Here is a 57,671-nt window from a genome sequence, read left to right on the forward strand (position 1 = left end):
CGGCGACGGCCCTGCGCCCGGCCACCCGCTGCTTGACGAGGGCGACGGCCAGGACGAGCGCCGCGACGAGCAGCGACAGCAGCACGGTGGTGCGCCCGTTGTGCTCGGTGTCGGTCAGCATGTAGCCGAGCACGAAGACGATCACGGCGGCCGCGGCCCAGGTCAGGTACGGGAACAGCCACATCCGGACGACCAGCTTCTCCGGTGCCTCGGCCTGCACGATCCGCCGCATCCGCAGCTGCGAGAAGCAGATCACCAGCCACACGAAGAGGGCCACCGCGCCGGAGGAGTTCACCAGGAAGAGGAAGACGGAGTCCGGGAACTCGTAGTTGAAGAACACGGCGACGAAGCCGAACACCACGGACACCAGGATCGCGGTCCGCGGCACACCCCGCGAGGTCGTCCGGGCGAACGCCTTCGGCGCGTCACCGCGCTCACCGAGCGAGAAGGCCATGCGCGAGGCCGTGTACAGGCCGGAGTTCAGGCAGGACAGCACGGACGTCAGCACGATGAAGTTCATGATCTGCCCGGCGTTGGCGATCCCGAGCGAGTCCAGGGCGGCCACGTAGGAGCCCTTGTCGATGATCGACTGCGAGTCCCAGGGCAGCAGCGCGACCACGACGAAGATCGAACCGAGGTAGAAGACGGCGATACGCCAGATGATGCTGTTGGTCGCCTTGGTGACGGCCCGCTGCGGGTCCTCGGACTCGCCGGCGGCCAGGGTGGGGATCTCGCTGCCCATGAAGGAGAAGACGACGAGCAGCACACCGGTGAGGATGGCCCCCGCCCCGTTCGGCAGGAACCCGCCGTGCTCGGTCAGATTGGCCAGCCCCGCCTGCTCGCTGTCCACGCCGGGCAGCAGCCCGAAGACCGCCAGCCCGCCGACGACGATGAACGCGGCGATCGCGACGACCTTGATCCCGGCGAACCAGAACTCGAACTCGCCGTAGGAGCCGACCGAGACCAGGTTGGTGGCGGTCAGCACCACCATCACGATGAGCGCCCAGCCCCACTGGGGCACGGCCGGTATCCAGCCTTCGAGGATCTTGGCGCCGGCGGTCGCCTCCACGGCCAGCACGACGACCCAGAAGAACCAGTAGAGCCAGCCGATGGAGAACCCGGCCCAGGGCCCGAGCGCCCGGTCGGCGTGCGCGGAGAAGGAACCCGAGGTCGGGTTGGCGGCGGACATCTCACCGAGCATCCGCATCACCAGCACCACGAGGGTGCCGACGAGGGCGTAGGACAACAGGATGCCGGGGCCCGCCGTGGCGATACCGGTACTGGATCCCACGAACAGCCCGGCACCGATGACGCCGCCGATGGCGATCATCGAGAGGTGGCGGTTCTTGAGCCCTGCCTGGAGCCCGGTCCCGGGATCGCCGGGGCTTTCGGGCCCGTCGCCGGGCTTGGTCAGGGTCGGCTGCGAGGTCATGGGGTGGTTTTCCTTTGCGCCGTCGAGCAGTTTCGTACGAGCGGTGTACGAGCCGGACCAGTGAAACGGAGGTGAACGAATTCGGGAACCTTTGATTCCGGATCGTTACTTGAGCTTTCCCTGAGCTTCCATTGCTTCACTCGCCCTTTTCACACCCGACACCCGACGCTGCTGCCCCGTCGGCCGCGTGTCACACTCGGTCCATGCGCGTGTATCTCGGCTCCGACCATGCGGGCTACGAACTCAAGAACCACCTCGTCGAGTGGCTCAAGGCGGCGGGGCACGAGCCCGTCGACTGCGGCCCGCACCTCTACGACGCCCAGGACGACTACCCGCCCTTCTGCCTCCGTGCCGCCGAGCGGACGGCCGCGGACGAGGGCGCCCTCGGCATCGTGATCGGCGGCTCCGGCAACGGCGAGCAGATCGCGGCGAACAAGGTGAAGGGCGTGCGCGCGGCGCTGGCCTGGAGCGAGGAGACGGCTGCCCTGGGCCGCCAGCACAACGACGCCAACGTCGTGGCCGTCGGCGCCCGCATGCACTCGCGGGAGGAGGCGACGAAGTTCGTCGAGACCTTCCTCGCCACCCCGTTCTCCGGTGACGAGCGCCACATCCGCCGCATCGACATGCTCACGTCCTACGAGACGACCGGCGACCTGCCCCCCATCCCGCCGCACCACCCGCAGCAGTAGCCCGACGGCCGCGCGCCTCCCCCGGTGCGGGAACACCGGGGGAGGAGCCCGTTCCCCGGCCGGCCGATCCGACTGAGCCGGACGGGCGGACGGGCGTACGCGCGGGCGAGAACCACGAAAGGACCCTCCGTGCCAGAGGGGCACACGATCCACCGGCTGGCCCAGGACTACGCCGCCGCCTTCACCGGCACGGCGGTGCGCGTCACCAGCCCCCAGGGCAAGTTCTCCGACGCCGCCGCCCTCCTCACCGGCACGCCCCTCACCCGCACCGAGGCCCACGGCAAGCACCTCTTCCTCGGCTTCGGCGCGGCCGACCCCGCCGACTGGGTCCACATCCACCTCGGCCTCTTCGGCAAGGTCACCTTCGGTGCGGCCCCCGCGCCCCCGCCCACGGACACCGTCCGCCTCCGCGTCGACGACGAGACCGCCTACGTCGACCTCCGCGGTCCCACCACCTGCGCGCTGATCACCGACCCGGAGAAGCAGGCGATACACGACCGCCTCGGCCCCGACCCCCTGCGCCCGGACGCCGACCCGCAGGCCGCGTACCGCCGGATCTCCCGCAGCCGCACCACCATCGCCGCCCTGCTCATGGACCAGAAGGTCATCGCCGGCGTCGGCAACGTCTACCGCGCCGAGGTCCTCTTCCGCCACGGCATCGACCCGTACCGCCCCGGCCGGGACATCACCCCCGCCGAGTGGGACGCGCTCTGGGGCGACCTCGTCGGGCTGATGCGCGAGGGCGTCAGGAACAACCGCATCGACACCGTCCGCCCGCAGCACACGCCCGAGGCCATGGGCCGCCCGCCCCGCGTCGACGACCACGGCGGCGAGGTCTACGTCTACCGCCGGGCGAGCCTGCCCTGCCACCTGTGCGGCGACGCCGTCCGCACCGCGGACCTCGCCGCCCGCAACCTCTTCTGGTGCCCGACCTGCCAGCGGACCTGAAGCCTTCCCCTCAGAACCCGTGCGGCAGCCACGGCGCGACGTCCGACCCGAACGCCACCGACGCCTCCGCCAGCGCCCCCGGCCGCACTTGGCGCACCCGCCCGGCCGCACCCAGCGAGGACAGGCTCACGCCCCCGAGATAGGCCGCGCCCAACTCCCGTACGGACAGGGCGAGATCCGCCGCGTCGGACGTACGCTCGCAGGACGCCCCCTTCGCGTCGCCGCTCAGCCGCCAACGTCCCTCGTTCCAGGGGCAGAAGGCGTCCTCGACCTCGAACACCACGTCCACCGGCGCCTGGTAGGTCCGCGCGGCCAGCGCCGCCCCCACGTCCACCGGCCGCACGTACAACGCGTCCCGCAGCCCCGGCCGGCACCGCCTGATGTCCGACACCTGGTACTGCCACGCCTCGTCGACCGGCCGCCCGCGCGCCGTCAGCCTCGTCGTCAGGTCGATGTCGAACAGGAAGCGCCACAGCGCCGCCTCGGTCGCCGGGTCCAGTCCGGCCAGGTCGGCCAGGACCACCGTGCCGGACGGCCCCTCGTTCCCCCAGCCCGGCCGCACCCGGAACCGCGCGTACCCCGTGACCTCGCCGTCGCGCCGGGCGAGCACGCACTGCAAGGGGGACGCCCCCTCCCGCTTGCTCTCCGGGTCCAGCAGTCCCAGCCGCTCCCAGCCGGGCCGGCGGGCCAGCATCCCGGGCCGCCCCGGGACCAGCCGCGCGTACACCGCCTCGCACACGTCGAGCGCGTCCGCGGGCGCCGCGTACCGCAGCCGTACGTCTTCCGTGCCGTCCGGCACGGACAGCCGGACCCGGCTCGTGTCGATCTCCGCGTTGACCTGGAAGGTCGCGGCGCCGTACCCGAACCGGCCGTAGATCGCCGGTTCGGAGGCCGTCAGCAGGGCCAGCGGCTCGCCCCAGGACCGCACGTCGTCCAGCTGCCGCCGCATCATCGACGTCAGCACGCCCCGGCGCCGGTGCGTGGCGGCGACGCTCACCATCGTCACGCCCGCCGCGGGCACCTCGGCCCCGCCGGGCACGGTCACCCGGAAGCCGAACGCCCCGGCCGTCCCGACGCACTCGTCGCCGTCCCAGACGCCGATCGAGCGGTCGGCCTCGGTCAGGGCGCCGTACAGCTCCATCTCCTCGGGCGACTCGAGCACCCCGCCGAAGGCACGGATCAGCGTCCCGTACCACTGGTTCCACTCGTCCTGCCGCAGCACCCGCAGCTCGGTCATCAGATCGCCGCCGTCCTCGCCCACACCGACCGTTCCATGAACCATGCGTATCAGGGCGCTCCCACGGGGGCGAGGCAATTTCCGCCAGGTTGCGGCGCGACGGCCGTTCGTGAAGTTCACTGTGAAGTCAGGCCCCGGACGGGGGACAAGCAGGACCTCCCGTGCCAAGCGCCCGGTCCGATGGATAGGGTCCCGAACTAATGGCAGCAGGACGACAGCGGCGCGCGGAAGCCGAGACGTTCACGGCCCGGTGGAAGAAGCAGTGGCACCGGGCCCGCGTCGGCATGCGCAAGTCCGCCGTCGACTACTTCCGCGGCGACGGCTCCGACTGGATCGCCCTGGCCGGACTGCTGCTGATGATCCCCGTCATCGCGGTCACGACGATGGCGAACTCCGTGTGGTGCTCACCGGCCGCCCTGGTCCTGCCGATCGTCGCGGGCGGTCTGCTGCTGCGCCCGGCGAGCCTGCTCGGCCTGTACGCGGCGGCGGCCACGGCGCTGATCGTGGAGTCGGTGCAACTGGGCCCGTACACCGAGGGCCCCTCCCGGGTCACCCCCGGCGTGGTCCTGGTCGTCGCGGCCTGCGGCTTCTTCGGTCTGCTGGTCGCCCAGTTCCGCAGCCGGGTCGGCGTGCCCTGGCGGCGCGGCGGCACCATGCTCTTCGACCTGCGCGAACGCATCCGGGTGCAGAGCAAGCTGCCGGGGCTGCCGAAGGGCTGGCACCGGGAGATGGCGCTGCGCCCGGCCGGCGGCCAGTCCTTCTCGGGCGACTTCGTCGTCGCGGCCCGCACGAACGGCGGCCGGACCCTGGAGGCGGTCCTCACCGACGTCTCCGGCAAGGGCATGGACGCGGGCTCCCGCGCCCTGCTGCTGTCGGGCGCCTTCGGCGGACTGCTGGGCAGCCTGCCCCCGCACGCGTTCCTGCCGGCCGCCAACGGCTACCTGCTCCGCCAGGACTGGGACGAGGGCTTCGCCACCTCCATCCACCTCGTCCTGGACCTCGACTCCGGCGACTACGAGCTGTACTCCGCGGGACATCCGCCGGGCCTCCAGCTCAGCGCGGGCACCGGCCGCTGGGAGGAGAAGACGGCCGAGGGACCGCTGCTGGGTGTGTACGACGGGGCCCAGTTCGACCCGGTGAAGGGCTCGCTGCGGCCCGGAGACGTGTTGATGCTGTTCACGGACGGTCTGGTGGAGACCTCGGAACGCGACATCACCGAGGGCATCGACCGCCTCACCGGCGAGGCGGACCGGTACGTGGCGGGCGGCTTCCACGGCGCCGCCTGGCACCTGATCGAGGCGGTGGCCAAGGACGTCAACGACGACCGGGCGCTCCTGCTGATCTGCCGCGAGGGCCCGACCGCCCAGCCGACCGCGGCCCAGCCTTCCGCGGCCGAGTCCTCGACGGCCCGGACCCCGGAGGCCCGGACCCCGACGGACCGGACTCCGACGGTGGCGGACTGACACACTGAACCCCGTGTCCCTCACACCGCCACCCGGCCCCGAGCCCGCCCCCGCGCCCACTCCTCGGCCCGCCCCGCGGCTCTCGCTCGCCGAGGTGGAGGCAGTGGCCCGCGCCGCCCACGCCGGACAGACCGACAAGGCGGGACGGCCGTACGCCGAACACCTGCGGGCCGTTGCCGAGGGCGTACGGCGACGCGGCGGGGACGACGACCAGATCGCGGCGGCGTGGCTGCACGACGCCGTCGAGGACGACGCGCTGTCCGAGCGCCGGCTGCGGGAGGCCGCGCTGAGCCGCCGCACCAAGGACATCGTCCTGGCCCTCACCAAGCGGCCCGGGGAGCCGGCCGAGGCGTACGCCGCGCGCATCCTCGCCACCCCCGGCGCCCGGCTGGTCAAGGAGGCGGACCTGGCGCACAACGCCGACCCGGCGCGGCTCGCGGTCCTCGACGAGGCCACCCGCACACGACTGACCGAGAAGTACGCACGGATGCGCGCACTTCTCGGTCAGGCCGGTCCGGACGTCTAGACGGACACCTTCTCGCCCGCGCCGCTCGGCACACGCTCCTCACGCACCTCGCGGACTTCCGTCGTCTCCCGCTTCTCCGCCTTCTCCGCCCTATCGGCCCGCTCGCGACCCCGGGCGGCCTCACCCGGATCCCGTTTGAAGGCCCAGTCCATCTTCGGCTCCACCACGCACCGCAGGGCCCGCTGTACGGGCTTGGTGCACAGCAGGGTGATGACCGAGGCGCCGAGGACGGTGAGCCCGATCTCACCGAGCGGCCGGTCCAGCGCGGGGTGGGAGAACCACCCGGCGAAGGTCCCCTCCTTCACCAGGAACCCGTGCAGCAGGTAGCCGTAGATCGTGCCCGCGCCCAGGGCCGTGAACCACATGCGGCGGCCCGGCACCCAGGCGAAGAAGCACGCCGACAGCACCAGCGAGCAGCCGAAGAGCGCGAGCGTCAGGACGGGCCCGGTCCACCACGGGGCGCCGGTGTCCTGCACGGCGGCGTTGCGGTAGAACCAGCCGGTCTCCATGCGCGGCACCGACCACCAGGCGACGGCCACCGCCGCGGCGAGGACCGGCACGGACAGGATCCGGGCCGCGCGGCGCCGTACCAGCTGGAAGTGCTCGGGGCGCAGCACCAGACCCAGCACGAAGCACGGCAGGAACTGCAGCACCCGCTGCATGTTGAGGTCGTTGCCGATCGTGGGCGTCACGGAGGCCAGCGCGGCGATCGCCAGCGCGATCGGCAGCGGGTGGCGCACGGTCTGCCAGATCGGGGTGGTCAGCCGCCACACGAACAGCGCGCACAGGAACCACAGGAGGTAGGTGGGGTCCAGCAGGCTGATGTCGTTGCCCGGGTCCTCACTGACCCGGCGGTGCAGCGCGTAGGCGACCTCGAAGACGACGTAGGGGACCGCGACGCCGGTGATCAGGCGTTTGACGCGCTTGGGGCTCAGGTCGAAACTGCGCGAGAAGTAGCCGGAGACGATGATGAACGCCGGCATGTGGAACGTGTACAGGACCCGGTAGAGGGTCTCCACGGTCCGGTTCCCGTCCAGGATCTGACCCCAGGCGTGACCCACACCCACCAGCACGATCGCCAGGTACTTGGCGTTGTCGAAGAACGCGTCGCGCTGCCGGCTCGGCCGTGCCTGCCGGTCCGGTGGGGGCGGCGCCTTCCGGGCGCCGTGCGGTCGCAGCGGTCGCAGCGAGCTCGTCATGCAACCCCCCGCCGTGAAATCGGCGAGTCGTCACAGGACCTCGCTGCTCTGGTGGGGGACGAGGCAGCGTAGAACATCTGAGGCACCCTAGCGTTCACCGCGGGATTCCGTAAAACCTCCGACGTCATTCCTGTATTCGCCTCCCGAGCACCACGTGAATACCCCGTGTCTCCCGGTTACTCGGCCTCCACGGGTGCGTGACCGGTGCCACGGCGAACGGGGTCACCGGGTACCGAAGCGGCTTGCGGACCGCCCCACTTGTCACCCCGCATGTCCCGACTCATCATGACTAAACGGCGCATAAGACCGGCGGGCGACTCCACTGGAATGTCCGCTTCAATGGGCTTACGGGGTCCGTCGGCGACCCTGTGATCTCCCTGTGATGCGACTGTCGACGCCTCGCCGATGTGCCTTCCGTGACAATTCGAAATATCTGCGAACGCGTTGTGTGGGCATCGAAACGAAGCGGCCGGAATTCCACGCACGGGTGTCATATCGAATTCCTGTGCGGGGTGCGAACGCCGGGTACGTCCGCGTGTGCGGGGGAGTGTGCCGCCGCGGTGGCCGACCGGACGATGTGTCACCTGCCGCATGACGGGGCCCGGTTGGTGGCACGATGGTCCTGGCGGGGGTGTGCGCGGTCGCACCTCCGGGCCGGGAGAGCGGACGACCGAGGGTGTGATCAGTTGTGGCCATTTCACTGTCAGTGGTGCTGCTGTTGGCGATCATCCTGGTGGTGCTGCTGCGAGGAGGCTCCATCAAGGCGGGCCCGGCGATCGTCGCGGTCCTCTTCGGCTTCTTCCTTGCCTCGACGGGCATGGCCGACGACATCCAGCGGTTCCTGAACTCGATAGCGGACACGATCAACTCGATCCAGTTCTAGGACCGGGGCCCCCCCGGGGTCGCAGGCACACATCCGGGTCGCACAAAAGCCTCCGGCCCGGTCCCCTCGGGGGACCGGGCCGGAGGCCTCTCGGAGCGGGCGACGGGAATCGAACCCGCGTAGCTAGTTTGGAAGACTAGGGCTCTACCATTGAGCTACGCCCGCACAACGCGCACCGCGCGTCGGTGACCGCGGCACTGGAGGCATCGTAGCGGGTCGTCCGCCCTCACCGCACACCCCTTCCGGTCCGCGCCGGAGCTTCACCCGCGCTCGGGAAACTCGGCGGGCCCGGGCGCCCGGGGGCATGTACCCTACGTGTCGCACCAGACGGGGTGTGGCGCAGCTTGGTAGCGCGTCCGCTTTGGGAGCGGAAGGCCGTGGGTTCAAATCCCGCCACCCCGACCATCCGCCGGCCGTCGCCGGTCGCCGCCGACCCCTGCCGCACCGGCCACCTCGGGTGATCGTCCGTGAATCCCGTGATCGCCTTTTGGGCCGTGTAGTCGCTGCCGTTACTATGCAAGCTGCACGCCCGTGTGTCTCAGCGTCTGAAGTCTCCGGGCTGCGCAATGTGACGGATGCCGCTCTGGCTCCGGCAGAACCCAAGAAGTCAGCCACCAAGGAGACCGAACCGTGAAGAGCGCCGTGGAGACCCTGAACCCGACCCGGGTTCGGCTCACTGTCGAGGTGCCCTTCGAGGAGCTCAAGGACAGCCTCGACGCGGCGTACAAGAAGATCAACCAGCAGGTCACGGTGAAGGGCTTCCGCAAGGGCAAGATCCCGGCCCGGGTCATCGACCAGCGGTTCGGCCGCGGTGCGGTGCTGGAGGAGGCGGTCAACGACGCGCTTCCCAAGTTCTACACCGACGCGGTCAACGAGGCCGAGCTGAACCCGCTCGGCCAGCCCGACGTCGACATCACGGAGCTGAAGGACGGCGAGACGCTGAACTTCACCGCCGAGGTCGACGTCCGCCCGACCGTCGAGATCCCGGACTACTCCGGCATCGAGGTCGAGGTCGACGCGGTCGAGGTCACCGACGAGGACGTCGAGAAGTCGGTGGAGCAGCTGCGCGAGCGCTTCGCCTCCACCTCCCCGGTGGAGCGCGCCGCCCAGGACGGCGACGTGGTCACGCTCGACCTCCGGGCCAAGGTCGACGGAGAGGTCCTCGAGGACGGCGTCGCCGACGGCGTCTCCTACACCATCGGCTCCGGTGAACTGCTGGAAGGCATCGACGACGCCGTGAAGGGCCTGGAGGCCGGTGGCGAGACCACCTTCACCTCCGAGCTCAAGGGCGGCTCGGCGGCCGGCAAGGAGGCCGAGGTCACCGTCAAGGTCACCCAGGTCGCCGCGCGCGAGCTGCCCGAGCTGGACGACGACTTCGCGCAGCTCGCGTCGGAGTTCGACACGCTGGAGGAGCTGCGCGCCGACAGCCGCAAGCGCCTCGCCAACATGAAGCAGTACGACCAGGCCACGCAGGCCCAGGAGCGCGTCCTGGACAAGCTGCTCGAGCTGGTCGAGGTCCCGGTCCCCGAGAAGCTCCTCGAGGACGAGATCAACACCCGTAAGCACAACCTCGAGCACCACCAGCTCGGCCAGATGGGCCTGGACCTCGAGAAGTACCTCGAGATCCAGGGCAAGACCGCCGAGGAGTTCGACACCGAGACCCGCGAGGCCGCGGTCAAGGGCATCAAGACCCAGTTCGTCCTCGACGAGCTGGTCAAGCGGGAGGAGCTCAACGTCAGCCAGGAGGAGCTCACCGAGCACCTCATGCGCCGCGCGGCCTCCTCCGGCATGTCCCCCGACCAGTTCGCCCAGGCCGTCGTCGAGCAGGGCCAGGTCCCGCTCCTCGTCGGCGAGGTCGCCCGCGGCAAGGCCCTGGCCGTCGTGGTCGAGAAGGCCACGGTCAAGGACACCAACGGCGAGATCGTCGACCTGGACGACGAGGAGGAGGAGACGGAGGCCGCCGAGGCCGCCGCCGAGTCCACCGAGTCCGACGCCGGCAAGGCCGACGACAAGGCCGAGGAGAAGACCGAGGGCTGATCCCCTCGCGCCGTCCCCGACGGATGTGGAACGGGCCCCGGACGTCTGACGCCGGGGCCCGTTCGTCATACGGCCGACCCGCGCCCGGCGACGACCTCGGACCCCGGCAACGCGATCCCGCATGCGCACCCGCACCCCGCGCACCGCTACGCCCCCGGCGAACACCCGCGGAACCGGGATGGCACCGCAGGGTCACCGCGTTAGGGTCCATGAATACGAGGGCAGGGGAGTCCCCGAAAGCGGCTCCAGCCCCGCAGGGAAACGTGAGACGGCCCGGCGCCGTCGTAAGACGAGCAGGTGGATACGTGACGAATCTGATGCCCTCAGCCGCCGGCGAGCCCTCCATCGGTGGTGGCCTCGGCGACCAGGTCTACAACCGACTGCTCGGCGAGCGGATCATCTTCCTCGGCCAGCCGGTCGACGACGACATTGCCAACAAGATCACCGCTCAGCTGCTGCTCCTTGCCGCCGACCCGGACAAGGACATCTTCCTGTACATCAACAGCCCGGGCGGTTCGATCACGGCCGGCATGGCGATCTACGACACCATGCAGTTCATCAAGAACGACGTGGTGACGATCGCCATGGGCCTCGCGGCCTCGATGGGACAGTTCCTGCTCAGCGCGGGCACCCCGGGCAAGCGCTTCGCGCTCCCGAACGCCGAGATCCTGATCCACCAGCCCTCCGCCGGCCTGGCCGGCTCGGCCTCGGACATCAAGATCCACGCCGAGCGGCTGCTGCACACCAAGCGGCGCATGGCCGAGCTCACGGCCCAGCACACCGGCCAGACCATCGAGCAGATCACCCGCGACTCGGACCGCGACCGCTGGTTCGACGCGTTCGAGGCCAAGGAGTACGGCCTCATCGACGACGTGATCCCGACGGCCGCCGGCATGCCGGGCGGCGGCGGCACCGGGGCCTGAGCCCTCCGCGGGCCCCAGCGGGGGCCCAGAGCGCCCCAGCCAGCCCCCGGCCGACCGCCTCAGCCCCTTTCCAGGAGACACTGTGAACGACTTCCCCGGCAGCGGCCTGTACGACCGCGCCCGCGCCGAGTACACCGGACCCTCGGCCGAGTCCCGCTACGTGATCCCGCGCTTCGTCGAGCGCACCTCGCAGGGCGTGCGCGAGTACGACCCGTACGCGAAGCTCTTCGAGGAGCGCGTGATCTTCCTCGGCGTGCAGATCGACGACGCCTCCGCCAACGACGTCATGGCGCAGCTCCTGTGCCTGGAGTCGATGGACCCCGACCGCGACATCTCGGTCTACATCAACAGCCCCGGCGGCTCCTTCACGGCGCTCACGGCCATCTACGACACGATGCAGTACGTGAAGCCGGACATCCAGACGGTCTGCATGGGCCAGGCCGCCTCGGCCGCCGCCATCCTGCTGGCCGCCGGTACGCCGGGCAAGCGCATGGCGCTGCCGAACGCCCGCGTCCTGATCCACCAGCCGTACAGCGAGACCGGCCGCGGCCAGGTCTCCGACCTGGAGATCGCCGCCAACGAGATCCTGCGGATGCGCTCGCAGCTCGAGGACATGCTGGCCAAGCACTCCACCACGCCGGTCGAGAAGATCCGCGAGGACATCGAGCGCGACAAGATCCTCACGGCCGAGGACGCGCTGAGCTACGGCCTGATCGACCAGATCATCACCACCCGGAAGATGGACAACTCCTCTCTCCGCTAGGCGGGAGGCTGTATCGTCTGCCGCTCCTTGGCACGGTTTGACGCGATTCACGTCAAAGCGAACCGTGCCAAGGGGGGCCCGGACGGGGGGCCCGGCAAGGTACCGTCGGACATAAGGCAGCACCAGGAGTCCGCCGGCCGTCGACGTCACGTCGACGGTCAGGCATCTCCCAGGCGAAGGGGAAGCACACCGTGGCACGCATCGGTGACGGCGGCGATCTGCTCAAGTGCTCGTTCTGCGGAAAGAGCCAGAAGCAGGTCAAGAAGCTCATCGCAGGGCCCGGTGTGTACATCTGCGACGAGTGCATCGATCTCTGCAACGAGATCATCGAGGAAGAGCTCGCCGAGACCAGCGAGGTGCGCTGGGAGGAGCTCCCGAAGCCCCGCGAGATCTACGAGTTCCTCGAGGGCTACGTGGTCGGCCAGGAGGCGGCCAAGAAGGCCCTGTCCGTCGCGGTGTACAACCACTACAAGCGGGTCCAGGCCGGTGAGAACGGCGGCGCCCAAGGCCGCGACGACGCCATCGAGTTGGCGAAGTCCAACATCCTGCTGCTGGGCCCCACGGGCTCCGGCAAGACCCTCCTCGCGCAGACCCTGGCGCGCATGCTGAACGTTCCCTTCGCGATCGCCGACGCCACGGCGCTCACCGAGGCGGGGTACGTCGGCGAGGACGTCGAGAACATCCTGCTCAAGCTGATCCAGGCCGCCGACTACGACGTCAAGAAGGCCGAGACCGGGATCATCTACATCGACGAGATCGACAAGGTCGCGCGGAAGAGCGAGAACCCCTCCATCACCCGCGACGTGTCGGGCGAGGGCGTCCAGCAGGCCCTGCTGAAGATCCTGGAGGGCACCACGGCCTCCGTCCCGCCCCAGGGCGGCCGCAAGCACCCGCACCAGGAGTTCATCCAGATCGACACGACGAACGTCCTGTTCATCGTGGGCGGTGCCTTCGCGGGGCTGGAGAAGATCATCGAGGGCCGGGCCGGCGCCAAGGGCATCGGCTTCGGCGCGCAGATCCGCTCCAAGCGGGAGATCGAGTCCAAGGACCAGTTCGAGCAGGTCATGCCGGAGGACCTGGTCAAGTTCGGCATGATCCCCGAGTTCATCGGCCGCCTCCCGGTCATCACCTCGGTCCACAACCTCGACCGCGAGGCCCTGCTCCAGATCCTCGTCGAGCCGCGCAACGCCCTCGTCAAGCAGTACGAGCGCCTCTTCGAACTCGACGGCGTCGAGCTGGACTTCGAGCGCGAGGCCCTGGAGGCCATCGCCGACCAGGCCATCCTCCGCCAGACCGGCGCGCGCGGCCTGCGCGCCATCATGGAGGAGGTCCTCCAGGGCGTGATGTACGAGGTCCCGTCCCGCAAGGACGTCGCCCGCGTCGTCATCACGGCCGACGTGGTCCTCTCCAACGTCAACCCGACGCTCATCCCGCGTGATTCGCGGGGGCGGGGGCCGGGGGAGCAGAAGACGGCGTAGCAGCACCGTACGAACGCACGCGGAAGGGGCCCGGTCGACAACGACCGGGCCCCTTCCGCATGTGCCGTGCGCCGGCGTCAGACCTTGACGCGGATCTCCTTGCGGAGCTTGGCGGCGATCTCGGCCGCCTTCTCCGGGTCGCCGCTCTTGCCCGCCGCGATGTCGAGGTAGTCCATCGGCATGACCCAGGTGAGCGTGCTGTGGTCGCCCCAGATGCAGTACGTCATGCTCATCTTCTTCGGCTCGTTCTCGCCGCCGTCGGAGTTGTTGACCTGCGCCTGCTGGCACTTGATGATCGCGCCGTCCAGGGAGGCCGGCTCGTACTTCTTCGGGTCGCCCTGCAGCGTCACGTCCTCGTCGCTGCCGCCCTTCTCGCTCTCCTTCTTCATGTGGGCGAACATCGCGTCGACGGCCGCCTCAGGGTCGTCGATGGTGCCGTAGACACCGGCGAAGACCAGCTGCTTGCTCGCCAGAGGGTTGTCCTCGTTCTTGGCGACGTACGAGGCGCTGGCGTCCTTGGCGTCCTTCACGCCCCAGGACTCGGCGTCCTTGAGGTCGTCCGCGTCCATCGCGCCGCCCTCGCTGCCGTCCTTCTCGTACTCGCCGAGCACCTTGGCCGGAGTCGTCAGCTTGTGCGGGCCGTCGTCGGCGATGTCCGAGCCGCCGCCACCGCTGCCGCCGAAGACGAAGTACGCGCCCACGCCGATCGCCGCCACGACGGCGACCGCGCCGATGATCAGGCCCGTCTTCTTCTTGCCGCCGCCCGGCGCCGGCGGCTGGGGCATGCCGTACGGCTGCTGGCCGTAGGGCGGCTGCTGGCCGTACGGGGCCTGCTGGCCGTAGGGCGGGGTCTGCGGCGGGACGCCGCCCTGCTGGGGCTGCTGCGGGTAGCCGTAGCCCGGCTGGGCGGGCGGCGTCTGCTGGGGGTAGCCGTAGCCGGGCTGGGGGGCCTGCGGCTGCTGCTGGCCGTACGGTCCCGGCTGGCCGTACGGTCCGGGCTGCTGGGGCTGCCCGCCGTACGGGCCCGGCTGGTTGTGGCTCATTCTTGGGTTCCCCTCCAGATGTTTACGTGGTGCTGACATCCTGACGCAGGCATGGCGTGCGCAGGTCACCGGGGGCCACACCGTTACAGAGGAAACGCGTTTCGGGACAGTGCCGTGACGCCCGTAAACTGACCCCCGTGACCGAGAACTCTCAGCAGCCGCAGCCCGCACCCACCACCGAACTGCCGACCCAGTACGCGCCGGCCGAGGTAGAGGGGAAGCTGTACGAGCGCTGGGTGGAACGGGGTTACTTCGAGGCGGACGCGGACAGCGACAAGCCGCCGTACACCGTCGTCATCCCGCCGCCGAACGTCACGGGCAGCCTGCACCTCGGGCACGCCTTCGAGCACACGCTCATCGACGCCCTGACCCGCCGCAAGCGGATGCAGGGGTACGAGACGCTGTGGCAGCCCGGCATGGACCACGCCGGCATCGCCACGCAGAACGTCGTCGAGCGGGAGCTGGCCAAGGAGGGCAAGTCCCGGCACGACCTCGGCCGGGAGGCGTTCGTCGAGCGGGTCTGGCAGTGGAAGGCCGAGTCCGGCGGGCAGATCAGCGGGCAGATGCGCCGACTGGGAGACGGTGTCGCGTGGTCGCGTGAGCGGTTCACGATGGACGAGGGTCTGTCCCAGGCCGTCCAGACCATCTTCAAGCGGCTCTACGACGACGAGCTGATCTACCGCGCCGAGCGCATCATCAACTGGTGCCCCAGGTGTCTGACGGCCATCTCCGACATCGAGGTGGAGTACCAGGACGACGACGGCGAGCTGGTCTCCATGAAGTACGGGGACGGGGACGAGACCATCGTCGTCGCCACCACCCGTGCCGAGACGATGCTCGGTGACACCGCCGTCGCCGTCCACCCGGCGGACGAGCGGTACAAGCACCTGGTCGGCAAGCTCATCAAGCTGCCGCTGACCGACCGCTCCATCCCGGTCGTCGCCGACGAGCACGTCGACCCCGAGTTCGGCACCGGCGCCGTCAAGGTGACCCCGGCGCACGACCCGAACGACTTCGAGATCGGCCGGCGCCACGACCTGCCCGCCATCACGGTCATGGACGAGCACGCCGTCATCACCGCCCACGGCCCCTTCCAGGGCCTGGACCGGCTGGAGGCCCGCTCCGCCATCGTCGCCGCGCTGCGCGCCGAGGGCCGGATCGTCGCCGAGAAGCGGCCCTACGTCCACTCCGTCGGCCACTGCTCGCGCTGCAAGACCACCGTCGAGCCGCGCCTGTCCATGCAGTGGTGGGTCAAGGTCGGCCCGCTCGCGAAGGCGGCCGGTGACGCCGTCCGCGACGGCAAGGTCAAGATCCACCCGCAGGAGATGGAGAAGCGGTACTTCGACTGGGTCGACAACCTCCACGACTGGTGCATCTCGCGCCAGCTGTGGTGGGGCCACCGCATCCCGGTCTGGTACGGCCCCGAGGGCGAGGTCGTCTGCGTCGGCCCCGACGAGGAGCCGCCGAGCGGCGAGGGCTGGTACCAGGACTCCGACGTCCTCGACACCTGGTTCTCGTCCGGCCTGTGGCCCTTCTCCACGCTGGGCTGGCCCGAGCGGACCGACTCGCTCGCGAAGTTCTACCCGAACTCCGTCCTGGTCACCGGCTACGACATCCTCTTCTTCTGGGTCGCCCGGATGATGATGTTCGGCCTCTACGCGATGGACGGCACCCCGCCGTTCCACACCATCGCCCTGCACGGCATGGTCCGTGACCAGAACGGCAAGAAGATGTCCAAGTCCTTCGGGAACGTCGTGAACCCGCTGGACTGGATGGACAAGTACGGCTCGGACGCCCTGCGCTTCACCCTCGCGCGCGGCGCCAACCCGGGCGTCGACGTCCCGATCGGCGAGGACTGGGTCCAGGGCTCCCGCAACTTCGCCAACAAGATCTGGAACGCGACCCGCTTCGCGCTGATGAACGGCGCGACGGTCGACGGCCCGCTGCCGGACGCGTCGAGGATGTCCTCGACGGACCGCTGGATCCTGTCGCGGCTGAACTCGGTGGTCGCCGAGGTCGACGCGTACTACGAGGACTACCAGTTCGCGAAGCTCTCCGACGCCCTCTTCCACTTCGCCTGGGACGAGGTCTTCGACTGGTACGTCGAGCTGTCCAAGACCACCTTCCAGGCCGGCGGCGAGGCCGCCGAGGTGTCGAAGCGCGTCCTCGGCGAGGTCCTGGACGTCACGCTGCGGCTGCTGCACCCGGTCGTCCCGTTCGTCACCGAGACGCTGTGGACGACGCTCACGGGTGGCGAGTCGCTCGTCATCGCCGACTGGCCGGCCGACAGCGGCTTCCGGGACGCCGACGCCGAGCGGGAGATCGGGACCGTCCAGTCCGTCGTCACCGAGGTCCGCCGGTTCCGTGCCGACCAGGGGCTCCAGCCCGGCCAGCGGGTTCCGGCCCGGCTGACCCTGACCGGCAGCGCGCTCGCCGCGCACGAGGCGGCCGTCCGGCAGCTGCTGCGGCTCCAGCCCGAGGGTGACGCCTTCACGGCGACGGCGACGCTGCCGGTGGCGGGGGTCGAGGTCGCCCTCGACCTGTCCGGCGTCATCGACTTCGCCGCGGAGCGCAAGCGGCTCGCGAAGGACCTCGCCGCCGCGGAGAAGGAGAAGGCGCAGGCCACGGCCAAGCTGGGTAACGAGGCGTTCCTCGCCAAGGCGCCGGATCAGGTCGTGGACAAGATCCGGGGACGGCTGGCCAAGGCGGACGAGGACATCGCCCGCATCCAGGCGCAGCTGGAGAAGCTGCCGGAGGCGTAACCCGCCGATACGTGGTCGAAGGCTCCCGGTGCTCTGCGGGCACCGGGAGCCTTCACGTTCCTCAGGGGCGCGGGGCCGTATCGATGTGCGGCTCCGCCGCGTGGGCGGGACGCCCGGCGTCCCAGGCGGCACGACTGCTCGCGACTGAGGGGTACGTAGACTGGTCCCCGTGAGCGACATCCCCGGCGAGAACGACCAGCCCGACCCCTCCGACGACCTCGACTCCTTCGACGAGATCGTCGAGGCGGAGACCACCCGCGACCCCGACCTCGCCGTCATCGAGGCGGGCAGCCGCACCCTCCGCACCCAGGGCGGCCCCCCCGAGGCCGACGTGCCCGGGCGGCCCGAGGACCCCGAGGTGGACAAGGCACTGCGCGAGGTCGAGGCGGAGCTGGCGACCCGCTGGGGCGAGACCAAGCTGGAGCCGTCCGTCGCCCGCATCGCCGCGCTGATGGACGTACTGGGGGACCCGCAGCGGTCGTACCCCTCCATCCACATCACGGGGACGAACGGCAAGACCTCCACCGCCCGCATGATCGAGGCCCTGCTCGGCGCCTTCGACCTGCGCACCGGGCGCTACACCTCGCCGCACGTGCAGTCGATCACCGAGCGGATCAGCCTGGACGGCGCGGCGATCTCCGCCGAGCGGTTCATCGAGACGTACCAGGACATCAACCCGTACGTCGAGATGGTCGACTCCCAGCAGGAGTACCGGCTGTCCTTCTTCGAGGTGCTGACCGGCATGGCGTACGCCGCCTTCGCCGACGCGCCCGTGGACGTGGCCGTCGTCGAGGTCGGGATGGGCGGCTCCTGGGACGCCACCAACGTCATCGACGGGGACGTCGCCGTGGTCACCCCCATCGACCTCGACCACACCGACCGGCTCGGTGAGACGCCCGGCGCGATCGCGACCGAGAAGGCCGGCATCGTCAAGCAGGACGCCACCGTGATCCTGGCCCAGCAGCCGGTGGACGCGGCGCAGGTGCTGCTGAAGAAGGCCGTGGACGTCAACGCCACCGTCGCGCGCGAGGGGCTGGAGTTCGGGGTCGTCGCCCGGCAGGTCGCCGTCGGCGGCCAGCTCGTGACCCTGCGCGGGCTCGGCGGCGAGTACGACGAGGTGTACCTGCCGCTGCACGGCGCCCACCAGGCGCACAACGCGGCGGTCGCGCTGGCCGCCGTGGAGGCGTTCTTCGGCGTCGGCGCGCAGCGTCCCGAGCCGCTGGACATCGACACCGTGCGCAAGGCCTTCGCCGCCGTCGCCTCGCCGGGGCGGATGGAGGTCGTCCGGCGTTCGCCGACCGTGGTGCTGGACGCCGCGCACAACCCGGCCGGCGCCCGGGTCACCGCGGCGGCGGTGGGGGAGGCGTTCCAGTTCAGCCGCCTCATCGGGGTGGTCGGCGCGAGCGGCGACAAGAACGTGCGGGGGCTGCTGGAGGCCTTCGAGCCGGTCTTCGCCGAGGTCGTCGTCACCCAGAACTCCAGCCACCGCGCGATGGACGCCGACGAGCTGGCCGGGATCGCCGTGGAGGTGTTCGGCGAGGACCGCGTCCAGGTCGAGCCGCGGCTGCCGGACGCCCTGGAGGCCGCGATCACGCTGGCCGAGGAGGAGGGCGAGTTCGCGGGCGGCGGTGTGCTCGTCACCGGTTCCGTCATCACCGTCGGCGAGGCCCGACTGCTCCTTGGGAAGGGCTGAGTATTTCCGTGCGTACGCTCTGTGCTTCGACTCTGATCGGCGAGTTCTTCCTGATCGGCTTCGCCGGCCTGGTCGCCATGAAGGACCCCGACCTGTCCACGGCGACGGTGTGGACGGTCAGCGGCATCGCGATGTTCCTGTGCGTGGTGCTGTGCGGCGCGGTGACCCGGCCCGGTGGCATCGCCTTCGGCTGGGCCCTGCAGATCGCGCTGGTCGCCGCCGGGTTCGCCGTGCCGACGATGTTCTTCCTCGGCGCGGTATTCGCCGCCCTGTGGTGGGCCTCCGTGCACTACGGGCGGAAGATCGACGAGGCGAAGGCGAGGTTCGCGGCGCAGGCCGAGGCCGGTGCGCCTGACGCTGCGTGACGGGTGCCGCGACACGCCCGGTAACCTCAGTCATCACCCGCACAACCGCACACCTCCAAGGGAGCCCGTCGTGACCCAGCGCAGCCTCGTCCTCCTCAAGCCCGACGCCGTCCGTCGTGGCCTGACCGGCGAGATCATCAGCCGCATCGAGCGCAAGGCCGGCTGGCAGATCACCGCGCTGGAACTGCGCACCCTGGACGCCGAGACGCTGGAGCAGCACTACGGCGAGCACAAGGGCAAGCCCTTCTACGAGCCGCTGGTCGAGTTCATGGCGTCCGGTCCGGTCGTCGCCATGGTCGTCGAGGGCGAGCGGGTCATCGAGGGCGTGCGCGCGCTGGCCGGTCCGACCGACCCGATCGCCGCCGCCCCCGGCTCCATCCGCGGGGACTTCGGTGTGATCGTCCGGGAGAACCTGATCCACGCCTCCGACTCCGAGGAGTCCGCCGAGCGCGAGCTGAAGATCTTCTTCCCGGGGCGGGTCTGAGTCCCCTTCCGGACACGCCGGAGTATCTTTTTTCTGACACAACGTCAGCCGAATGGCCCGCACCGGACCAGGGCGGTCGCGTAAAAGCGACCGCCCTGTGGCATATGCGCGCCTGATCGGGGGAACGGATGCCACCGTTGGCCCGTCTCCACAAGCGAGGCGGTGCGCCATCTGCTGACAATGGCGAAGACCCTCGCGCAGTGTTCGCGAAAGCGCGTCTACGATGGAAGCCTCCACGCGTCACTGCACCCACCTCGCCTACCTGAAAAGCCCTCAAAAGCTCCTGGGAAGGCCAGTCGAATCCTGATGGGGAACTCAATGTCGTTCATCGGCCGTGACATGGCTGTCGACCTCGGGACCGCCAACACGCTGGTGTACGTCAGGGGTCGCGGGATCGTACTCAACGAGCCGTCCGTCGTCGCGATCAACACCAACACCGGTGGCATCCTCGCGGTCGGCGCCGAAGCGAAGAAGATGATCGGGCGCACCCCGGGCAACATCGTGGCCGTGCGCCCGCTGAAGGACGGCGTCATCGCCGACTTCGAGATCACCGAGCGGATGCTCCGCTACTTCATCCTGAAGATCCACAAGCGGCGGTATCTGGCTCGTCCGCGGGTCGTCGTCTGTGTGCCCTCGGGCATCACCGGCGTCGAGCGTCGCGCCGTCATCGAGGCGTCGTCCCAGGCCGGCGCCCGCCAGGTGCACATCATCGAGGAGCCCATGGCCGCGGCCATCGGTTCCGGCCTGCCGGTCCACGAGGCCACGGGCAACATGGTGGTGGACATCGGCGGCGGCACCACGGAGGTCGCGGTCATCTCGCTCGGCGGCATCGTCACCGCCCAGTCCATCCGCGTCGCGGGTGACGAACTGGACAACGCGATCATCCAGCACGTCAAGAAGGAGTACAGCCTTCTGCTGGGCGAGCGCACGGCCGAACAGATCAAGATCACGATCGGTTCGGCGTACGACCTCGACTCCGACGAGCACACCGAAATCCGTGGCCGGGACCTCGTCTCCGGGCTGCCCAAGACCGTCGTCATCTCCGCCGCCGAAGTGCGCAAGGCGATCGAGGAGCCGGTCAACGCGATCGTCGACGCCGTCAAGACGACCCTCGACAAGTGTCCGCCGGAGCTGTCCGGCGACATCATGGACCGGGGCATCGTCCTGACCGGCGGCGGCGCGCTGCTGCGCGGGCTCGACGAGCGGCTGCGCCGGGAGACCGGCATGCCGATCCACATCGCCGAGGACCCGCTGGACAGCGTGGCGCTCGGCTCCGGCAAGTGCGTCGAGGAGTTCGAGGCGCTCCAGCAGGTGCTGGACGCCCAGCCCCGCAGATGACGTAACGCTTCGGTTCCGCCGTACGAGACGATCTCCTCTCGTGCGGCGGATCGTTGATATAGAGGCTTCAGTACCGTGAGGGCCGCAAGTACCACGCTCGTCACCTCACGTACCGAATCTCCTGAATTCCTGAACACCGCCACGTAATTCCCGAATTCGACGAGGAAGGCACGGCCGCCGCACGTGAGGGACACGAAAGAGAGCCGGCTGCTCCTGGTGCTGCTGATCGCCATCGCGTTCGCACTGATCACGGTGGACATCCGCGGTGGGGAGGACTCACCGGTCGACGGTGCCCGGCAGGCCGCGGCGGGTGTCTTCGGTCCGATCGAGAACGGGGTGTCCTCCGCGGTCGACCCGATCGGCAACGCGGTCTCCGCCGTCCGGGACTCCGGCGACCGGCACGACCGGCTCGCCGAGCTGGAGACGCAGAACGCGGCCCTCAAGGCGAAGCTCGGCAGCGACGAGCGCGGCCGCAGCCGTCTGAAGCAGTTCGACAAGATGCTCGGGCTGGCCGGCGCCGGCCAGTACGGCATCAAGGGCGCCCAGGTCATCGCCATAGGAGCCGCACAGGGCTTCTCCTGGACCATCACCATCGACGCCGGCGCGAACGACGGCATCAAGCGCGACATGACCGTCCTCAACGGCGACGGCCTCGTCGGCCGCGTGACCACCGTCGGCCCGAACACCGCCACCGTGCTGCTCGCCAACGACCCCGACTTCACCGTCGGCACCCGGATGGAGTCCGGCGACGAACTCGGCTTCGCCTCCGGCCAGGGCGGCCGCCCCCTGCGCGTGGAACTCCTCAACGGCAAGGCCGAGGTCGACAAGGGCGACCGCCTGGTCACCTTCGGCTCGCAGGCCGACAAGCCGTTCGTGCCCGGCGTGCCCGTCGGCGTCGTCTCCCGCGTCGACCCCTCCGGCGGCGACCTGACCCGCACCCTCGACGTCACCCCGTTCGTCAGCTTCACCAAGCTCGACATCGTCGGCGTCGTCGTCCAGGGCCCGCAGAAGGACCCGCGCGACGCGGTGCTCCCGGACAAGCCGAAGCCGAAGCCCGCGCCGACCGTCACGGTGACCGTGACCCCGTCCGCCGGAGCCCCCGTCGACGGACAGGCGCAGGACGGGCAGACCGGCCAGGACGGGCAGACCGGCCAGAACGAGCAGACCGAGCAGACCGAGCAAGACCAGCAGCCCGAGCAGTAGGAGCTTTCACCCCATGCGCGTCAACCGGATCCTGCTGTCCACCGCCCTGGTCGTCGTCGCCCTGGTCATCCAGGTGAGCGTCCTCGCCCGTCTCCACCTGCCCGGCGCCGTCCCCGACCTGCTGCTCCTCACCGTCCTCGGCCTCGCCCTGGTGTACGGCCACGTCGGCGGCGCCCTCGTCGGCTTCGGCGCCGGCCTGCTCGCCGACCTCGCCCCACCCGCCGACCACGCCGCCGGCCGCTACGCCCTGGTGCTCTGCGTCATCGGCTACCTGGCCGGCCTCGCCAAGCCGGAGAACGGCCGGCTCAGGTCGGCCACCGGCCCCATGGTCGTCGTGGTCGTCGCCGCCCTCGGCACCACCCTGCTCTACGCCGGCGTCGGCGCCCTCGTCGGCGACACCGCCGCCCGCCATGTCGGCCTGCCCGGACTGCTGTTCACGGCCGCCCTGTACGACCTGCTGCTCGCGCCCTTCGTCGTCCCCGGCATCATGGCCCTGGCCAGACGCGCCGAGAACGACCCGCTGGCCGACACCACCTCCGCCAGCCAGAAGCCCGACATCTCCTCCGGCTGGCTCTCCGGCGGCACCGGCCTGCGCATCGGCGGCCAGCGCAACGGACTGCGGGTGAAGGCGGCCCGGTCCCGCGTGGCCCGGGCCGGACGCATCAAGGGGGTCAAGCGGCTGTGACGACGCGGCAGCACGACACCGAGCGCCAGTACGCCACGACGCGGCACCACACCAGGACCACGCACTTCACCAGGGGGAGGCAGTCGCGGTGACCAACATCCCCGAGACCGGCCGCAGCACACGCGTCCAGACCCGGCTCGTCGTCATCCAGATCCTCGTCCTCTCCCTCCTCGCCACCCTCGGCGGCCGGCTCTGGTACCTCCAGATCCGCCAGGGCGACGAGTACGCCGCCGAGGCGTCCGGCAACCACGTCCAGCAGGTCGTCCAGCCCGCGCCCCGCGGCTCGATCCTCGACGCCCGCGGCGTGGCGCTCGCCGACAACGAGACCCGCCTCGTCGTCTCCGCCTCCCGCACCGACCTGCTCAAGATGAAGGACGACGGCGAGGCCGTCCTCACCAAGCTCGCCGGCGTCCTCGGCATGAAGCCCAAGGACGTCATGGACAAGGTCCGGCTGTGCGACGCCGAGACCCCCCAGCCCTGCTGGAACGGCTCGCCCTACCAGCCGATTCCTGTCACCGACGAGGCCACCCCCAAGCAGGCCCTCCAGATCCGCGAGCGCGCCGAGGACTTCCCCGGCATCACCGCCGAGCCCCAGGCCATGCGCCGCTACGCCGCCCCCGGCCAGTCCAACACCGCGCAGGTCCTCGGGTACCTCTCCCCGGTCACCGACGAGGAGATCCAGAAGGCCCAGGACACCGACTCGCCCTTCCTGCGCTCGGACCAGGTCGGCCGCTCCGGCCTGGAACGCCAGTACGACAAGGCGCTGCGCGGCAAGGCCGGCGTCACCCGCTACGAGGTCGACAACCTCGGCCGCGTCATCGGCGAGGCCGAGTCCGACCCCGGCGTGCCCGGCTCCAACCTCGTCACCAGCATCGACGCCCGCGTCCAGCGGGTCGCCGAGTACGAGCTGAACGAGGCGATGAAGGCCGCCCGCAAGGAGATGGACCGCAACACCAACCGGCTCTACGAGGCCGACGCCGGCGCCGTCGTGGTGATGGAGGCCAAGACCGGCCGCGTCGTCGCCATGGCCTCCAACCCGTCGTACGACCCGAACGCCTGGGTCGGCGGCATCTCCGCGGCCGACTACAAGAGGCTCACCGGCAAGGACTCCAACTACCCGCTCCTCAACCGGGCCACCCAGGGCCAGGCGGCCCCCGGATCGATCTTCAAGGTCGTCTCCACGTCCGCCGCGGTCGAGGCGGGCTACGACTTCGACGGCGGCTACGACTGCTCCAGCTCCTACTCCGTCGGCGGCCAGGTCTTCAAGAACTTCGAGTCCGCCAGCTACGGCTCGATCGACCTCGGCCGCGCCCTGGAACTCTCCTGCGACACCGTCTACTACCGCCTCGCGCACGAGGAGTGGAAGAAGGACGGCGGCACGAACCCGAAGAACCCCAACGACTACTTCTACAAGGCCGCCCACGAGTTCGGCCTCGGCAAGGAGACCGGCATCGACCTCCCCAACGAGGTCGCCGGCCGCGTCCCCGACCGCCAGTGGAAGCAGGACTACTGGGAGGCCAACAAGGACGCCTGGTGCAAGACGGGCAAGAAGGACGGCTCCTACGTCGAGAAGCTCGCGTACGAGGGCTGCCTCGAGGGCAACAAGATGCGCGCCGGTGACTCCATCAACTACTCCATCGGCCAGGGCGACACCCTCGTCACCCCCATCCAGATGGCCACCATCTACGCGGCCATCGCCAACGGCGGCACCCTGTACGACCCCACCATCGGCAAGGCGGTCATCAGCCCCGACGGCAAGGAGGTCGACGCGATCGCGCCCACCTCGCACGGCAAGCTGCCGATAAGCAGGACCACGCTGGCCCAGATGGACGACGCCCTCGAAGGCGTCGCCACCCGAGGCACCGCCGCCTGGCGGTTCGAGGGCTGGCCGCAGGACGAGATCCCGATGCACGCCAAGACCGGCACGGCCGAGGTCCACGGCAAGCAGACCACCTCGTGGTTCGCCACGTACACCGACGAGTACTCGATCGTCATGACGATCTCCCAGGGCGGCACCGGCTCCGGCGCCTCCGGCCCCGCCGTCCGCAACATCTACGACGCCCTGTACGGCGTCTCGGACGACGGGAAGATCGACCAGAAGAAGGCGCTGCTGCCCAAGCCGCAGGCCAAGCTGCCGACGATCAAGGCGGACGGGACCATCCCCGCGCCGAAGATCGCCAAGGACGCCGTCAAGGACCTGCTGCCCGACGAGAAGGTCTCTCCGGAGGAGGAGTACGCCCCCGTCGACGAACAGCAGCAAGGGGCGACGACACCCACGCAGAACAGCGACAACCGCAACACGCGCCGCCACCGGCGACGCGGCGGAAACCGGAGGGCACGCGCATGACCGGGGCCAACAGCTTCCAGGTCTCCGGGTACGGGCCCGAGAAGGCCGGATGGACCCGGCTGTTCGCCCGGGACTCGATGGCGCGGCGACTGGACTGGCCGATACTGCTGGCCGCCGTCGCGCTCTCCCTGATGGGCTCCCTGCTCGTCTACTCCGCGACCCGCAACCGCACCGAACTCAACCAGGGCGACCCGTACTACTTCCTCACCCGGCACCTGCTGAACACCGGCATCGGGCTCGCCCTGATGGTCGGCGTCGTCTGGCTCGGCCACCGCGCCCTGCGCACCGCCGTACCGGTCCTGTACGGCCTGTCCCTGCTCCTGATCCTGCTGGTGCTCACCCCGCTCGGCTCGACCATCAACGGCGCGCACTCCTGGATCAAGCTCCCCGGCGGCTTCTCCCTCCAGCCCTCCGAGTTCGTCAAGATCACGATCATCCTCGGCATGGCGATGCTGCTCGCCGCCCGCGTCGACGCGGGGGACCGGCCCCACCCGGACCACCGGACCGTGCTCCAGGCCCTGGGCCTGGCCACCGTCCCGATGCTGATCGTGATGCTCATGCCCGACCTCGGGTCGGTCATGGTCATGGTCATCATCGTGCTGGGCATCCTGCTCGCCTCCGGCTCCTCCAACCGCTGGGTCTTCGGCCTGCTCGGCGCGGGCACGGCCGGCGCGCTCGCGGTATGGCAGCTGGGCATCCTGGACGACTACCAGATCGCCCGTTTCGCCGCCTTCGCCAACCCGGCCCTCGACCCCGCGGGCGTCGGCTACAACACCAACCAGGCACGCATCGCGATCGGCTCCGGCGGCCTCACCGGCTCCGGCCTCTTCGAGGGCTCCCAGACCACCGGCCGGTTCGTACCGGAGCAGCAGACCGACTTCGTCTTCACCGTCGCCGGCGAGGAACTGGGCTTCCTCGGCGCCGGCCTCATCATCGCCCTGCTCGGCGTGGTGCTCTGGCGCGCCTGCCGGATCGCCCGCGAGACCACCGACCTGTACGGCACGATCGTCGCCGCCGGCATCGTGGCGTGGTTCGCCTTCCAGACCTTCGAGAACATCGGCATGACGCTCGGCATCATGCCGGTCACCGGCCTGCCGCTGCCCTTCGTGTCGTACGGCGGCTCGTCGATGTTCGCCGTGTGGATAGCGGTCGGGCTGCTCCAGTCGATCACCGTGCAGCGACCGATGTCGGCGTAGCCGCGGGGGTCCGCGGGACGAGCGGTAAGGGGGACCGTCCAGGCCGGGTTAGGCTGGATGGTCCCCCTTGTCAGCACACGAAGGTTCCGTGAGATGCCTGCCGAAGCCGCCGAGTCTGTGTCTTCAGTGTTTCCGCAGCTCGAAGCTCTGCTCCCGCATGTGCAGAAGCCGATCCAGTACGTCGGCGGAGAGCTCAACTCCACGGTCAAGGACTGGGAATCCTGCGACGTCCGCTGGGCCCTGATGTACCCCGACGCCTACGAGGTCGGTCTGCCCAACCAGGGCGTCATGATCCTCTACGAGGTGCTCAACGAGCAGGAGGGCGTCCTCGCCGAGCGCACGTACAGCGTGTGGCCGGACCTCGAGGAGCTGATGCGCGAGCACTCGGTCCCCCAGTTCACCGTGGACAGCCACCGCCCGGTGGGCGCCTTCGACGTGTTCGGCCTCTCCTTCTCCACGGAGCTGGGCTACACGAACATGCTGACCGCCCTCGACCTGGCCGGTATTCCGCTCCAGGCCAAGGACCGCGGCATCGACGACCCGGTCGTCCTGGCCGGCGGACACGCCGCCTTCAACCCCGAGCCGATCGCCGACTTCATCGACTGCGCGGTCATCGGCGACGGCGAGCAGGCCGTCCTGGAGATCACCGCGATCATCCGCGCCTGGAAGGCCGAGGGCCGTCCCGGCGGCCGCGAGGAGCTGCTGCTCCGCCTGGCGAGGACCGGCGGGGTGTACGTCCCCGGTTACTACGACGTCGAGTACCTCCCCGACGGCCGTATCGCCCGCGTCGTACCCAACCGCTCGGGCGTCCCGTGGCGCGTCTCCAAGCACACCGTCATGGACCTCGACGAGTGGCCCTACCCCAAGCAGCCCCTGGTCCCGCTCGCCGAGACGGTCCACGAGCGCATGTCCGTGGAGATCTTCCGCGGCTGCACCCGCGGCTGCCGCTTCTGCCAGGCCGGCATGATCACCCGCCCGGTGCGCGAGCGCTCCATCACCGGCATCGGGGACATGGTCGAGAAGGGCCTGAAGGCGACCGGCTTCGAAGAGGTCGGCCTGCTCTCCCTCTCCTCCGCGGACCACTCCGAGATCGCCGACGTCGCCAAGGGCCTCGCGGACCGGTACGAGGAGGACAAGATCGGCCTGTCCCTCCCCTCCACCCGCGTCGACGCCTTCAACATCGACCTGGCCAACGAGCTGACCCGCAACGGCCGCCGCTCCGGCCTCACCTTCGCCCCCGAGGGCGGCTCCGAGCGCATCCGCAAGGTCATCAACAAGATGGTCTCGGAGGACGACCTGATCCGCACCGTCGCCACCGCGTACGGCAACGGCTGGCGCCAGGTGAAGCTGTACTTCATGTGCGGCCTGCCGACCGAGACGGACGACGACGTCCTCCAGATCGCCGACATGGCCACCCGCGTGATCGCCAAGGGCCGCGAGGTCTCCGGCTCGGGCGACATCCGCTGCACGGTGTCGATCGGCGGCTTCGTCCCCAAGCCCCACACCCCCTTCCAGTGGGCGCCGCAGCTGTCCGCCGACGAGACCGACGCCCGGCTCCAGAAGCTGCGCGACAAGATCCGCGGCGACAAGAAGTACGGCCGCTCCATCGGCTTCCGCTACCACGACGGCAGGCCCGGCATCGTCGAGGGCCTTCTCTCCCGCGGCGACCGCCGCCTCGGCGCCGTCATCCGCGCCGTCTACGAGGACGGCGGCCGCTTCGACGGCTGGCGCGAGCACTTCTCGTACGACCGCTGGATGGCCTGCGCCGACAAGGCCCTGGAGCCGTTCGGCGTGGACGTCGACTGGTACACCACCCGCGAGCGCGGCTACGAGGAGGTCCTGCCCTGGGACCACCTCGACTCCGGCCTCGACAAGGAGTGGCTCTGGGAGGACTGGCAGGACGCCCTCGACGAGACCGAGGTCGACGACTGCCGCTGGACGCCGTGCTTCGACTGCGGGGTGTGCCCCGCGATGGACACGGAGATCCAGATCGGCCCGACCGGCAAGAAGCTGCTGCCGCTGTCCGTGGTGAAGTAGCGGTCCGCTTCGTGCGGCAGGACGCCGCGGGGATCCGAACAGGGCCCCGCGGCGTCCTTATGGGCATGGTGGATCTGGAGAAGACGGCTGCCGCGGCCCCGGCGCCCCCTGGCGGGGGACCGGGGGAGCAGCCGGTGCGGCGGGGGTCGGACGCCGAGGGGTGTCTGGCCGTGGCGGTCCGGCTCCCGGTGCGGATCGTCGTCCTGGTGCTGGTCGTGCCGGTGCGGCTGGTGTGGGACGCGCTGGTCGTCGCCGGGCGGTTCCTGCGGGACACGGTGCTGCGTCCGGTGGGGCGCGCGCTGGGGTGGCTCGGGCGGGCCGTGTTCGTGTGGCCGGTGGTGGGGCTGTGGCGGTACGTGGTCGTGCCGCTCGCCCGGGGCGTGGGCTGGCTCGGGAACGTGCTGCTCGTCGTGCCCGCGGTGTGGGTGTACCGGTGGGTGCTGACGCCGGTCGGGCGCGGGCTGGCCGGGTTCCTCAAGGGCGTGGGCGCGGTGCTCGCCGCCGTCGGGCGCGCGCTGTACGCCGCTGTAGCCCTGCTCGGGCGGTACCTCGTCCTCGTACCCGCCGCGTGGCTGTACGCCTGGATCCTCACCCCCGTCGGCCATGCGCTCGCCTGGTGCGGGCGCGGGCTGCTGTGGTGCCTCCAGGGGCTGGCGCGGGGTCTGGGGCTGGTCGTCACCGGTGTCGGCGCGGTCCTGTACTGGACCGCCCGGGTGCTGCTGGTGCTGCCCGCCCTCGCCGTGTGGCGGTGGGTGCTCGCGCCGGTGGGCCGGGCGCTCGCCGTCGTCGGCAGGGAGGTGGGGGACGCCCTCGGGCACGCCTGGCGGATCGCCGGGCACATCTCGCTCGTCGTCGGCCGGTTCCTCGCCGCGCTTGTGCGGTGGACGGTCGCCGAACCGGCCCGCTGGGTGTACCGGAGCGTGCTCACGCCGGTGGGACACGCGGTGCGGGACACCGTCCTGCGGCCCCTCGCCGACGCGGCGCGCGGCGCCGGCCGGGCCACCCGGCAGGCCCTCGCCTCGGCCCGGCTGTCCGTCCGGCAGGCCCGCGCCGACGTGCGGCGGATGCTGTTCGGGGAGCCCGGGCGGGCGCGACCGGTGGACCGGCGGGAACCTGTGGCCGCGCAAACGCGTACTCTAGAAAAGAGGACCGGGCGCGAGACCTCCCCGCCGGTGCGGGGATGATCCCGACTGGACGACGCCGGGAAGGCGTCAGCCGGAGTGCTCCCCGCCGGCGCGGGGATGCGTCACGGTCCCTGACCGCCGTACACAAGGAGAAGTCCCCTGGGCAAGCGACAGCCCGAAGGCCCGCCGCCCGTACCCGCGGTGCAGCGCATCCGACTGCGCTACACCAAGCGCGGCCGCCTCCGGTTCACCAGCCACCGTGACTTCCAGCGCGCCTTCGAGCGTGCGCTGCGCCGCGCCGAGGTGCCCATGGCGTACTCGGCGGGGTTCACACCGCATCCGAAGGTGTCGTACGCCAATGCCGCACCCACCGGCACGGGCAGTGAGGCGGAGTACCTGGAGATCGCGCTCACCGAGGCGCGTGACCCGGAGCGGCTCAGGCTGCTCCTCGACGAGTCGCTGCCCACCGGGCTGGACATCGTCGAGGCGGTCGAGGCCCGCACCTCCGGGCTCGCCGAGCGGCTGACGGCTTCCGTGTGGGAGCTGCGGCTGGCCGGCGTGGAGTCCGCGGACGCCGAACGCGCCGTCGCGGCCTTCAACGCGGCCGAGGCGGTCGAGGTGCAGCGCCGGACCAAGAACGGCGTCCGTACCTTCGACGCCCGCTCCGCCGTCGCGCACCTGGAAAGCGTCACCACGCAGGGTTCGCCGGCTGATAGGCCGACCGACCAGCCCTGTGCGATACTGCGGCTGGTTGTTCGGCACGTGACGCCTGCCGTACGACCCGACGACGTCCTGTCCGGTCTTCGCGCCGTGGCCGACCTGGCGCCGCCGGTCCCCGCAGCGGTGACCAGGCTGGCGCAGGGGCTGTTCGATGAAGAGACCGGTGCGGTGACCGACCCGCTCGCGCCCGACCGCGAGGCAGAAGCGCCCGAGCCGCAACCGGCCGCCGCTTCCGCCGCCGCGAAGGCGTCGGCGTAAGGAAGGTTCCGCGTAGGGACGGACGTCGTAGCGCCGCCCTCGAACTCGGGAGCCACCTGGGTCGGGCAGCGCACCGACCACAAGACTTTCGCCAGGCCGTGCACGACAAGGGGTACGGAACCGGCGAGACAAGACACGGAGAGCTTCCGAGCGGCGCCCGCGCCCCGGACGGCGGCGACCGCGCATCGCGCGAGCCGCGGACGTCACCGGCGATCGACACGGTCGATGCCGGGCCAGGCGCGGCGCCCGGGAGCCTGACGGGAGAAACCCCCGCATGCTCGAACCGACCGAACCCACAGAGTCCTCGACCAGCTCGACGGACTCCGGAGCGAACACCCCCAGCGACACCCTGCCGCCGCGCCGTCGGCGCAGGGCCGCTTCCCGCCCGGCGGGTCCGCCGTCCGGCGCCGTCGAGACGCAGGCGGAGACCGTCGCCCCGGCCGAGGTGACCGCCGCGACCGACGAGGCGGAAGAGGCCGTCGAGGAGACGGCCGTCGAGACGCCCGAGGCGGCTCCCGAGCCGGTGGCCGCGGGCCGTCCCCGGCGTCGTGCGGTGCGCCGTGCCTCCGCGCCCGCCGGGGCCCCCGCGTCGGCGGAGGCGGCCGAGACCGTCGTCCCGGCGTCCCCCGCCGCCGAGCCCGCCGCCGCTGCGGAGCCGGTCGCCGAGGCCGTCGAGGAGGCCGCGCCGCGTCGTTCCCGGCGCCGGGCCACCCGTAGCGTGACCACGCCCGTCGAGCCGTCCGCCGAGGCCGCCGCGTCTCCCGCGTCGGCCGCTCAGGTGGAGGACGCCGAGCCCGCCGCCGCTGCGGAGCCGGTCGCCGAGGCTGTCGAGGAGGCCGCGCCGCGTCGTTCCCGGCGCCGGGCCACCCGTACGGTCACCTCGCCCGTCGAGCCGGCCGCCGAGCCGGCTGCCGAGCCTGCCGCTGAGTCCGCCGCGCCGGCCGAGCCCGCCGAGGCCGTCGAGGAGGCCGCGCCCAAGGGCCGTGGCCGCCGACGGGCCGTCCGCAAGGTGGCCGCCCCGACCGGGACGCCCGCCGAGGCCGAGGCGAGCGAGCCGGCGCCGGTTGTCGAGACCGCCCCGGAGACGCCCGCGCCCGCCGAGAGCGCCGCGCCCGCCGAGCCCGTCGAGGACGCCGCGCCGCGTCGTGCGCGCCGCCGTTCCACCCGTAAGGCCGCCACCGGTTTCGCCGCGCCGGCGCAGACCGCCGCCGGAGAGGCCGACGCGCCCAAGCGCCCGTCGCGCCCGGCGGTGGCCGTGTTCCAGGCGCCCGTGTTCGCCGAGCCCAAGTTCCAGACGCCCGAGCGCGCCGCGGCCGAGGCCGCCGCCGAGGCGGCCGGCGCCGCGCCCGCGCCCGCGCCGGTGTCCGAGGAGCCGGAGGAGGCTGCCCCGGAGGAGCAGTCCGCCGGCTCGCGCCGCCGCCGCAGGCGCCGGGGCGCCGCCGAGGAGGGCCCCGAGGAGCGGGCCACCGCCGCCGTCCCGCAGGAGGAGCCGGAGGCCGAGACCGGGGCGGACACCGACTTCGACGCCGACGAGGCGGGCGAGGACCACGACGACGCCGAGGGCTCCGAGGAGTCCGGCTCGCGCCGCCGCAGGCGCCGGGGCGGCCGTCGCCGTCGCCGGGGCGATGCCGGTGAGGGCGAGACGGGGGAGTCCGCCGACGACACCGAGCACACCGCCGCCGAGCAGGCCGCCCAGGACGCCGAGGACACCGCCGAGCAGGCCGAGGAGGACGCCGAGGAGGCCGAGGACGCCTCCGGCGACAACGGCGGCTCCAGCAGCAGCAGCCGTCGCCGTCGCCGCCGTCGTCGCCGTGCCGGGGACGGCTCCGGTGACGCCGAGCCGGCCTCGTCCGACGACCCCGAGCGCACCGTCGTCAAGGTCCGCGAGCCCCGCCCGAAGGCCGAGCCGTCCGACGAGGTCCAGTCCATCAAGGGCTCGACCCGCCTGGAGGCCAAGAAGCAGCGCCGCCGCGAGGGCCGCGAGCAGGGCCGCCGCCGCGTCCCGATCATCACGGAGGCCGAGTTCCTGGCCCGCCGCGAGGCCGTCGAGCGCGTCATGGTCGTCCGCCAGCACGGCGAGCGCACCCAGATCGGCGTCCTGGAGGACGGCGTGCTCGTCGAGCACTACGTCAACAAGGAGCAGGCCACCTCGTACGTCGGGAACGTCTACCTCGGCAAGGTGCAGAACGTGCTGCCGTCGATGGAGGCCGCGTTCATCGACATCGGCAAGGGGCGCAACGCCGTCCTGTACGCCGGTGAGGTCAACTTCGAGGCGCTCGGCATGGCCAACGGGCCGCGCCGCATCGAGTCCGCCCTCAAGTCCGGCCAGTCGGTCCTCGTGCAGGTCACCAAGGACCCGATCGGCCACAAGGGCGCCCGCCTGACCAGCCAGGTCTCCCTGCCCGGCCGCTACCTGGTCTACGTGCCCGAGGGCTCGATGACCGGCATCAGCCGCAAGCTGCCCGACACCGAGCGCTCCCGCCTGAAGACCATCCTCAAGCGGATCGTCCCCGAGGACGCGGGCGTCATCGTGCGCACCGCCGCCGAGGGCGCCAGCGAGGACGAGCTGCGCCGCGACGTCGAGCGGCTCCAGGCGCAGTGGGAGGAGATCCAGAAGAAGGCCAAGAGCGGCAACGCCCCGACGCTGCTGTACGGCGAGCCGGACATGACCGTCCGGGTCGTGCGCGACATCTTCAACGAGGACTTCTCCAAGGTCGTCGTCAGCGGCGACGACGCCTGGCAGACCATCCACGGCTACGTGTCCCACGTGGCGCCGGACCTCGCCGACCGGCTGTCCAGGTGGACCAGCGAGGTCGACGTCTTCGCCACGTACCGGATCGACGAGCAGCTCGCCAAGGCGCTGGACCGCAAGGTGTGGCTGCCCAGCGGCGGTTCGCTGGTGATCGACCGGACCGAGGCGATGGTCGTCGTCGACGTCAACACCGGCAAGTTCACCGGTCAGGGCGGCAACCTCGAGGAGACGGTCACCAGGAACAACCTGGAGGCGGCCGAGGAGATCGTGCGCCAGCTGCGGCTGCGCGACCTCGGCGGCATCATCGTCATCGACTTCATCGACATGGTGCTGGAGTCCAACCGGGACCTGGTGCTGCGGCGCCTGCTGGAGTGCCTGGGCCGCGACCGCACCAAGCACCAGGTCGCCGAGGTGACCTCGCTGGGGCTGGTGCAGATGACCCGCAAGCGGGTCGGCCAGGGCCTGCTGGAGTCGTTCTCCGAGACCTGCGTGCACTGCAACGGGCGCGGGGTCATCGTCCACATGGAGCAGCCGACCGCCGCCGCCGGCGGTGGCGGGGGCAAGCGCCGCAAGCGGGCGCGGGCCGGGGCGGACCAGCCGCACGAGCACGAGCACGAGGCCGTGGCCGGAGTCGAGACCGGGGTGACCGCGGAGCAGGAGGCGGAGACCGAGTCCGAGGTCGCCGCCGAGGTGGCCGAGCCGGTCGCCCTCCCGGCGCCCGACTTCAGCGCGGACGAGGAGCTGTACAGCAGCGCCGCCGAGGCCGAGGCCGCCGCCACGCGCGGTCGTGGCCGGCGTCGCTCCGGCGGCCGGCGGGCGTCCGCCCCGGCGGGCGCTCCGAAGGCGGCGAAGGGCGAGTCCCGGCCCGCCGAGGTCCCGACGGCGCAGGACGTCACGGCCGCGGAGGAGGCCGAGCGTCCCGTCGTCCAGGAGCCGGCCGCCGAGATCCTGGCCGAGCCCGCGGCCGTCGAGGACGCCGTCTCCGGCGCCCCCGCTCCGGCCGCCGCCGAGGCGCCCGCTCCCGAGGAGGCCGCGCCCAAGGGCCGTACCCGTCGGCGGGCCGTGCGCAAGGTGTCCGCGCCGGCCGGTTCGCCCGAGGGTGCCGAGGCCGCCGTGCTGACGGTCCCGGAGAGCGCGCCGTCCGAGCGGGCCCCCGAGCCCGAGGTCCCGGCCGCCGCCGAGGCGCCCGCGGAGCCGTCCGCGCCGGCCGCCGAGAGCGCCGCCCCGGCCCGTCCGCGGCGCCGGGCGGTGCGCAAGCCCACCACCTCCACCGCGTCCGAGGAGGCGGCCGTCGTGGTCGTCCCGTCGGCCCCGGCACCGGAGCCGGCCGCGGCGGCCCAGGCCCCTGAGGCGGAAGCCCCCGAGGTCTCGGAGGCCGCGGAGGTCCCCGAGGCGGAGACGGCCGAGGAGGCCGCCCCCGCCAAGAAGGCGGCGGCCCGCAAGACGGCCAAGAAGGCGACGGCGAAGAAGGCCGCCACCAAGAAGACCGCGGCCAAGAAGACGACGACCGCCAAGAAGGCCACGGCGAAGAAGGCGGCCAAGACGACGACCGCCAAGAAGGCCACGGCCAAGAAGACGGCGTCGAAGAAGACCGCGGCGGCGGCTCAGCAGAGCCCGTCCTCGGTCACGGCCGCCACCGACGAGGGCTGATCCGGCACCTGTCGCACCTCGTGTGGTCCCGTCCGCTCGGCTTCCGCCCGGAATCCGTCCGGGCGGGACCACACGTCTTCCCGGGCCCTCCCGGGCGCGTCGCCGCCCTGCCCTGCCACCGACCCGCCCCGAGCGAGGAGACGAACACGTGCCGGTACTGTCGAGGCTCATCCCCTCGCCGCTCGCCGTGGACATCCGTCCGGGCGCCCTCGACGACCTGGCGAGCGTGCTCGCGGACGAGCGGATCTCCCGGTCGGGGAAGCTCGCCGTGGCGATCAGCGACGGCTCGGGCGCGCGGCTGCGCCGGAGACTGGAGCCGTCCCTGCCGGGCGCCGACTGGTTCGAGGTCGGCGGCGGCACGATCGACGACGCGGTGCGGCTGGCCGACGGCATGAGATCGGGCCGCTACGACGCGGTGGTCGGCCTCGGCGGCGGCAAGGTCATCGACTGCGCCAAGTTCGCGGCGGCCCGCGTGGGCCTGCCCATGGTCGCCGTGGCCACCAACCTCTCCCACGACGGCATCTGCTCGCCGGTGTCGATACTCGACAACGACGCGGGCCGCGGTTCCTACGGCGTGCCGACGCCCATCGCCCTCGTCGCCGACCTCGCGGTGATCCGCGAGGCGCCGATCCGGTTCGTGCGCTCCGGGATCGGCGACGCCGTCTCCAACATCTCCGCGGTGGCCGACTGGGAGCTGGCCCACCGGGTCAACGGCGAGAAGGTCGACGGCCTGGCCGCCGCCCTGGCCCGGCAGGCCGGCGAGGCCGTGCTGCGCCACCCCGGCGGCTGCGGCGACGACGCCTTCCTGACCGTGCTGACCGAGGGGCTGGTGCTGTCCGGCATCGCCATGTCGATCGCCGGGCACACCCGCCCCTCGTCCGGCGCCTGCCACGAGATCAGCCACGCCCTCGACCTGCTGTACCCGAGGCGCGCGGCCAGCCACGGCGAGCAGGTGGGCATCGGCGCCGCCTTCGCGACGTACCTGCGGGGCGACCACGAGGGCGCCCTGCTGATGGCGGACACGCTGCGCCGCCACGGGCTGCCGGTGGTGGCCCGGGAGATCGGTTTCGGCGACGACGAGTTCGTACGGGCCGTGGAGTTCGCCCCGCAGACCCGGCCCGGGCGGTACACGATCCTGGAGCACCTGGACCTGTCGCCGGCGCGGATCGAGGAGGCGTACGCGGACTACGCCGCGGCGGTCGCCGGGTGAGGCGCGGGGCCCGGTTTGACCCCTGTCGTGCGGCCCCGTAATCTTGACCGTCGGCGTGTCGACTGACGCGTCACATCCCCGTAAACCTTCTTCCTTCCGGATGCGGACCGTATGGGCCCTGACCGGGAGAGGCCGTTCGCGTGTGTCACCGGGCGGCTGGACTGCGGGGGTGCCGTTCCCGAGCGAGAGAGTGAGATCCGCGTGTACGCCATCGTGCGCAGCGGTGGTCGCCAGCACAAGGTTGCTGTCGGCGACATCGTTGAGGTTGACAAGATTTCCACCGCCAAGGTCGGCGACACGGTCGAGCTCTCGACCCTGCTCGTGGTCGACGGCGACGCTGTGACCAGCGACCCGTGGGTGCTGGCCGGCATCAAGGTCCAGGCCGAGGTCGTGGACCACCACAAGGGCCAGAAGATCGACATTCTGCGCTACAAGAACAAGACCGGCTACCGCCGTCGTCAGGGCCACCGCCAGCAGTACACGGCGATCAAGGTCACTGAGATCCCCGCGGCTGCGAAGTAAGGGACTGAGGAGAGATGGCACACAAGAAGGGCGCATCGTCCACCCGTAACGGTCGTGACTCCAACGCTCAGCGCCTCGGCGTGAAGCGCTTCGGTGGTCAGGCCGTCAACGCGGGCGAGATCCTGGTCCGCCAGCGCGGCACCCACTTCCACCCGGGTGCGGGCGTCGGCCGCGGCGGCGACGACACGCTGTTCGCCCTGCAGGCCGGTGCGGTGCAGTTCGGCACCCACCGCGGCCGCAAGGTCGTGAACATCGTTCCGGTCGCCTGATCGGACACTTTCGCGAGGCGGACCTCACTTCCCCCGAGGGGAAGCGGGTCCGCCTTTCGCGTGTTACCCAAGAGACACCCACGAGACATTCCCGTAGTAAGTAGTAACCGGTAACTGGAGGCACATCCCATGACCACCTTCGTGGACCGCGTCGAGCTGCACGTCGCCGCGGGTAGCGGAGGCCACGGCTGTGCCTCCGTCCACCGTGAGAAGTTCAAGCCGCTCGGCGGCCCGGACGGCGGCAACGGCGGCCGGGGCGGCGACGTGATCCTCACCGTCGACCAGTCGGTGACCACGCTCCTCGAGTACCACCACTCCCCGCACCGCAAGGCCACCAACGGCAAGCCCGGCGAGGGCGGCAACCGCTCCGGCAAGGACGGCCAGGACCTGGTCCTGCCCGTGCCCGACGGCACCGTGGTCCTCGACAAGGCGGGCAACGTGCTGGCCGACCTGGTCGGCAACGGCACGTCGTACGTCGCCGCGCAGGGCGGCCGGGGCGGCCTCGGCAACGCGGCCCTCGCGTCCGCGCGCCGCAAGGCCCCCGGCTTCGCGCTGCTCGGTGAGCCGGGAGACCTCGGGGACATCGTCCTGGAGCTGAAGACCGTCGCCGACGTGGCGCTGGTCGGCTACCCGAGCGCCGGCAAGTCCTCGCTGATCTCCGTACTGAGCGCGGCCAAGCCGAAGATCGCCGACTACCCCTTCACGACGCTCGTCCCGAACCTGGGCGTGGTGACGGCCGGCGAGACCGTCTACACCGTCGCGGACGTCCCCGGCCTCATCCCGGGCGCCAGCCAGGGCAAGGGCCTCGGCCTGGAGTTCCTGCGGCACGTCGAGCGGTGCAGCGTGCTGGTGCACGTCCTGGACACGGCGACGCTGGAGTCCGACCGCGACCCGGTCTCCGACCTGGACATCATCGAGGCGGAACTCAGGGAGTACGGCGGCCTGGACAACCGGCCCCGGATCGTCGTCCTCAACAAGATCGACGTACCCGACGGCAAGGACCTCGCCGAGATGGTCCGCCCCGACCTGGAGGCGCGCGGCTACCGCGTCTTCGAGGTGTCGGCGGTGGCCCACATGGGGCTCAGGGAGCTGTCCTTCGCGCTGGCCGAGTTCGTGGCCCAGGCGCGCGCGGCCCGCCCCAAGGAGGAGGCCACGCGGATCGTCATCCGGCCCAAGGCCGTGGACGAGGCGGGCTTCACCGTCACCCGCGAGGAGGACGGCCTGTTCCGCGTGCGGGGCGAGAAGCCCGAACGCTGGGTGCGCCAGACCGACTTCAACAACGACGAGGCCGTCGGCTACCTCGCCGACCGGCTCAACCGCCTCGGTGTCGAGGAGCGGCTGCTGAAGGCGGGCGCGCGGGGCGGCGACGGCGTGGCCATCGGCCCCGAGGACAACGCGGTCGTCTTCGACTGGGAGCCGTCGGTGACGGCCGGCGCCGAGATGCTCGGCCGCCGCGGCGAGGACCACCGTTTCGAGGCCCCGCGCCCGGCGGCACAGCGCCGCCGGGACCGCGACGCGGAACGCGACGAGGTGGAGCGGGAGTTCGACGGTTTCGAGCCCTTCTAGGCCCGGTACCCGACCCCTGGGACTCGGCCCGGCCCTGCGGGCGGCGTGCTGCCGCCCGCAGGGTTACACAGGTGTGTCGGGGCCGTGATCCGTTGTCGAACATCCATGTGTACGTTGTGGGGAGGATGTGGCCACAGTCGCGTGGCCCGGGGTGGGGGAACGGATTGACCAGCCGTTTCCGGGAGCAGAGAGAAGCCGCCAAGTGAAGATCGCATTCCTCGTCCGGGACCTGTGCCACATGGGGGGCGTGGTCAGCGCGACGCAGAACCTCGCCGGGGCGCTGGCCGAGCGGCACGACGTCGAGATCGTGGCGCTGCGCAAGGTGCGCGACGAGTCGTACTTCCCGCTGGACCCCAGGGTGTCCGTGCGGGTGCTCAGCGACATGCGTCCCCACTCGCCGGTGTCCGACGTGGACGACCCGCTGTCCGACAAGTTCCCGCTGGTCTACCCCCTCAACGCCGGCGCCAAGACGCCGGTGGTGAGCCGGCTCGCGGAACTCCGGCTGCTGGAGTACCTGGAGAACACCGACGCCGACGTGGTCGTCAGCTCCAGCCCGCGGAACACGATCATGCTGGCGCAGGCACGCGGTGACTACCTGAAGATCACTCAGGAGCACTCGATGCCGGCCATCTACGCCACGGACATCAAGGAACGCCTCTTCCCGGCCTACCGGTCCCTGGACGCCCTCACCGCGCTCACGCCGGAGGAGGTCGCCGCCATCGCCAAGCAGGTGCCGGCGGTCGCCAACCGCCTCGCGGTGATGCCCAACTGCGTGCCCGCCTCCGCCATCCGCTCCACCGGCACCAACAAGGTCGTGGTCTCGGCCGGTCACCTGACCGACAACAAGAACCACGCCCTGCTGATCGAGGCCTTCGCCAAGGTCCACGCCGTCGCCCCGGACTGGACCCTGCGCATCTACGGCCACGGCGCCGAGAAGAACAGGCTGCGGGCCCGCATCGAGGAACTGGGGCTGTCCAACAGCATCCTGCTGATGGGCCAGACCTCGCCCGTCACGCCCGAGTTCGGCAAGGGCTCGGTCTTCGTCCTGCCCTCGAAGCGGGAGGCGTTCGGCAACGTCGTCGTCGAGGCGATGGCCGCCGGACTGCCCGTCGTCTCCACGGACGCCGACCACGGGCCGCGCAACATCCTCACCGACGGCGAGGACGGGCTGATCGTGCCGCGCGGTGACGTCGACGCGATGGCCGAGGCGATCCGGACGCTGGTCCAGGACGACGGACTGCGGCGCAAGATGGCGGCCGCCGCCGTCCGCAACGCCGAGCGCTTCCACGAGCGGGCCAGCCGGGAACGCTTCGAGGCCATCATCCAGGAGGCCCTCGCCCGCAAGGAGCTGCCCCGGCACGCCACGGCCCGCGTCGACCGGGAGGGCTCGGTCCACGTCGCCGTGGGCGCGCTGCCGCCGAGCGCCGGGCAGGCCGACCTCGTGCTGCGCAAGGGCACCGCCGCCGCGGGGGAGTACCGCTTCCCGTTCTCCGCCGCCGGTGACGCCGTCGTGCCCTGGGACGCGGGGCTGCCGCACGGCACCTGGGAGCTGACCCTGTCCGCCCGCGGGGGCGAGCGCGAGGTGGCGCTCGGCACCGACGGCTACGGCTGCGACACCCGGGACCTGCTCGCCGTCGAGCTGCCCCGCCCCCAGGGGCCGTCCCTGGCGCTGCTCCTGCCGCACCGGCACGAGGACGGCGGCCTGCGGCTGCGCAGCGCGCTGCGCGAGGTGCACGCCGAGGTCGGCCCGGTCAGGGTCGACGAGGGCACCATCGCCGTACGGGCCGAGCTGTGGGGTGCCCGGCCGGACGCGGGCGCCGTCGTGGAGGCCGTGCACCGCAAGGACAAGACGCGGGTGCTGACCTTCCCGCTGCGCGACGAGGGCGACGGCCGGGTGGCGACGGACATCGACTGCGCCGCGCTGGTGCGGGAGCACTCCGACGACGACGAGAAGGAAGTCATCTGGGACTTCTCGCTCCGCCCGGCGGCCGGCGCGCCCCGGGTGCCGCTGGCCAAGCTGGCGACCGACGTCCTGGCCCCGATCAACGTGTTCACCTTCCCGCGTCCGAGGATCAGCGAGACCGTGGCGGCGCCGCCGACCGTGCTGACCCGGGCGGTGCGCAAGTCCAGCAGGGCGCTGGGCCGGACGCCCGCGCCGCTGCCGCCCACCCGCCGGCGCACGGAACTGCGGCCCTACTTCACCGCCGCCTGCCAGTTCGCGGTGAAGACCGTACGGCTCTGACCCCGGCCGGCGCGCGCACATGAGGGCGGGGCCCGGAGGATCTCCTCCGGGCCCCGCCCTCTTCGCGTCGTGCGCCGGTCAGCTCTCCCGCGCCTGCTCCAGCATCCGGTCGACGACCCGCGCGGAGGCGCTGCCGTCGTCCAGGTCGCAGAACAGGTGGTGGAAGCGGTCGAACCGGTCCTGGTACTCCGCCTGGACCTGGTCGATGTCCCGGATCGCGTCGACGAGTTCCTTGGAGTTGTCGATCAGCGGGCCGGGCGAGTCCTGCTCGAAGTCGAAGTAGAACCCGCGCAGCGTGTCCCGGTAGTGCTCCAGGTCGTACGTGAAGAACAGCATCGGCCGCTTCAGGTGCGCGTAGTCGAACATCACCGACGAGTAGTCCGTGATCATGATGTCGGCCGCGAGGTACAGGTCGGCGATGTCCGGGTACTCCGAGACGTCCCACACGAACCCGTTGCCGGCGCCCGGCACCGCGTCCACCACGTTGGAGTGGCGGCGGATCAGCAGCACGTGGTCGTCACCGAGGCGCCGCTGGGCGTCCTCGAGGTCGATGCGCAGGTCGAACAGGTACTGGCCGGCGCTGTGCGACTGGTCGTCCCGCCAGGTCGGCGCGTACAGGACGACCTTCTTGCCCTCGGGCAGGCCGAGCTGCTCCCTGACCCGCGCCGCGATCGCGTCCCGGTCGGGCGAGTACAGGTAGTCGTTGCGGGGGTAGCCCGCCTCCTGGATCTCACCGTGGTAGGAGAACGCGCGCTTCAGGATCGGCGTGCTGAAGCGGTTGGAGGAGACCAGCAGGCTCCACTGCTTGGCCTCCAGCGCCAGCTTCTCCTGGTAGCGCCGGTCGAAGTGCAGCGTGTCGATGTCGTGCCCGATCTTCTTCAGCATCGTGCCGTGCCAGGTCTGCACGATGGACTGGCCGGGACGGCGCACGATCCAGTCGGGAAGGTGGGCGTTGGTGACGATGTAGCGGCTGGAGGCCAGCGCCTCGTACCACTCCCGGCCCCACATGCGGACCCGCTCCACACCCTCCGGCAGCGCGACCTGGCCGTCGCGGACCGCCCACAGGTGCTTCACGTCGGTGCCGCGGCGCACCAGCTCCTCGTACATCGCGCGCGGGCTGTCCGAGAACTGCTTGCCGTTGTAGCTCAGGTAGAAGACCTGGTCCTTCAGCGGCTGCTGGAACAGGGGCTCGTAGACCTCCTTGCGCAGCTGCCGCTGGCGGAACGGGCCGCGCTCCAGGTCGCTCAGCTCGGAGCGGGCGTTGAGCTGCGGGAAGTCGCCCCAGCGGTTCTCCAGCCAGTAGCGGCGCCCGCCCAGCTCGGCCTGGACCGGGAAGGAGTCCGCGGCCAGCCGGTCCACGACGAAGGGCACGTCGGGCACGCCCTCCTCCTCGGGACGCAGCCAGAGGTTCCAGCGGCCGGCGCGCAGCGGGACGCTGCCGTCGCCGCCGAGCCGGGAGGGGTCGAAGGCGACCTCGAAGCGGCCGTCGGACAGCCACCGGGTCTCGACGAACCGCTCCTCGTAGCGGTTGCGCGGCTTGAGCAGGAAGCGCGAGCCGGTCAGCCGCGGGTCGGCGTGCCCGGTGAGGGCGATCCGGCCGTCGCGCACGGAGGCGGTGTCGATCACCGCGCGGCGGGTGCGGCCGGAGAACTTCAGGAAGCCGGTGTGGCCGGCCACCACGGCGAGCTGGACCAGGTGAGCCTGGCTGCCCAGCGAGGCGGGCAGCGGGAACTCGGCGTCGGACAGCCCTTCCTGCATCACGGTGCCGAAGCGGCGCTCCTTGCCCTGCGGGTCGGTGGCGACCAGCACCGTGGACCAGGTGCGCTTCTCCGGCTGGGCCTTCTCGTCGACGCCCTCGTGGAAGACCAGCGCCACATCGGCCACCGGCACCTCGACCGAGAACGCCTGCGTGCCGCCCTCGCGGGTCACGGCGACCGGGTACTCGAGGGTCTCGGCGCCCTTCTGGTTCTTGACCCGCAGGACCACCTGCTCGCCCGCCGCGAGGGGCTCGCGGATCTCACCGGTGACCTTGATCCGGTCGCCCTCCAGGGTGCGGCCGGTGATCAGCGCGCGGACCTTCTCGATACGCAGCTTCAGGGCGCCGCGCTCGATGGACGGCAGCAGCCGGAAGTCGGGGCTCAGCCAGTGGTACGGGGGGAAGTTGCAGGCCGCGCCGCCGCTGGAGTGGACGGCGTGGCGCCGCACCAGGCCGGAGGCGAAGATGCCGAGGCCCACGTGCCACACGGCCTCCTGCCACTCGCCGCCCTTGCGGAGCCGGGCGGGGTCGATGGTGACCTCCCAGCCGGCCCAGTCGTAGTTGTAGCGGTCCTGGCCGGAGTCGGTGGTGACCTCGGGACGCTGGACGTTGCGGGCGGGCAGCAGGATGCGGCGGCGGGAGCGGTCCTTGCGCAGCTGGAGGACCTTGACCGAGGCCTTGCGCGTCGGCAGGTCGATCTTGTCGATCCAGGCGTTGCCGGCCAGCACCAGCTTGCCGCCGACCCAGCTCACCTCCTGCAACGGGGCGCGCATGTTCAGGTGCTGGTCGATCCGCAGCGCCTCCTTGGGCAGGTGCAGATCGGCACCTTCCAGGGAGGGCCACGAGGCGTACTTGCGGACCAGGCCGCTGACCTCGGGCGTCTCCCGGCGGCGCTGGCCGGCCAGCAGGGCGATCAGCTCCTCCATCTGGTGCTTGCGCACCAGCAGCCACTGCACGCGCAGCTCGGCCGGGAGGCCCATGACGACCTTCGGGTCGATGCTGTCCAGGAAGCGGTTGGCCGAGCGCAGGAACTCCGCCCGGTACTCCTCGTCGCCGTCCGGCACCACGTTGAGGAACAGCCGCAGGTCGTCACGGAGGACACGGGTGTCGTACTCGCGCTTGAGGCGGGCGTACGTCTCGCCGGGCTGCTCGGCGAGGAACGCGCTGATCTCCATCACGGAGGTGACGCGGTCGCGCACGCCGGCCGGGTCGGTGCGGCGCTGCGTGATCGACGGGGCGGACTCGCCCTCGCGCAGCCGCCAGTAGTAGCAGGGCTCCGAGATGACGTCGACGCTCTCGGCCAGGTAGTGGGCCCGCATCGTGACCGGGGTGTCCTCGTACAGCCGGCCCTCGGGGAAGGCGAAGCCGTGCTTCTCCCAGAAGCTGCGGCGGAAGACCTTGTTGCAGGCGATGCGGTCGGCGACCAGTTTGGCGTAGCGGGATATGTGGGTGCCCACCCGCGCCTCCCCGGCCAGCATCCGCATCAGCGGGACCTGCCAGGACTTCTCCCCCCTGAGGTGGAAGACGTTGCCCGTGGCGAAGTCCGAGCCGCTCTCGTCGAGGCTGCCGACCATGAGCCGGTAGGCGTCCGGCGGTATCAGGTCGTCGCTGTCGACGAAGGTCAGGAACTCCGACTCCGGCGCCAGGTGCGCCATGCCGGTGTTGCGGGCGGCGCCGAGGCCGCCGTTCTCCTTGCGTATGAGCTTGAAGCGCGAGTCGCGGGAGGCGTACTCCTCGGCGATGGCGGCGGAGCCGTCCGGTGAACCGTCGTCCACCATCAGGACCTCGAAGTCGCGGAACGTCTGCGCCGCGAGCGAGTCCAGACAGGCGGGGAGGTAACGCTCCACGTCGTAGATGGGGACGATGACACTGAGCCGAGGGGCCATGGCTTGGTGATCTCCTTTCGGGGTCAGGCCCGCTCGACCAGTTCGAGCGCCTGGGCGGGGGTCGGGGCGTGGTGGCGTTCGTCGAAGGGAACGACGGGCAGCGGGGTCTCCTCACCGAGGAAGACGCGTCGCACGACGCGTTCGGCTGCGTGTCCGTCGTCGAATTCGCAGAAACGCCGGCGGAAGGCGTCCCGGCGCTCGGTGGTCTCCGGGCTGTCGTACGCACCGGATGCGAGCAGCCGCAGCAGTTCCGCCTGCGTGGTGGCCACCGCGCCGGGCGGTTCCTGGAGCAGGTCGAAGTAGGTGCCGCGCACCGCCGAGTAGACGTCCCAGTCGGGGACGTAGCTGATGACCGGGCGGTCGAGCACGGCGTAGTCGAACATCGCCGAGGAGTAGTCCGTGATCAGGGCGTCGGCGGCGAGGTACAGCTCCTCCACCCGGGCGTGGTCGGACACGTCGACGATCCGGCCGGTGCGGCGCAGTTCGGCGAAGTGCGGGGAGCTGCCGTAGAAGTAGTGGCCGCGCACCAGCAGGGTCACGTCCGGGCCGAGTTCGTCGGCGAGCCGGGCCAGGTCCAGCGGCGGGGTGAAGCCGGGCTGGTACTCGCGGTGCGTCGGCATGTACAGGAACGCCTTGGCGCCGTCGGCCAGTCCCAGCGCCGCGCGGGCGGCGCGCACGTCCTCGGAGGTGGCGTTGACGAGGACGTCGTTGCGCGGGTAGCCGGTCTCCAGGGTGGTGTACGAGCAGGGGTAGACCCGCTCCCAGACCACGGTCGAGAACCGGTTGGAGCTGATGCTGTAGTCCCAGCGGTCGCACCGCTCCAGGAGCTTGACGAAGTCCATGTCGGTGGAGGCCGGGTACTTCTGCTGGTCCAGGCCCATGGTCTTCAGCGGCGTGCCGTGGTGGGTCTGCACATGGACCTGGCCCTCCCGCTTCACCACCGCGTCCGGGAAGTTCACGTTGTTCACGAGGTACTTGGCGCGGGCGAGGGCCGCCCAGTACTCGCGCGAGCCGACCCGGACCACCCGCACGCCCTTGGGCACCCGGCCCGCGTCCTCCGCGCGGACCGCCCACACGCGGCGCATGTGCGGGGCCAGCCGGGCCAGTTCGGCGTCGATGGCGGCCGGGTTGCAGGAGACGCTGCGGCTCCAGTACGCGGAGAAGAGCACCAGGTCGTCGTCCAGCGGCATCCTGAGCTGCGACTGGTAGAAGGCGCCCATCGCGCCGCGCTTGGACCGGTTGATCGCGGTGCGGGTGCGGGACCTGACCCGCTGGCGGAGCTTCACCGCCGCCAGGGCGCTCACCATCGTGGTGTACGCGTCGCGCTCCAGCATCCCGTACTTGTGGCCGCGGCCCCCGCCGGGCCGCGTGAAGCCCTTCGGCACACGGGCGCGGTAGTCGGCCGAGGCGCGGTGGAAGAACTCCGCCCGCGCGTCCTGCGGCAGGCGCCCCGGGCGCTCCAGGATCGTCAGGTAGTGGTCAATCATCTTGCGGAACAACGGGCCCCGCCACTCGGCGAGTTCCTCGTGCGCGTCCAGGTAGTCGAAGACCCGGGCGTACTGGTCGAAGACGTCGAAGTGCTTGCGGCTGACCGTCTTGAGGATGTTGCCGCCTTCGCGGCGCTGCCGGTAGTGGACGCAGACGCGGTCCAGCACGGCGATCCGCTCGGCGGTGATCATGGAACAGAACGTCCAGGGGGCGTCCTCGTAGTACCCGGGCGGGAAGGTGAGCTGGGCCCGGGCGATGAAGTCGCGCCGGTAGGCCTTGTTCCAGACGATCTGCAGCAGGTCGAGCAGCTGGGGGCGCTCGGCGAGGCGGAAGACGTCCGGGCCCTTCTGCCGGAGCAGGTCGGCCCGCAGGTTGGGGCGGACCCTGCCGTCCCAGTAGGTGCGGGCGTAGTCGAAGACGAGAATCTCGGGATTTCCGGTCGCTTCGAGCCGGTCGCACAGGGCGGACAACGCACCGTCGGACAACGTGTCGTCACTGTCCAGGAACAATACGTAATCACCCGTGGCCTTTTCCAGGCCGGCGTTCCGCGCGCGACCCAGGCCCACGTTTTCCGTGAGGTGAATCACATGAATCCGGGCGTCCCGTTTCGCGTACTCGTCGAGAATGGCCCCTGACCCGTCCGGCGAACAGTCGTCGACCGCGATGATCTCGAAGTCCGTGCAGTCCTGCCCGAGTACGGAGTCAAGGCACTCGGGCAGATAGCCCTGCACCTTGTACACGGGGACGACGAGAGAGAGTTTGGGCATCCTTACAACCTGTTCCGAGAACTGACCACGGGACCGCGGGCTGGGACCGGAACGCGCTCCCGGCGCCGTTGGGGCCTGGAGCCGCCGTCGGGCCTGGAGCGCGCCGCCGCATCAGCGTAAAGGATTCACGCGAAGTTTCCGCTGGCACGGTAGTCGGACAGTCTGTGCCCTGTCACAGCGGGAAATGCCCGGGAGCGGGATCCGGAAACGCTCGCTTCACAAGGGCTGGAGAACTTCCTCACATTCAGCCCCGCTGTCCTCTTTATTGACTTCCGTCGCCTTCCACCCCAAGTGCCCGACTCGATTTTCGCCGTCGCACGAACGAGTCTGCACCCAGTGACGAAGACCTGGGAGGCATGAGGATGAGCTGGCTGGTCACGGGTGGAGCCGGGTACATCGGCGCGCATGTGGTGCGCGCCCTGGCCGACGGCGGTGAGCACGTGGTCGTGTACGACGACCTGTCCACCGGCAGCGCCGACCGGCTGCCCGAGGGCGTGCCGCTGGTGGTCGGCAGCGTGCTGGACGGAGCCGCTCTGGAAGGCGCGATTCGTGACCATGCTGTGACAGGTGTGGTGCACATCGCGGCCAAGAAGCAGGTGGGGGAGTCGGTCGAGCGGCCGCTCCACTACTACCGGGAGAACGTGACGGGTCTGCAGACCCTCCTGGAGGCCATGACCGCGACCGGTGTCGGCCGCCTCGTCTTCTCCTCGTCCGCCGCCGTCTACGGCATGCCCGACGTGGACCTCGTCACGGAGGACACCCCCTGCCTGCCGATGAGCCCCTACGGCGAGACCAAGCTGGTCGGCGAGTGGCTGATCGGCGCCGCCGCCCGGGCCCACGGCATCCGCGCGGCCTGCCTGCGCTACTTCAACGTCGCGGGCGCGGCCGCCCCCGAACTGTCCGACGCCGGTGTCTTCAACCTCGTCCCCATGGTCTTCGAGCGCCTGGAGTCGGGCGACGCCCCGGCCGTCTTCGGCGACGACTACGCCACGCCGGACGGTACGTGTGTGCGGGACTACATCCACGTCCTGGACGTCGCCTCCGCCCACCTCGCGGCGGCCCGGCGCCTGGCGGACGCCCCCGAGGGCACGTCCCTCACCCTCAACATCGGGCGCGGCGAGGGCAGTTCGGTCCGCGAGATGGTGGACCTCATCCTCAAGGTCACCGGCAAGCAGGACATCGCCCCGCACGTGACCGGACGCCGGCCCGGCGACCCGGCCCGCGTCGTGGCCTCGGCCGACCGCGCCCGCGAGGAACTCGGCTGGTCGGCCCGCCACGGCCTGGACGCCATGATCGACTCCGCCTGGCAGGGCTGGCGCCACCGGCGGGGCTGACCTCCACCGGCGGGGCTGACCCCCACCGGGCCCCGGGTCAGCGGCGGGTCCGTGATTCCGGGGCGGCGGCGCTGGGGAGCGGTGCGGGCTTCTGCCGGGGGCCGGGGAGCGGGAGTTCCGTCGCGAGCCGCTCCGTCATCCGGGCCCGGTGCTCCCCGGCCGTCGCGTACAGGGCCCGTACCGCACCGGCGAAGCGCTCCTGGGACGACGGTTCGGCCGGACCCAGCAGGCGCAGGGCCAACTCGGCGCGGGCCCCGGCCAGTTCGTCCCGCTCCGGGTGCCGGACCGCGTCCAGCAGCGCGGGCACCCCGGTCGCGTCCGGCGTGAGCACGGTCGCCGCGGCCACCGTCGGGAACGACTTGCGGAACCCGTCCTCGGCCAGCCCGCTGGTGTTGGCCACCGCGTACGGCTTGCCGCTCGCCAGGAAGTCGCTGATCACGCTCGACACGTCGCTGATCAGCAGGTCCGCCCGGTTGAAGCAGGCGTACAGCGGCGGCCGGGCGTCCGTGACGACCTGGTGCTCCCACGCGGGCAGCGAGGCCCAGTACGCCTCCTCCCACGCGGCCGTCGCCCGCGCCACCGCCCCGGCCCGCCCCGGCTCCGGCGCCGCCCGCCGCAGCATCCGCTCCACCTGGTCCGCGGCGGAGCGGAACGCGGCCGTGGTGAGCCGGTCCAGCTCCGCCGTCCGCCGGGCCAGCTCGTCCGCCGCCGACGCCTTGGGCCGGGGCCCGCCCCGCTCCCGGTTCGCCGCCCGCACCAGCTCCCGGATGCGCAGATCGGCCGCCCGCGCCCGCGGATCCACCGACCCCGTCAGCGGATGCGGCTTGTACAGCAGCCGCACGCCCGGGTCCGCCAGCAGCGCCCGTACGAGGTTCTCGCCGGCCTCCACCACCGACGTGTTGCCGGGGTTGCCGTCCCACCCCTCCCAGGTCGGCGCGTACAGGACCGTCGTGAGGGTGCCCGGAGCGGGCGGCCCCGCGTACGGCCGTACGGCGTCCAGCTGCGGACGGCCGATCTCCACCACGTCCTTGTCCTCCACGCCGACCTCCGCCAGCGCGTACCGCTCGCGCGCCGCGGGTCCGGCCACCCACACCTCGTCGTACGCCTTCGCGTACGGGTTGCACGAGGACAGCTTGTCGCTCTCCCCGTGGTTGACGAAGGCGTGCTTGATCGTGGGGATGCGCAGGACCTGCGAGGTCTTCCCGGAGTTCGAGGGGTGCAGCAGGACCCGGAGGGTGGAGTGCTCCAGGCGCATCAGCGTGGACACCTTCGGCAGGCACACCACGGGGATGTCGGTCGCCGCGATCCGCTGCACCATGAACCGCTCCCGCAGCACGATCAGCGGCCGCCCCTCCAGCCGCGCGAGCGGCTCCAGCCACATGTTGGCCTGGTACGCCGAGGACGCCCCGCCCGAGAAGTACAGGCCGACGGTGGGCCGGTACTCCGCCAGCCATGCCTCGAACCAGTCGAGCACCTCCCGCTCGCCCGCCGGCCGCCGTCCCGGCAGCAACCGCAGCGACAGCGCGCCGAGGCCCGCCAGCGCCAGCGCCAGGGACAGCGCGAGGCCGGCCGCCCCGTACACCGGCGCGTCCGTGGCCGCCGTCGCCAGCAGCCCGGCGGTCGCCGGCAGCCCGAAGGCCGCGAGCCGGGGACCGGGCCGGCGCAGCAGCAGCGGCGGCGCCGGGGACAGGCGCAGCGCCGAGGCGTCGATGTTGCGGGTCACCACGGGCAGCGTCCGGGTGCGCCGGACCAGGACGGAGACCGCCTGGATCGCCCAGTGCAGCCCGTAGAAGACGAGCAGGCCGGCCACGAGCGGCGCGTACACCGTCTCCCGGTGCTGTTCGCCGAGCCGCAGCAGGCCCACCACCAGCAGCAGGTCCCGCAGCACGTGCCGCACCGTGACGTCGGCGTGCGTCTTGGCGAACAGCGACACCATGCCGCGCTGCCACCGGTACAGCACCGCCTCGGCGGCCAGCGAACCGGCGGTCGCCGCGAGCAGCAGCGGGACGTGGGGCAGCAGGGCGCCCACGGCCTGCGCGGCGAAGGCGGTGGCGAGCACCCCGAGGACCAGCAGCCTGACGGCGGCCCGCCGGCGGAGGAGCCCCAGGCGCGGGAGCCGGGGGCGCGGCAGGCGGAGGCGGAGGCGGAAGCGGGGGCGGCGCGGGAGGCGGGGGCGGGCAGGACGGCGGGGAAGGCTGCGGCGGGGCAGGGGTAGGGGCACTGCGGTCGCTCCAGGCTCGCTCGTCGCGCATCGGACGTCCGGGTTAACGCGCGGCGACCTCCCGACGACACGCGCGTGTTGCCGCCGCCCTCGACGACGGCACGCGCGGCCCGCCGCTCCTGCAGGCGACGACGGCGCACGGGTCCCGCCGCCCGTGCGGGCGACGACGGCGCACGGGTCCCGCCGCCCGTGCGGGCGACGACGGCGCACGGGTCCCGCCGCCCGTGAGGCGTGCGCCGTCGCCGGGTCCTGTCCGCAGCCTGGACCGCGGCGCGGGGCACGGCCCCGGTCGCGTAGATTGCCTGGCGAGCGCCCCGCGACGGCGCGCGAGCGGCAACGGGGAAGGCGGACGGCGACAGTGGCTGGGGCAAGGCAGGCCGTGGGCGAGGCCCGCAGGATCGTCGTCAAGGTCGGCTCGTCCTCACTGACCACCGCGGCGGGCGGCCTCGACGCCGACCGGGTCGACGCCCTCGTCGACGTGCTCGCCAAGGTGCGCGGCACCGACAAGGAGATCGTCCTCGTCTCCTCCGGCGCCATCGCCGCCGGACTCGCCCCGCTGGGCCTGCGCCGCCGCCCCCGCGACCTGGCCCGCCAGCAGGCCGCCGCCAGCGTCGGCCAGGGCCTGCTGGTCGCCCGCTACACCGCTTCCTTCGCCCGCTACGGCGTCCGCGTCGGCCAGGTCCTGCTGACCAGCGACGACATGAGCCGCCGCGCCCACCACCGCAACGCCTCGCGCACGCTCGACAAGCTGCTGGCGATGGGCGCCTTCCCGATCGTCAACGAGAACGACACCGTCGCCACCGACGAGATCCGCTTCGGCGACAACGACCGCCTCGCCGCCCTCGTCGCCCACCTGGTCCGCGCCGACCTGCTGGTGCTGCTGTCCGACGTGGACGGCGTCTACGACGGCGACCCGAGCAGGCCCGGCACCTCCCGGATCGCCGAGGTGCGCGCACCGGCCGACCTCGCGCACATCGAGATCGGCAGCGCCGGCAAGGCCGGTGTCGGCACCGGCGGCATGGTCACCAAGGTGGAGGCGGCCCGGATCGCCGCCGCCGCCGGCATCCCCGTGGTGCTGACCAGCGCGGTCCACGCCGCCGACGCCCTGGCCGGCGGCGACACCGGCACCTACTTCCACGCCACCGGCAAACGCTCCGCCGACCGGCTGCTGTGGCTCCAGCACGCCTCCACCCCGCAGGGGGCGCTCGTCCTCGACGACGGGGCGGTGCGCGCGGTCGTCGAGGGCCGCAAGTCGCTGCTGCCGGCCGGGATCGCCGCCGTCGAGGGCGAGTTCGCCGCCGGCGACCCCGTCGAACTGCGGGACGCCGCGGGCCGTGCGGTGGCCCGGGGACTCGTCAGCTTCGACGCCAAGGAACTGCCCCGGCTGCTCGGCCGCTCCACCCGGGAACTGGCCCGCGAACTCGGACCGGCGTACGAACGCGAGGTCGTACACAGGGACGATCTGGTGATCCTGCACCCGTAATGGGTCGAAACGTCCCCGAATCGGCGGTGGACGTTCCGCAAAACGGCCCCGCGATCTCGCGCGGCCTGCTCAACTTTCCTCAGGGACAAGCCCGGCCGACCACCGGGCCCAGCCGTGTGCGTGGAGGAGGCCGTCGTGAGCGGAGTGCGCCCTGGAACGGCGGCGTCCCGCGGTGGTACCGGCTCCCGGGGCGGTACGGGCTCCCGCGGCGCGACCGGCGCCCGCCCGGGCGGCGCCCGGGGCACCGCCCGCTCCCCCGGCGAGGAGCGCGCCCTGACCAGCGTCGCGGCCGGCGACCGGTTCCGGGGCGAGGAGCCCGAGCACACCCCGCGCCTGTGGCACGTCACCCTCAGCGTCTCCGGCGCCCGCGCCCCGCTCACCGAGGTGCGGCGCGCCCTGGAGCAGCTCGCGCACGACCACCCCTTCCTGCTGACCAGCCGCTACGCCGACGACCACGCGGAGATCCGGTACTGGGAGGAGGCCCGCGACCTGCACGACGCCGCCGCGGTCGCCCTGCGCCTGTGGGGCGAGCACCGGCAGAGCGCGGGACTGCCGCCCTGGGAGATCGTCGGCCTGGAGGTCATCGACCGGGCGACCTACCACCAGCGCATCGCCGCGGGGTACGGACCGGCGCCGGCGACACCCGTCGGAGTCCACCCCTTTTAGAACCGTTCCGTACCGTCCGGGGCATGTCTCGCGGTGTGGGACAGGCCGTGAACGGCTCCGTCCGGCGCACTACGCTTCCCCCATGACCACGCTCTCGCCGTACGACTCGATGTCCCCGGTCACCCGGGCCGCCTACCGGGCCAAGGCCGCCGCGGCCGACCTCGCGCCGCTGCCGCGGGCGGCGAAGGACGACGCGCTGCTCGCCGTCGCGGACGCGCTGGAGGTCCGTACGAGCGAGATCGTCGAGGCCAACGCCCAGGACGTGGCCAAGGCCCGCGCCGCCGGGACGTCCGAGGCCATCATCGACCGGCTGACCCTCACCCCCGAGCGGGTCCGCGCCATCGCCTCCGACGTCCGGGACGTCGTCGCGCTGCCCGACCCGGTCGGCGAGGTCGTGCGCGGCAACACCCTCCCCAACGGCATCGACCTGCGCCAGGTCCGGGTGCCGCTCGGCGTGGTCGGCATCATCTACGAGGGCCGGCCCAACGTCACCGTCGACGCCGCCGCCTTGTGCCTGAAGTCCGGCAACGCCGTCCTGCTGCGCGGCTCCTCCTCGGCCTACCAGTCCAACACCGCCCTCGTGAGGGTGGTCCGCGACGCCGTGGGCGGGGCCGGGCTGCCCGCCGACGCCGTGCAGCTGGTGCCCGGCGAGAGCCGCGAGAGCGTGCGCGAGCTGATGCGGGCCCGCGGCCTGGTCGACGTGCTCATCCCGCGCGGCGGCGCCTCGCTGATCAACACGGTCGTCCAGGAGTCCACCGTCCCCGTCATCGAGACCGGCACCGGCAACTGCCACGTCTACGTCGACGCCCAGGCCGACCTCGACACGGCCGTCGAGATCCTGGTCAACTCCAAGGCCCAGCGCGTGGGCGTGTGCAACGCCGCCGAGACCTTCCTGGTCCACCAGGACATCGCCGCCGCGTTCCTGCCCCGCGCCCTGGACGCCCTCGCCGAGGCCGGGGTCACCGTGCACGCCGACGAGCGGGTCATGGCGTACGCCAAGGAATCCAAGGTGACGGCCGTCGAGGCCACCCCCGAGGACTGGGAGACGGAGTACCTGTCCCACGACATCGCCGCGGCGGTCGTCGACTCCCTGGACAAGGCCGTCGAGCACATCCGGCTGTGGACCTCCGGTCACACCGAGGCGATCGTGACCACCTCGCAGCAGGCCGCCCGCAGGTTCACCCAGCTGGTCGACTCCACCACGGTCGCCGTGAACGCCTCCACCCGCTTCACCGACGGCGGCCAGTTCGGCTTCGGCGCCGAGATCGGCATCTCCACCCAGAAGCTGCACGCCCGGGGCCCGATGGGGCTGCCGGAGCTGACCAGCACCAAGTACATCGTCACCGGCGACGGCCACGTGCGGCGCTGACCGCTCCTCCCGCGCCCCGGGCGCACACCCGGGGCATATGTGGGCGGCACGCGCCCTGTAGGGCGCCCGTGATCCGATCGGGGCATCTCACCCACCGGATGATTTTCCCCGCCGTCTGCCCAAAACGACCCCCCAGGTCTACTCTGGTCCCGTGCCGGAGGACGTGGGGGGTAGGCCGTTCCCTGACGGCTGGGAGCCCGACGACGATCACGACCACGGGGTGTCGGACGAAGAGTTCGCCTCCGTGGTCTTCGACGAGGCCTTCGTACGGGCGGCCGCGGTGCACGAGCCGTCCGCCGTCGAACGCCTCCTGGCCGCCGCCGAGGCCAGAGCCGAGGCCACCGAGGCGGAAGCGGCCCGCCGCGGCCGCACCCGGGCCGAGCGCTACGACGACGGATACGGCGATTTCGGCCATGATCCCGACCTCGACGACCCGGACGACGACCGCGACCCCCTCGACCGCCCCTACGGCGCTCCCGCCGCGTACGGCAAGCAGACCCGCTGGCACCGGCCCGTCGCCTGGATGCTCGCCCTCCTGATGGGCGTCGGCATGGTCGCCCTGGCCTTCGCGGCGGTCTACCGGGGCGCGTCCTCGGGCGGCGGGACGCGGCAGGTGCCGCCCCCGGCCTCGACCGGCCCCGAGCAGGGCGGCACCGCGACGCCGTCGGCCTCCGCCGACTACTCGCAGCCGGCCGTACCGGTCATTCCGCGCAGCCCCTGACCTGCCGTCCGGCCCCCTCCGGCCGCCCCCGAACCTGTCCCAACTTGACCTGCGGCGGCGCGTTTACGCGACCTCCCGCAGACCTACCCTGAAGGTATGGCTGGGCTTGGCGACCCGCCCGGAGGGACGCCCGAGGGCGGCCCCGGAGGCGGAGAGGACGAGTACCGATCCGTCGTCTTCGACGAGTCGTTCGTCCGCGCTGCCCGCCTCCAGGAGTTCTCGGCCCAGGAGCGCATCGCCGACCACGCGCCCGCCGTCCGCCGCCGTACACCGCTGCGCCGGGCCGGCCTGTCCCGGCAGGCGCTGATCCTCGTCGTACTGATCGCCGTCGCCTTCGGCACCGCCCTCTACATGGGCGTACGGCACCCCTACCAGAGCCCCGGCGCCCAGCGGCCCGCCGAGCCGGTGCGGATGACCGTCGTCCCGCTCGCCCCCGAGGGCCGGGTGCCCGGCGCGGGCGACGCGGAGTTCCTGTACGAGCACAGTCCCGCCGCGCAGTTCCGGTCCGCGGCCAAGGGCGTCCCGCTGCCGGTCCACCGGCGCACCGCGCACTTCTCGGACGACCAGGTGCTGAGCGCGCTGACCACCGCGAAGGACTACATCGTCCGCTCGGCCCTCGACCCGGACGTGCTCGGCGGCGGCGCGGTGCGCTCGGTGCGGGTGCTGCTGGACCCGGACCAGCTCGACCAGTTCGACGAGAGCTTCGAGCGGCCCACCGCGGACGGCCGGCACGCGCCCACCGGCTGGCTGGTGCGCTTCGACCCGGCCCGCGCCGAGCTGGCCGACGACGAGATCAGGGTCCACGGCAGCCTGCGGGCCGCCGAGAGGGACGCCTCCACGCTGGAGGTCACCGCCGACCACACCATGGTCTACCCGCTGCGGCCCGCCGGTGCGGCGCGGGCCGAGACGTCCCTGTTCACCGTCCGGCGCGAGCTGCACTTCCGCTTCGACCGGGAGGACCTGCGCCTGCACCAGGCCCAGCTCGTCGCCGCCTACGTCCAGGCCGGCCCGCTGTCCTGCGCCGAGGACGCGGCGAACCACCTCCGCCCGCTGACCGCCGGCCAGAGTGCCGGTACCGGCACCCCCGCCGGTACCGACCCCTACACCTCGGACAACCCCACGGCCCTGTGCGGCACCCTCGCGGCGAAGGCCCAGCCGACGGTGTGACGCCAGGGCTCCGTGCGGAGCCGGCCGGTCTCAGGCGCCGTCGCGCGGCGGACGGTCGTCGGGCGTTCCGGGACCGCCCGGCTCGCCGGGTCCCTCCGCCGGGCCGTCGGTGCCGTCCGTGTCCTTCGGCGGCCTCGGCGGGGACGACGTGAAGCCGCCGAACCCCCGCCGCATCCGGTCGCCGAGGTCCCCGGCGCCGCCCGCGATGTCGTTGACCAGCTTCATCAGCGGATCCTTGGAACCGCGCACGTGCGTGGCGTAGCTGGACGCCGACTCGCGGAAGGAGTCCCGGACCGAGGTGTCCTTGTCCTCGTCGCGCCGCGGGTAGTGGCCGTCCATGATCCGCTGGTAGTCGCGCGAAGCGGCCCACTTCTTCAGCTCGGCGGCCCGCACCGTGGTGAAGGGGTGGGAGCGGGGCAGCACGTTCAGGATCTTCAGCACGGAGTCGCGCAGGTCGCCGCCCGCCTCGTACTCCTCGGCCTGCTCCAGGAACGCGTCCACGTTCATCTCGTGCAGGTGGTTGCCGCCCGCGATCTTCATCAGGCCCCGCATGGAGGCCTGCAGGTCCTGGCCGACCAGCAGTCCCGCGCGGTCGGCGGACAGCTCCGACTTGCGGAACCACTCCCGCAGCCCGGTCACGATCGCCATGATCGCCAGATTGCCCAGCGGGATCCAGGCGACCCGGACGGCGAGGGACGTCAGGAAGAGCAGGACGGTCCGGTAGACCGAGTGCCCGGACAGCGCGTGCCCGACCTCGTGCCCGACGACCGCCCGCATCTCCTCCTCGTCCAGCAGCTCGACCAGGCCCGTGGTGACGACGATGATCGGCTCGTCCAGGCCGATGCACATCGCGTTCGGCGTCGGGTCCTGGTTGACGTACATCGGAGGGACCTTCTCCAGGTCCAGGATGTAGCAGGCGTCGCGCAGCATCACGTTCAGATGGGCGAACTGCCGGTCCGAGACGCGCACCGAGTCGGACAGGAACAGCAGCCTCAGGCTCCGCTCGGGCAGCAGCCCGCTCAGCGCCTTGAAGACCGTGTCGAAACCGCTCAGCTTGCGCAGCGCCACCAGGGCGGACCGGTCGGCCGGGTGCTCGTACGCGCGCGAGGAGATCCCGGGGAAGCGCCTGCGCTGCCTGCTCGGCACGTTCTCGTGCCCGTTGTGCTGGTGGCCGTCGGACATGTCTTCCCCCATGTGCGTATGAGTGGCCTGTGCGTGTGCCCGGCCCCTGTGAACCCTTGTGCGGCCCTGCGCGCCCCCGAAGCCGGGCCCAGACTAGGCGGAGATACCGTGGACGGGCAGCACAACGAAGGAGTCCACGTCATGGCGCACACCCCCCACACCGACTGGCTCGCCGCCGCGGCGGGCGCGGCCGAGCAGCAAGGGCCGGGGAATCTGCTCCGCGTCGTGCTGATCGTGATGGTGGTGGGCTGTGTGCTGACCGCCTGGTTCCTGCTTCGGGGGTACAAGCGGAAGGACGACTGAGGAGATCCGAAGGTTCCCCGGACCTCCCCCGTCCGTCCCCAACGGCGGAGTCGGCGTGATCGCCCGCAAGGCGCCCGCATACGATGAGCCGACGTCTTTATTCCGCCCACACCGGATAGGTCCTGCCGAAGATGAGCTTCCACAGCACCGCTGCCCAGATCGTCACCCTCGCCTCCGAGGGCGGCGGGGAGCACAGCGGCAACCACGAGAGCCTCAGCCCCTATGTCACCGGCATCGGCGCGTTCGTCATCCTGATGCTCCTGCTGTGGATCACCACCCGCTTC

General features: G+C 71.6%; 43 protein-coding genes and 2 tRNA genes (1 of these 45 running past the window's edge). 36 read left to right on the forward strand and 9 right to left on the reverse strand.

What is annotated here, in order from left to right; all coding sequences use genetic code 11:
• Positions 1-1,432, reverse strand: a 1,432-nt coding sequence (locus ACFIF2_RS05690) for an amino acid permease (RefSeq protein ID WP_395571392.1), incomplete at its 3' end; no start/stop codon positions are given.
• A 203-nt stretch (positions 1,433-1,635) separates the two neighbouring features.
• On the opposite strand from ACFIF2_RS05690, the gene ACFIF2_RS05695 reads away from it, so the two are divergent.
• Both ACFIF2_RS05695 and ACFIF2_RS05700 read left to right on the forward strand, forming a co-directional pair.
• Positions 1,636-2,121 (forward strand): ribose-5-phosphate isomerase, encoded by a 486-nt coding sequence (locus ACFIF2_RS05695; RefSeq protein ID WP_395571393.1) that lies wholly within the window; start codon positions 1,636-1,638, stop codon positions 2,119-2,121.
• Between the two features lie 129 nt (positions 2,122-2,250).
• Positions 2,251-3,069 (forward strand): Fpg/Nei family DNA glycosylase, encoded by an 819-nt coding sequence (locus ACFIF2_RS05700; RefSeq protein ID WP_395571394.1) that lies wholly within the window; start codon positions 2,251-2,253, stop codon positions 3,067-3,069.
• Positions 3,070-3,079: 10 nt separating this feature from the next.
• Here ACFIF2_RS05700 and ACFIF2_RS05705 read toward each other — a convergent pair whose 3' ends face one another.
• Complete coding sequence (locus tag ACFIF2_RS05705; protein WP_395571395.1) at positions 3,080-4,351, reverse strand: GNAT family N-acetyltransferase; 1,272 nt, start codon at positions 4,349-4,351, stop codon at positions 3,080-3,082.
• A gap of 155 nt (positions 4,352-4,506) precedes the next feature.
• Here ACFIF2_RS05705 and ACFIF2_RS05710 point away from each other — a divergent pair, with 155 nt between their 5' ends.
• Positions 4,507-5,769: a PP2C family protein-serine/threonine phosphatase gene (locus ACFIF2_RS05710; protein ID WP_395571396.1), complete on the forward strand. Its 1,263-nt coding sequence runs from the start codon at positions 4,507-4,509 to the stop codon at positions 5,767-5,769.
• 94 nt (positions 5,770-5,863) lie between these two features.
• A complete protein-coding gene (locus tag ACFIF2_RS05715; protein WP_395571656.1) occupies positions 5,864-6,295 on the forward strand; it encodes an HD domain-containing protein in 432 nt (143 codons plus the stop codon).
• On the opposite strand, the gene ACFIF2_RS05720 is transcribed toward ACFIF2_RS05715, so the two are convergent.
• Entirely contained in the window at positions 6,292-7,494 is a 1,203-nt protein-coding gene (locus tag ACFIF2_RS05720) for an acyltransferase family protein (RefSeq protein ID WP_395571397.1), read from the reverse strand. The two genes, ACFIF2_RS05715 and ACFIF2_RS05720, sit on opposite strands and share 4 nt — an antisense overlap.
• Positions 7,495-8,182: 688 nt before the next feature.
• On the opposite strand from ACFIF2_RS05720, the gene ACFIF2_RS05725 reads away from it, so the two are divergent.
• Positions 8,183-8,377 carry a hypothetical protein gene (locus ACFIF2_RS05725; RefSeq protein ID WP_053130833.1) on the forward strand — a complete coding sequence of 65 codons (195 nt, stop codon included), beginning with the start codon at positions 8,183-8,185 and terminating at the stop codon, positions 8,375-8,377.
• Positions 8,378-8,471: 94 nt separating this feature from the next.
• Here ACFIF2_RS05725 and ACFIF2_RS05730 read toward each other — a convergent pair.
• Positions 8,472-8,542: transfer RNA gene (locus ACFIF2_RS05730), tRNA-Gly, on the reverse strand.
• Positions 8,543-8,705: 163 nt separating this feature from the next.
• Here ACFIF2_RS05730 and ACFIF2_RS05735 point away from each other — a divergent pair.
• From ACFIF2_RS05735 to clpX, 5 genes are all read left to right on the forward strand, one after another.
• Positions 8,706-8,782 (forward strand) — tRNA-Pro (locus ACFIF2_RS05735).
• A 225-nt stretch (positions 8,783-9,007) separates the two neighbouring features.
• Entirely contained in the window at positions 9,008-10,414 is a 1,407-nt protein-coding gene (tig, locus tag ACFIF2_RS05740; RefSeq protein ID WP_395571398.1) for a trigger factor, read from the forward strand.
• A 317-nt stretch (positions 10,415-10,731) separates the two neighbouring features.
• Entirely contained in the window at positions 10,732-11,337 is a 606-nt protein-coding gene (locus ACFIF2_RS05745; RefSeq protein WP_053142395.1) for an ATP-dependent Clp protease proteolytic subunit, read from the forward strand.
• Positions 11,338-11,419: 82 nt separating this feature from the next.
• Positions 11,420-12,100, forward strand: coding sequence for an ATP-dependent Clp protease proteolytic subunit (locus tag ACFIF2_RS05750; protein ID WP_395571399.1), 681 nt, complete (start codon positions 11,420-11,422; stop codon positions 12,098-12,100).
• Positions 12,101-12,291: 191 nt separating this feature from the next.
• The gene (clpX, locus tag ACFIF2_RS05755) at positions 12,292-13,578 is read left to right on the forward strand and encodes an ATP-dependent Clp protease ATP-binding subunit ClpX (protein ID WP_395571400.1); all 1,287 of its coding nucleotides are present in this window, start codon (positions 12,292-12,294) and stop codon (positions 13,576-13,578) included.
• A gap of 77 nt (positions 13,579-13,655) precedes the next feature.
• Here the strand turns inward: clpX and ACFIF2_RS05760 are convergent, their stop codons facing one another.
• Complete coding sequence (locus ACFIF2_RS05760; protein ID WP_395571401.1) at positions 13,656-14,621, reverse strand: hypothetical protein; 966 nt, start codon at positions 14,619-14,621, stop codon at positions 13,656-13,658.
• Between the two features lie 137 nt (positions 14,622-14,758).
• Between ACFIF2_RS05760 and ACFIF2_RS05765 the strand changes: the two genes are divergently transcribed.
• The 18 genes from ACFIF2_RS05765 (at position 14,759) to ACFIF2_RS05850 (ending at position 41,044) form a co-directional block, all read left to right on the forward strand.
• On the forward strand, positions 14,759-17,383 hold the full coding sequence (locus ACFIF2_RS05765) for a valine--tRNA ligase (RefSeq protein WP_395571402.1): 2,625 nt from the start codon (positions 14,759-14,761) through the stop codon (positions 17,381-17,383).
• A gap of 169 nt (positions 17,384-17,552) precedes the next feature.
• Positions 17,553-19,076: a bifunctional folylpolyglutamate synthase/dihydrofolate synthase gene (locus tag ACFIF2_RS05770; RefSeq protein WP_395571403.1), complete on the forward strand. Its 1,524-nt coding sequence runs from the start codon at positions 17,553-17,555 to the stop codon at positions 19,074-19,076.
• Between the two features lie 8 nt (positions 19,077-19,084).
• Entirely contained in the window at positions 19,085-19,441 is a 357-nt protein-coding gene (locus ACFIF2_RS05775; RefSeq protein WP_395571404.1) for a DUF4233 domain-containing protein, read from the forward strand.
• A 70-nt stretch (positions 19,442-19,511) separates the two neighbouring features.
• Complete coding sequence (gene ndk / locus ACFIF2_RS05780) at positions 19,512-19,925, forward strand: nucleoside-diphosphate kinase (protein WP_007449819.1); 414 nt, start codon at positions 19,512-19,514, stop codon at positions 19,923-19,925.
• A 318-nt stretch (positions 19,926-20,243) separates the two neighbouring features.
• On the forward strand, positions 20,244-21,263 hold the full coding sequence (locus ACFIF2_RS05785; protein ID WP_030381728.1) for a rod shape-determining protein: 1,020 nt from the start codon (positions 20,244-20,246) through the stop codon (positions 21,261-21,263).
• A 183-nt stretch (positions 21,264-21,446) separates the two neighbouring features.
• Entirely contained in the window at positions 21,447-22,466 is a 1,020-nt protein-coding gene (gene mreC, locus ACFIF2_RS05790) for a rod shape-determining protein MreC (RefSeq protein WP_395571405.1), read from the forward strand.
• Positions 22,467-22,479: 13 nt separating this feature from the next.
• On the forward strand, positions 22,480-23,151 hold the full coding sequence (gene mreD, locus ACFIF2_RS05795) for a rod shape-determining protein MreD (RefSeq protein ID WP_395571406.1): 672 nt from the start codon (positions 22,480-22,482) through the stop codon (positions 23,149-23,151).
• A gap of 88 nt (positions 23,152-23,239) precedes the next feature.
• Positions 23,240-25,498 carry a penicillin-binding protein 2 gene (gene mrdA / locus ACFIF2_RS05800; RefSeq protein WP_395571407.1) on the forward strand — a complete coding sequence of 753 codons (2,259 nt, stop codon included), beginning with the start codon at positions 23,240-23,242 and terminating at the stop codon, positions 25,496-25,498.
• On the forward strand, positions 25,495-26,694 hold the full coding sequence (gene rodA, locus ACFIF2_RS05805; RefSeq protein WP_395571408.1) for a rod shape-determining protein RodA: 1,200 nt from the start codon (positions 25,495-25,497) through the stop codon (positions 26,692-26,694). The genes mrdA and rodA overlap by 4 nt, the downstream gene beginning before the upstream one ends.
• 93 nt (positions 26,695-26,787) lie before the next feature.
• Positions 26,788-28,731: a TIGR03960 family B12-binding radical SAM protein gene (locus ACFIF2_RS05810; protein ID WP_395571409.1), complete on the forward strand. Its 1,944-nt coding sequence runs from the start codon at positions 26,788-26,790 to the stop codon at positions 28,729-28,731.
• Between the two features lie 59 nt (positions 28,732-28,790).
• Positions 28,791-29,915 (forward strand): hypothetical protein, encoded by a 1,125-nt coding sequence (locus ACFIF2_RS05815; protein ID WP_395571410.1) that lies wholly within the window; start codon positions 28,791-28,793, stop codon positions 29,913-29,915.
• 141 nt (positions 29,916-30,056) lie between these two features.
• The gene (locus tag ACFIF2_RS05820; protein WP_395571411.1) at positions 30,057-30,833 is read left to right on the forward strand and encodes a TIGR03936 family radical SAM-associated protein; all 777 of its coding nucleotides are present in this window, start codon (positions 30,057-30,059) and stop codon (positions 30,831-30,833) included.
• Between the two features lie 274 nt (positions 30,834-31,107).
• Positions 31,108-35,235 (forward strand): ribonuclease E/G, encoded by a 4,128-nt coding sequence (locus ACFIF2_RS05825; protein ID WP_395571412.1) that lies wholly within the window; start codon positions 31,108-31,110, stop codon positions 35,233-35,235.
• 148 nt (positions 35,236-35,383) lie between these two features.
• Positions 35,384-36,445, forward strand: a complete 1,062-nt coding sequence (locus ACFIF2_RS05830) for an iron-containing alcohol dehydrogenase family protein (RefSeq protein ID WP_395571413.1) — start codon at positions 35,384-35,386, stop codon at positions 36,443-36,445.
• 201 nt (positions 36,446-36,646) lie between these two features.
• Complete coding sequence (rplU, locus tag ACFIF2_RS05835; protein WP_004931419.1) at positions 36,647-36,967, forward strand: 50S ribosomal protein L21; 321 nt, start codon at positions 36,647-36,649, stop codon at positions 36,965-36,967.
• Positions 36,968-36,981: 14 nt separating this feature from the next.
• Positions 36,982-37,236 (forward strand): 50S ribosomal protein L27, encoded by a 255-nt coding sequence (gene rpmA / locus ACFIF2_RS05840; protein WP_003976205.1) that lies wholly within the window; start codon positions 36,982-36,984, stop codon positions 37,234-37,236.
• A gap of 129 nt (positions 37,237-37,365) precedes the next feature.
• Positions 37,366-38,802 carry a GTPase ObgE gene (gene obgE / locus ACFIF2_RS05845; RefSeq protein WP_395571414.1) on the forward strand — a complete coding sequence of 479 codons (1,437 nt, stop codon included), beginning with the start codon at positions 37,366-37,368 and terminating at the stop codon, positions 38,800-38,802.
• Positions 38,803-39,004: 202 nt separating this feature from the next.
• Positions 39,005-41,044 (forward strand): glycosyltransferase family 4 protein, encoded by a 2,040-nt coding sequence (locus ACFIF2_RS05850; RefSeq protein WP_395571415.1) that lies wholly within the window; start codon positions 39,005-39,007, stop codon positions 41,042-41,044.
• A 78-nt stretch (positions 41,045-41,122) separates the two neighbouring features.
• On the opposite strand, the gene ACFIF2_RS05855 is transcribed toward ACFIF2_RS05850, so the two are convergent.
• Both ACFIF2_RS05855 and ACFIF2_RS05860 read right to left on the reverse strand, forming a co-directional pair.
• Positions 41,123-44,686, reverse strand: coding sequence for a CDP-glycerol glycerophosphotransferase family protein (locus tag ACFIF2_RS05855; RefSeq protein WP_395571416.1), 3,564 nt, complete (start codon positions 44,684-44,686; stop codon positions 41,123-41,125).
• Positions 44,687-44,709: 23 nt separating this feature from the next.
• The gene (locus ACFIF2_RS05860) at positions 44,710-46,941 is read right to left on the reverse strand and encodes a CDP-glycerol glycerophosphotransferase family protein (protein ID WP_395571417.1); all 2,232 of its coding nucleotides are present in this window, start codon (positions 46,939-46,941) and stop codon (positions 44,710-44,712) included.
• Between the two features lie 362 nt (positions 46,942-47,303).
• Between ACFIF2_RS05860 and galE the strand changes: the two genes are divergently transcribed.
• Positions 47,304-48,275 carry a UDP-glucose 4-epimerase GalE gene (galE, locus tag ACFIF2_RS05865; RefSeq protein ID WP_395571418.1) on the forward strand — a complete coding sequence of 324 codons (972 nt, stop codon included), beginning with the start codon at positions 47,304-47,306 and terminating at the stop codon, positions 48,273-48,275.
• Positions 48,276-48,312: 37 nt separating this feature from the next.
• Here the strand turns inward: galE and ACFIF2_RS05870 are convergent, their stop codons facing one another.
• On the reverse strand, positions 48,313-50,382 hold the full coding sequence (locus ACFIF2_RS05870) for a hypothetical protein (RefSeq protein ID WP_395571657.1): 2,070 nt from the start codon (positions 50,380-50,382) through the stop codon (positions 48,313-48,315).
• A 472-nt stretch (positions 50,383-50,854) separates the two neighbouring features.
• Between ACFIF2_RS05870 and proB the strand changes: the two genes are divergently transcribed.
• The 5 genes from proB (at position 50,855) to ACFIF2_RS05895 (ending at position 55,902) form a co-directional block, all read left to right on the forward strand.
• Positions 50,855-51,979, forward strand: coding sequence for a glutamate 5-kinase (gene proB, locus ACFIF2_RS05875; RefSeq protein WP_395571419.1), 1,125 nt, complete (start codon positions 50,855-50,857; stop codon positions 51,977-51,979).
• A gap of 144 nt (positions 51,980-52,123) precedes the next feature.
• Positions 52,124-52,645 carry a hypothetical protein gene (locus ACFIF2_RS05880; RefSeq protein WP_395571658.1) on the forward strand — a complete coding sequence of 174 codons (522 nt, stop codon included), beginning with the start codon at positions 52,124-52,126 and terminating at the stop codon, positions 52,643-52,645.
• 82 nt (positions 52,646-52,727) lie between these two features.
• Complete coding sequence (locus ACFIF2_RS05885; RefSeq protein WP_395571420.1) at positions 52,728-54,014, forward strand: glutamate-5-semialdehyde dehydrogenase; 1,287 nt, start codon at positions 52,728-52,730, stop codon at positions 54,012-54,014.
• A 151-nt stretch (positions 54,015-54,165) separates the two neighbouring features.
• Complete coding sequence (locus ACFIF2_RS05890; RefSeq protein ID WP_395571421.1) at positions 54,166-54,735, forward strand: hypothetical protein; 570 nt, start codon at positions 54,166-54,168, stop codon at positions 54,733-54,735.
• 96 nt (positions 54,736-54,831) lie between these two features.
• A complete protein-coding gene (locus tag ACFIF2_RS05895) occupies positions 54,832-55,902 on the forward strand; it encodes a hypothetical protein (RefSeq protein ID WP_395571422.1) in 1,071 nt (356 codons plus the stop codon).
• Between the two features lie 30 nt (positions 55,903-55,932).
• Here ACFIF2_RS05895 and ACFIF2_RS05900 read toward each other — a convergent pair whose 3' ends face one another.
• Positions 55,933-57,084, reverse strand: a complete 1,152-nt coding sequence (locus tag ACFIF2_RS05900) for a M48 family metallopeptidase (protein WP_395571423.1) — start codon at positions 57,082-57,084, stop codon at positions 55,933-55,935.
• 141 nt (positions 57,085-57,225) lie between these two features.
• Between ACFIF2_RS05900 and ACFIF2_RS05905 the strand changes: the two genes are divergently transcribed.
• Entirely contained in the window at positions 57,226-57,387 is a 162-nt protein-coding gene (locus ACFIF2_RS05905) for a hypothetical protein (RefSeq protein WP_395571424.1), read from the forward strand.
• Between the two features lie 131 nt (positions 57,388-57,518).
• Positions 57,519-57,671, forward strand: the 5' portion of a protein-coding gene (locus tag ACFIF2_RS05910) for a hypothetical protein (protein ID WP_395571425.1). The gene runs 15 nt beyond the window's last position; only the first 153 of its 168 coding nucleotides appear in the window; the start codon lies at positions 57,519-57,521; the stop codon falls past the right edge of the window.

The organism is Streptomyces sp. BK79 (genome assembly GCF_044142145.1).
In the GTDB taxonomy this organism is placed as follows: Bacteria; Actinomycetota; Actinomycetes; order Streptomycetales; family Streptomycetaceae; genus Streptomyces.

Bases quoted from the DNA above. Each gene is read 5' to 3' on its own strand.
- ACFIF2_RS05825 (WP_395571412.1), top strand. From the start codon at position 31,108: ATGCTCGAACCGACCGAACCCACAGAGTCCTCGACCAGCTCGACGGAC.
- ACFIF2_RS05895 (WP_395571422.1), top strand. From the start codon at position 54,832: ATGGCTGGGCTTGGCGACCCGCCCGGAGGGACGCCCGAGGGCGGCCCC.
- ACFIF2_RS05810 (WP_395571409.1), top strand. From the start codon at position 26,788: ATGCCTGCCGAAGCCGCCGAGTCTGTGTCTTCAGTGTTTCCGCAGCTC.
- ACFIF2_RS05885 (WP_395571420.1), top strand. From the start codon at position 52,728: ATGACCACGCTCTCGCCGTACGACTCGATGTCCCCGGTCACCCGGGCC.
- ACFIF2_RS05855 (WP_395571416.1), bottom strand. From the start codon at position 44,686: ATGGCCCCTCGGCTCAGTGTCATCGTCCCCATCTACGACGTGGAGCGT.
- mreD (WP_395571406.1), top strand. From the start codon at position 22,480: ATGCGCGTCAACCGGATCCTGCTGTCCACCGCCCTGGTCGTCGTCGCC.
- rodA (WP_395571408.1), top strand. From the start codon at position 25,495: ATGACCGGGGCCAACAGCTTCCAGGTCTCCGGGTACGGGCCCGAGAAG.
- ACFIF2_RS05710 (WP_395571396.1), top strand. From the start codon at position 4,507: ATGGCAGCAGGACGACAGCGGCGCGCGGAAGCCGAGACGTTCACGGCC.
- rpmA (WP_003976205.1), top strand. From the start codon at position 36,982: ATGGCACACAAGAAGGGCGCATCGTCCACCCGTAACGGTCGTGACTCC.
- ACFIF2_RS05815 (WP_395571410.1), top strand. From the start codon at position 28,791: ATGGGCATGGTGGATCTGGAGAAGACGGCTGCCGCGGCCCCGGCGCCC.
- ACFIF2_RS05905 (WP_395571424.1), top strand. From the start codon at position 57,226: ATGGCGCACACCCCCCACACCGACTGGCTCGCCGCCGCGGCGGGCGCG.
- ACFIF2_RS05785 (WP_030381728.1), top strand. From the start codon at position 20,244: ATGTCGTTCATCGGCCGTGACATGGCTGTCGACCTCGGGACCGCCAAC.
- obgE (WP_395571414.1), top strand. From the start codon at position 37,366: ATGACCACCTTCGTGGACCGCGTCGAGCTGCACGTCGCCGCGGGTAGC.
- ACFIF2_RS05720 (WP_395571397.1), bottom strand. From the start codon at position 7,494: ATGACGAGCTCGCTGCGACCGCTGCGACCGCACGGCGCCCGGAAGGCG.
- galE (WP_395571418.1), top strand. From the start codon at position 47,304: ATGAGCTGGCTGGTCACGGGTGGAGCCGGGTACATCGGCGCGCATGTG.
- ACFIF2_RS05900 (WP_395571423.1), bottom strand. From the start codon at position 57,084: ATGTCCGACGGCCACCAGCACAACGGGCACGAGAACGTGCCGAGCAGG.
- ACFIF2_RS05705 (WP_395571395.1), bottom strand. From the start codon at position 4,351: ATGGTTCATGGAACGGTCGGTGTGGGCGAGGACGGCGGCGATCTGATG.
- ACFIF2_RS05860 (WP_395571417.1), bottom strand. From the start codon at position 46,941: ATGCCCAAACTCTCTCTCGTCGTCCCCGTGTACAAGGTGCAGGGCTAT.
- ACFIF2_RS05760 (WP_395571401.1), bottom strand. From the start codon at position 14,621: ATGAGCCACAACCAGCCGGGCCCGTACGGCGGGCAGCCCCAGCAGCCC.
- ACFIF2_RS05695 (WP_395571393.1), top strand. From the start codon at position 1,636: ATGCGCGTGTATCTCGGCTCCGACCATGCGGGCTACGAACTCAAGAAC.
- ACFIF2_RS05745 (WP_053142395.1), top strand. From the start codon at position 10,732: ATGCCCTCAGCCGCCGGCGAGCCCTCCATCGGTGGTGGCCTCGGCGAC.